We start from the raw sequence: 55,806 nt of genomic DNA, 5'->3' as shown, positions 1-55,806 counted from the left end.
CGGAGAATATTAGGTATTAATATGCTACTAAGTCTTATAACCAGTCGTCAGAAACGGTTTTATACGAGTCTTGTGCTACGAAGTATCACGATGACGAACGACAAGCGCACGATGAAAGACGTGAGCCACACACCACCGAACGGGGAGTCCGTCACGAACGTCTGGGAGCGAGGCGGCGAGTCCCCCGACGAACCGCGAGACGACTGAGTTCTTCTCCCGATATCCGACCGGATAGCGGAGCGATTGCAGCGACCCGACCGACCGTCGAGTGCGTCGAACGGACCGCTCGGCACCCCGCTGTGCCATCGTTTCACAACCGTGGGAACGCCTTTGGAGCCGCCCGCCGAGCCGTCCCCTGTCGCTCGATTCACCACGACTCCGGGGAGGACCGGCCCGTAGCGCCCGCAGACAGCCACCGCGGAACACGCCGGACGGAGGGTCGCTGATGTCGACGTACGTCGGCTCGAACGGCGAGCACTACACCGCGGGCGAGGTCGACTTCGCACCGGCGTTCGAGCCCGCGACGTAGCTCACGCACAGCCACTCGACCGCGCGATGGCGACGACCTCGGACTGCGACAGCGAGCCCTCCACCGAGACGACCGCGTACTGCCGCCCGTCCGCGCAGGACCAGACGACCGAACCCAGCGAGTCGGTCGCGACGTACCGACCCTCGCTCCCGGCGACGTCGACGGTGACACCGTCGGCCGAGCCCGTCGACCGCGGTTCGGAGTGCTTGCTCACGTAGAGCACGTCCCCGGCGTCGTTCCGGTAGAACACGGTCACGGTCGTGATCTCGCCACGGAGGACGCCGACCCGGAACAGCTCGTAGCCGTCGGGCACGTCCGGCTCCGGAAGCGCCATCGTGACGTTCGCGGCCGCCGCGGCGCGTGTCTCGAACGTCTCCTGGCTCTCGTCGAGGTCGACCACGCTCGCCTCCTCGGGCGGGTCGAACCGGAACCGCGAGTCGGCGATGCCCGGGTCGAACTCGACGTCCGTGTACCGGGTGACGACGCGGAACTCCTCCCCGTTGACCGTCATCGACCGGGTCACCTTCACCGGGAAGTAGCGCTCGGCGTCGAGGTAGTACCGGATGCGCAGGTCCGACGCGACCGTCGGCACGTCGCCGCTGGGGGCCAGCTCGACGACGTGGGTCTCGCGACCGGCGACGGTCTCCGTGCCCTCGTACGTCGCGGTGTAGTTCTCCACGGTCGTCGTCGCGTTCCTGACCTCGTCGCCCGCCTCACCCTCGACGGGCACCGACGGGGCCGGCCCCATGCCGACGGTCGGTGGGGACCGGACGGTCTCGTTCCCGCTCGCCGCGACCGCGTCGAACACCTGCCGGAGGAACGCGTCCATCCGGACCGCGTCGCCCTGGCCACGCTCGTACGACTGCGTCCGGACGACCTGCCGGCTCTCGTCGTACACCCAGAGCTGCGAGCCGTTCGCGACCACGAGGTTGCCGTCGCGGGACGCCGGCTCGCGGATCTCCTCGCGGACGGCACCGCTCCCGGGTCGGATCCACACCGCCGACTGCCGGTGTTCGGTGCTGTTCCCGTGGGTGATGGTCGTCTCGACGACGGCGTGGACGCCGTCGATGGACTCGTAGGCATCGACGGCCTCGTCGCCGTCGACCGTCGGGGTCGCCGTTTCGCCGTCGTCGACGAGGCCCAGACAGCCCGCACCGACGACGAGCAGGAGAGCGAACGCGACGAGGGAGCGAGGGCGGGGGGACATTTTCGCGAGTGTTACGACCGATGACAATTAGGCGTTTCCGTCCGTGTGGGCCTGGGGTGGCCACAGGACGCGGTCGGCCGGTGGGTGCCGCAGACGAAGTCACTAAGGGTATCCCAGCCTGAGCGACGCATATGCAAGCGCTGGTCATCGTGGCACACGGGTCGCACCTCAATCCCGAGTCGAGCGCGCCGACGTACGCCCACGCGGACACCATCCGAGAGTCGGGCGCGTTCGACGAGGTGCGCGAGGCGTTCTGGAAGGAGGAGCCGAGCTTCCGCGACGCCCTCCGGACGGTCGAGTCCGAGGCGGTGTTCGTCGTCCCGCTGTTCATCAGCGAGGGCTACTTCACCGAGGAGGTCATCCCCCGCGAGCTCCGCCTCGACGACTGGGAGCCCGAGCTCTGGGACTCCGACGGCACGAGCGCGTCGCAGGCGACGCTGTACGCCGAGGACGTCGACAAGACCATCCACTACTGTGGCCCCGTCGGCACCCACGACGCGATGTCCGACGTCATCGTCAAGCGCGCCGAGACGGTCACGGGGGACCCGGACGTCGGTGAGGGGTTCGGCCTCGCGGTCGTCGGCCACGGCACCGAGCGCAACGAGAACTCCGCGAAGGCCATCGAGTACCACGCCGACCGCATCCGCGCCACCGGCCGCTTCGACGAGGTGAAGGCGCTCTACATGGACGAGGAGCCGGAGGTCGACGACGTCACCGACTACTTCGAGAGCGAGGACGTCGTCGTCGTCCCGCTGTTCGTCGCCGACGGCTACCACACCCAGGAGGACATCCCCGAGGACATGGGCCTCACCGACGATTACCGCGAGGGCTGGGACACGCCCGCGGAGGTCGACGGCCACCGCATCTGGTACGCCGGCGCGGTCGGTACCGAGGAGTTCATGGCCGACGTCATCCTCGAACGCGCCGCCGAGGCCGGAGCAGACGTGCGCGACGCGCTCGAGAAGGTCCGCGAGGCGACCGGCGGCGTGCCGGCGTCGGGTGACTGACGATGGCTGCCACCGAAGCCGGACTCGCCCCCGACCAGTTCGAGGACCTCGTCGACGCCGTGACGGAGGGCCCGGTCGAGTTCGACGGGCTCACAGTGGGGTACGAGGACGACGGCTACGTGTTCGAGGTGCCGGACCTCCACCGTGAGCACCTCTCGGTCGAGGAGCTCGAACGCGTCGCCGCCGCCAACGCCGAGTGGGTCACCAACTGGCACTTCTGGACCGTCGTCGTGGGTGGCGAGGGAACCGCCCGCCGCGACTTCCTGCGCTGGCTGGAGGCGGCCGACGAGCACACCGTACAGGCACGCTACGACGCGATGGAGGCGGACGGTATCCACCACGAGTGGGGAGAGCTACTCGTCACCGTCGAGCTCGGCGAGGTCGGCTACCGGCGGTACGAGCTCCGCCACGTCGACGACAGCGAGGCCGACCCCGCGGACCTCACCGTCCACGACGAGCCCCGTGACCTGCGCGACCTGTCGAAGTACGACGACCGCGGACGCTACCGGCCGCTGAAGACCGCGCCCTCGCTCGTCGACGGCTGGATGCTGCGGGACCTCACCAGCGGCGAGCTGAAGGAGGCGCTGGGCTTCGTCTACCCCGCGACCGTCGAGAACTGGCATCGCGAGCACGAGGGGACGCTCGACGTGAGCCACTGGCGGGAGACCGCCGAGCGCCAGACCGGCATCTACGACGTCGTCGACGAGCTCCCCCGCGAGGCCGTCGAGTGGGTCACCGAGGCCGCCTGCGTCGACTCGCAGTGTCTCAAACGGCGCGAGTGGCAGTACGACGAGGACGACCACCTCGACACGCCCGGTGGCGACGGGACGTTCCCCTGCCGGGAGCCCTGCTCGCTCGTCGTCGCCGCCGCCCGGAAGTGGACGAAGCTCGAGGAGGAGGCCGAGCGCACCTACGAGTTCGAGCTGACGCCGAGCGAGAAGGAGCAGCTGGAGGCCATCGTCGACGCGGTCGCGGACGGTCGCACCGACGAGATCCGCGAGGCCGACGTGTACGAGGGTGCGAACCGCTACCGGGCGCGCTACCTGCGGGCGAAGCGGTTCGACGAGGACGGCCGCCTCTGTGGCGTGCCGACGGAGGAGTAGACCGCCGTTTTCCGGAGCCGGAGTGCTCAGCGCACCAACACGGCGACGGCGACGAGGATTCCGATCAGGACCGCGACGACGCCGAGCATGACGACGGCGCTGTTCGCGAGCGCCATCGCCACGACGGCGACCACGAGTGCGACCCCGGCCATCGCGAGCACCGGTGCGTCGTCCCGGTCGGGAACGAGTCCGGAGAGGTCCGGCCCGTCCGACGAGCCACCGCTCGCTGTGTCGGCCTCGGTCTCGACCGGCGACACGCTCGCTCGCTCGCCCATCGGCACGCTCGCCGGGTCACTGACCGTCACCGGCACGGCGGTCTCCTGTGCGCCGTAGGCCGCCACGAACCGGAGCGCACCCGACACCGGTCGCGGACCGTCCCGTACCTCGACGCGGAACGTCGTGCTCGACTCCGTCTCGACGAAGTGGTTCGTCTCGGAGAGCGTGGCGACCTGCGACAGCGAGTCGTCGACGTTGCAGTGGACGTGCACCGCGCGGCCGTGGTTCCGGAGCTCCACGTCGAACGGCCCCCGGACCTCGAACGCCTCGACCGCTGGCTCGATGCTGTGGAGCTCCTCACGGCTCAGATCGACGACGAGGGTCTCGGGTGCCATAGTCGGTGTGTGGTGCGGTTCGTCGGTGATCGCTCGGCGCGATACGGCTGGTTCGTCGCCCTACGCCGGCACGTCGTCGCGCATGTCCGGCGGCAGCATGTTCGGGACGCCCTCCTCGATGGGGTACGTCTCCCCGCACTCCGTGCAGGTGAGCGTACCCGAGACGATCTCGTCCTCGTCCTCGCGGTCCACCTCGAGCTCGAGGTCGGCCTTGTCCATCGGACAGCAGAGGATGTCCATCATGGATTCTTTCATACCCACTGCGTCGGAGAGGGAGAGCAAAAGGCTTCGGGAACCGTGTCCGAGAGTGGTCGGGTCCGATTGCAGGTGTGACTGTGTGCTGTCTACGGCTGTTTCAGACGTTTCAGCAGTCGTGGGAGTCTCTTTGACCGCGAACAGCCAGAAAGCCCCGAGTCGCTGGAGTCGGGGGCCTCGCTGCGCTCCTCGTTCCTGCGGTGCCTGAGCGCTTCGCGCTCAGACTAACGAGAGCTTTGCTCTCGTGTCGCTTGATTCGGCCGCCTTCCTCCAGCGACTCGCCCCTTTCAGTCCCACCCACGCACAGAACCGCAACCGCACCTCGGGCCTCTCCAGCCGGCTGCATCTCCGGAAATCTCTGATTTCCGGCGGGCTCACGAAACGCACGTGTTTCGTGACCGATGCTCGGTCGCGAGCTCCCTGCGCTTCTCATCCACTGCGAGAGCACGCTCTCGTAAGCCTTCGGTCGCTTCGTCGCCGGCGCTCCGCGCCGGCTGCTAGCGGGACCTCCGGTCCCGCTCTGCTCCCGAAGACCTCGCACGAACGTGTCCTCGCCGCCTCGCGGTGCTCGGCGACGAGGACTGCCGCGCGCCTGCCGGCTGGTCAATCGTCGATATCGCGTTCGGAAGAATCACCGCACCGCAAGCCGCCCGTTACTGGTCGTACGGGTCCTGCAGGATGACGGTGTCCTCGCGGTCCGGCCCGGTGCCGACGGCGTAGATGTCGGTGTCGAGCTCGTCCGAGAGGTAGCTCAGGTAGGTGCGCGCGTTCTCGGGGATGTCGTCCCAGTCGTCGACGTCGTCCCAGTCGACCTCGGGCCAGCCGTCGAACGTGCGGAGGTTCGCCTCGCAGCGCGCCCACCGCTCGGTCGTCGAGGGCATCGTCAGCAGCTCCTCGCCGTCGAGCGTGTAGCTGTGGCCGACCTTCACCTCGTCCATGCCGGCGAGCACGTCGACGTGGTTGACGGCGAGGCCGGTGAAGCCGCTGACGCGCGTGGCGTGGCGGAGCATCGGCACGTCGAGCCAGCCAACCCGGCGGGGACGGCCGGTGACGGTGCCGTACTCGCCGCCCTCGTCGCGGATGTAGGTGGCGAGCTCTTCCTCCTCGTCGCCGGCGTCGCCGTCGTAGCCGGCGGTCTGTCCCTCGACGCCGGCCAGTTCGGTCGGCATCGGGCCGCTCCCGACGCGGGAGAGGTAGCCCTTCACGATGCCGATGATCTCGCCGTCGCCGACGACGCCGGGGCTGAGGCCGGTGCCGGTGGTCGCGCCGCCGGCTGTCGGGTTCGAGGACGTGACGTACGGGTAGCTGCCGTGGTCGATGTCGATGAGCGTTCCCTGTGCGCCCTCGAACATGACCTGCTCGCCGTCGTCGATGGCCTCGGCGAGGAAGTCGCCGCAGACGACCGGCATCCCCTGTTCGGCGAGCCGCTCACCGAACTCGCGGTACTGCTCGAACAGCGCGTCGACGTCGAACGCCGCCGGGTCCTCCAGGTCGTCGATGTCGAGCCCGTACACGTCCTCGACGAGCGCCCGCTTCTGGGGCACGACGTACTCCAGTCGCTCGCGGAGCACCTCGGGGTCGAGCAGGTCGCCGACCCGGACGCCGCGTCGGCCCGCCTTGTCCTCGTAGGCCGGCCCGATGCCGCGGCCCGTGGTGCCGACCGCCTGGTCCGATTCGCTCTTTACCTCCTCCTCGATGCCGTCGAGCACGCGGTGGTACGGCAGGATGACGTGTGCCCGCTCGGCGACCCGCACGTCGGGGTCGAGCCCCCGGTCGCGCAGGTCATCGATCTCGTCGAACAGCGTCGCCGGGTTCACGACGCAGCCGTTGCCGAGGACGCCCACCTTGCCGCGGACGACCCCGCTGGGGACGAGCGAGAGCTTGTACTCGGTGCCACCGTAGACGACGGTGTGGCCCGCGTTGTCGCCGCCCTGGTAGCGGACGACGATGTCGGCCCCGTCGCCGTAGATGTCGACGACACCGCCCTTGCCCTCGTCGCCGAGCTGCGACCCGACAATGGTTACGGTCATTTACACGCGCCGATTCTTCAGCGGTCGGTAAACCGATTTCGATACGGCGGGTCCGCCGTCTCCGATGTGACGTGGTCCCACGGACCAGAAGACATATACACGAACCACTGCTACCTCCGATTTGCCACGCTTCTCGACCCGTTCGTACGATAAGGTTTAAAACCCCGTACGACAAGTTAACAAATGCCATGATAGACCGACTTGAGAAGGAAGTCGATATGCTGGAACGGCATCTGCAGGTGCTGAAGATGGTCATCGAGAACGAGCCCATCGGTATCGTGAAGATGTCCAACGAGACCGGTTACCCCCACCACAAGGTCCGCTACTCGCTGCGGGTCCTCGAGGAGGAGAACCTCATCGAGCCGTCGAGCCAGGGTGCGATCACGACCGACCGCACGCTCGAGTTCGTCGAGGAGCTCGACGGCAAGATCGACGAGATCGTCGAGAAGATGAACGGGATGAAGATCGACGACGCGGCCGAAATCGAGAACTAACGGGTTTCCGTCTTCCTACAGCTCCGGCACGTTGATGTGGAACTCCCCGCCGCGGGACTCCACCAGACAGAGGTGATAGCCCGACTTCCGGGACAGTTTCACGAAGCTCTTCTTCGAGTCACGACTCAGGAAGCTCCCACTCGTGGCCTCCGACGCCGTCTCCAGCGCGCCCGGGTCGAAGAACGAGGCGGTGACGACGACCGCCCCGGCGAGGCTCTCGCTGGTCCGCTTGACCCGCGACGCCCGCTCCTGGAGGTCGACCATCATCCCCTCGGTTGTCGGGTCCCGGGAGTCGTTCAGGTTCGCGACGACGAGCGGGTTGCCCATGCGGTCGCGGACGACCACGTCGAACGTCGTCTGCTCGCGCTGCTCGTTGCCGTCCTCGTCGTAGCGTAGCGACACCGAGCCGTTGAGCTCGGCCCGGTCGGCCTCGGGGATGGCGTCGTAGAGGTCGCGCATCGCGCTCGCGTTGCCCGTGTCGCGGATCTCGTAGAGCAGTTCCCTGACGAACCACTCCACGAACCGGAACTCGATGCTGTCGTGCAGGAACTCGACGTACGGCCGTCCGTCGACCGCGGCGTCCTCGGCCTCGAACTGCGTGTGGTGTTCGATGCGGAGGTTCGCGTTCACCGCGTCGGCGTCCGCGTCGTCGTCGTGGGCGGTGTCGAGCGTCGGCTCGCCCTTCGAGCCGTAGCGGACGAAGAGGTTCGTCCCCTCGAGCGCCTGCTGTGGCGAAAGCTGCGTGCTGGCGTCGGCGGCCGGCCCTCGCTGGGCGGCGAGTTCGGCCTCGAGGTCGGTCAGCTCCGCCTCGAGCTCGGCGATCTCGGCCTCCAGGTCCTCGACCTCGCCGCGCAGCTCCGCGTTCTCGTCGGCGAGCTGGTCGCGCTCCTCGCGGAGCTCGGTGCGCTCCTCCTCGACGTTCGAGAGCTGCTGCTGGAGCCGGTCGATCTTGTCCTCGCGCTGGAGCATCTCCCGCTCGAGCGGCTCGTCGGTGCCCCCGTTGTCGGTGGGTGGCGTCGACTGCTGCTCGGTGCGTCTGGGCTGGCGGCCGGTGTCGGCCGGTGCCTCCGCACCGGCGTTGGCCTGTTGGGTGCTGTTCGACGGCCCACCGTTCGACTGCTGCGTCTCGGTGCGGGTCTGCCGCTGTCGTCTGCTCTGTCGGCTCCCGCTGGACGTCTGGCCCGTCGTCCGCGCGGTGTCGGTCGGGGGCGATGTCTCCGTCGACTCCGAGCGGTCCGGGTTGATGGAGGGGATAGAGCGCGTCTCGCGCCACTCGGCCTCCTCCTCGAACACCGGGTCCTCGCCCTCCTCGGCGGCCGCCTCGCGTTCGACCTCCTCCAGCACCTCGTCGGGGATCTGGACGGGGTCGTGGTCGTCCTCGACGGTCGTCGTGACCGGTGCGGAGTCGGCGTCGGTCTGTGTTCCTGGGTTCGGCCCATCGCCCTGGCCGGCCGACCGGTCCGGGTCCGCTCCCGTCTCGCGGGTCGGCTCCACACGGCCGCTCTCCGAGCGGGGTTCCGGCGTGTGGCTCTCGTCCGGCTCGGAGCCGGCGGGGGTCCGCTGGTCCCGTTCGCGGGCAGGGTCACGCTGGTCGCGTGCCGTCTGTTCCTCTGCGTCCCGGACGACCGACCCCTCGGCGCTGACGGGGCTCTCGTCGGCGGCGGCCGTCCCCGTGTCGTCGCCCCGGCCGCCCGTCGCGGGCTCCGTGGGTTCGGCCGGCTCGTCCGGGGCCGGGTCCGCCACCACGGGCTCGTCGTTCGACTTCGCGGGAGCGTCGGATTGGCGGGTTCCGTCGTCGGCATCGTCACCGCCAGCAGCCGCACCCGCCGCAGCGCCAGCCGCGGCGTCGCCCGTGTCGTCTGCCGGTTCGGGCTCCGGTTCCGGGATCTCCGTCACCTCGATTTCGACGTCCATCACGGTGTAGATGCCGACCTCGTCGTCGGCGCGCTCGAACGCCTCGTCGCCCGTGTGCAGACGCTCCCGGTTCCCGATGAACGCACAGCTCATCGACCGACCGCCGTAGTAGACGACGTAGTAGTCGCCGCTGAGGACGTTCTCGGAGAGCTCGATGTAGCCCGTGAAGCTGCCCGACGTGAGCGTCGAGTCCGCCTCGGAGATCGGTGTGTCGTTGGTGTAGTAGTTCGCCCGTTCCTCGCCGCCGGTCTCCTGCATCGCGAAGAGGAGCGGGAGGGACGGATGTGGTGCCTCGTACGTCGTGCCCGAGGAGCCGTCGAAGTCGTCGATAGTCCCGTCGAAGACCCCGATGATGCGGCCGTTCAGCATGAACAGCCACGTCCCGCCCGCCGTCACGGCTCCGGTGAACTCCGTGTCCGCGAGCGACCGGAGGTCCTCGAAGCCGCCCGAGAACGGGCGGGAGTCCCAGTCTTCGACGCGCTCTACCCTGCGCGAATCCATATAGGGTTACAACCGCATCCGGGACAAATAGTTTCCGGGGATTCACCGCTGTACGAGCACCTTCCGCCGGCGACCGGCCGCGGAGGGACCTCAGATCTTGGATTCGGCGTCGTCCGCGAGCTCCTCCATGCGTTTCTGGATGCGGCCGGCGCTGGAGAACTCGTCCTCGCTCATGACGCTCGCGAGCGCGTTGCCGAGCACGAACACGGCGTGTTTGTGCTCGCTCTTCGACTTGTGGACGTCCGAGGGGTCGACGTCGAGGTCGTGGTACTGCTGGAACAGCTCGTCGTTGCCGTCGCCCTCGGCCTCGAAGTGCGTCATGATATCGACCATCTGCTCGTGGAGTTCGAGAAGCTCGTCCTTGTGCATGAATCCGTGTAAGGTATTGGCCGATTTAAGCATTGTTGTGGCCCCTCAGCCGGTCGAGCGGCCGCCGAGTGTCGTAGGCCACAATTTTTATAACCGACCGGCGTACCGGGGAACAAATGCCGACAATCCGCCTCGACGTCCCCGAGGAGACCGTCGAGAAACTCGACATGGAGACGGACCTGCTCGGGTTCGAGGACATCCCGGAGTACCTCGACTGGATCATCGGGAACCGCGCGGCCATCGAGCAGGGGACCGAGCGGGACCAGCTGCTGTCGGAGTACGCCGCCCGCGTCGCCGAGCTGGAGGAGCAGGTCGCCGAGAGCACGACCGGCGAGCAGCCGGCGGCGACCCCGTCCGACACGGAATCGACGGCGGACGCCGCGGACGCGTCGACGGGTGACGACGGGACTCCGTCCCCGGGGGGCGACTCGACCGGCGGCGCGGACGACGCTGGCGACGCACAGACGGCGACGGCCGATGGCGGGGCGACGACTGGCGGGACCGGCGAGACGATGGTGCCGAAGTCGGGGCCGGACGCCGAGCCCGACGACCTCGGTGGCAACTTCAGACCCGAGCAGGTCAAGCGGTTCACCGACGAGCGCCTGAACGAGGAGGCGGACGTGCTCGCGGGCGTCGAGGGCGAGCGACTGGACGAGTTCGCCCGGCGCGCAGTCGCACAGACGCGCAAGCGCCTCGGGCGCGACCCGACGACCGGACTGAGCTACCAGTCGAACACGAGCATCGCCGTCAGCAGCGACGACGTCTCTCCCGGCGAGGACATCGCTGACCTCGACGACCTCGACGTGCCCGGGCGGTCGCCGGAGAAGGTCGAACCGCGACGGGAGGCCGTCGGCGCGGCGCTCGCGTACCTGAAGGACGCCGACCGCGCCCGCCGGTCCGAGTTCGTCGAGGAGCTGTACGAGGAGTTCCCGGCGGGCTACGACTCGACGTCCGGCTGGTGGAACTGCATCAAGACCGGCCTGAAGCAGGTCGACGTGGTCGAGGGCGGCGACGGCGCGCGCGTCTGGCGGTTCCGACGGACCGAGATATCGAACGAGGCCGGAACGCTCCGCGGGCGCGGGCCCAAGCGCGTGGTCGACTCGAACTAGCAGCAGAGCTCGGTGAACCGGTTCGTCCCGGCGTCGGTGCCGGCGACGATGAGCTCGTCGCCAGCCGCGACACGGAACGACGGTCCGAGGTCGGTGATGACCTCGCCGTCCCGTTCGACGCCGACGACCGTACAGCCGGTCCGCCGCCTGACGTCCACCTCGGCCAGCGTCTGCCCGACGAGCGCGGGGGCCTCGGTCCGAATCACCTCGACCTGCTGGTCGATGGAGAGGACGTTCTCGCCCTCGAGGATGGTCGAGGCGATCATCCGCCCGCTGACGGACGCGAGCGAGAGCACGTAGTCGGCTCCGGCGCGGTACATCTTCGGGACGCTCTCGGTCTCGGTGACACGGGCGACGATCTCCGTCTCGGGGCTCTCGTCGCGGACGACCAGCGTCGCGAACTCCGTCGTCGTGTCGTCCGGCAGCGAGAGGACGACCGTCCGGGCGTCTTCGAGCCCCGCCGCCTGGAGGACCTCGGGGTCGAGCGCGTCCCCGACCACGTCGACGCCCTCGCCCGCGACGAGGTCGACCACGCGGTTGGGGATGCCGGCCTCGTCGAGGTGAGCGGCCACGGTCTCGCCGACCTGCCCGTAGCCGACGACGATGGTCTCGCCGCGGCGGAACTCCCGAACCCGCGACAGCGTCAGCTCCTTCAGCGACTGGAGCTGCTCCTCGACGCCGGTGACGAGCAGCACGGTGCCCCGGTCGATCACCGTCTCGGGTTCGGGTGGGCTGTGGAACTCCCCGTCGAACCACGCGCCGATGACGTTGACCCCGGAGCGTTCCCGGATGCCGCTGTCGGCCAGCGTCTCACCGACGAGTTCGCTCGCGCTGTGGACGGGGAGCTCGGCGATCTCGAAGTCGCCGCCGATCTCGATTGCGTCCCCGAGCTCCGTCGAGAGGCCGGTCGTCACCTTCGATGCGAGCCCCTGCCCGAGCAGCGGCCGGGGGGAGAGGACCTCATCGGCACCGGCGAGGCGGTGGTACGGGACGCTCTCGGGGTCCTCGACGACGCTGACGACCTGGAGGTCCTCGTGCCCGGCTTCGCCGGCGGCGAGGACGATGCTCGCGTCCACCTCGTCGGAGAGGTCGGCGACGAGCGCCCGGGCCCGGTCGATGCCGGCGGCCTCCAGCCCCTCAGTGCGTTCGGGGTCGACGTTGATGACCTGGTAGCCGTCCTCGATGAGCTCGACGGCGGTGTCCCGGTCGGGTTCGAGGATGACGGAGTCGACACCCCACGCGTCGAGTTCGGCGATGAGCGCGTCGCCCCGGTCGGTGTAGGTGCAGACGAGGACATGGCCGGCGAGGTCGTCGTCGACGGACGTCGGCACCGTCGTCGAGAGGATGTCCTCCATGGTCGGGAACACCAGCACGGGGAGCGCCAGGAAGATGAGGACCACCCCGGTCGTGTCCATGATGATGACGAGTACGTTCATCTCGGGGGTCTCCCACGGCGAGTCGGAGCCGAAGCCGGTCGTCGTGAACGTCTCGACGACGACCTGGAGCGAGTGGAGGAACGTCTTCGGTTCGCCCTCGTAGACACTCATCCCGTAGTCGTAGACGACCGCGTAGGTCAGCATGATTCCGGACAGCACGAGGAGGTAGTAGGCGGTCCGGCGCTGCCACTTGTCCATGTCCGGGCGTGACGCTCTACCGGGATAACTGTTGTACGTCGTGGCAGTCGAGACGCGTCGGGAGCGGCTGCGAGCTACGAGGGGAGCGACCCATCGCGCAGCAGCGTGCGGGCGGTCCAGACGACCCACCCACCGAACAGCGCCGCGCCGACGGCCTCGGGCACGGCGAAGTAGGTCCAGGTGTCGCCGTCGCCGGTCCAGACCATCGCCTCCAGCAGCACCCAGACGACCCACTGGAGCAGGTGGACGATGCCGAGCCACATGGTGACGAGCCCGAACGTCGGGGACCGGTCGAGCGCGTACCCGGTCCCGAAGACGAGCAGGGCGACGGTCGCGAGCAGGAAGAAGCCGGCCGCGAACGGGAAGTGGAGCGCGTTCGCCGGGCCGTCGAGGTACGCGAAGCCGATGCCCGTCATCGACAGCAGCGCGACCGCGAGGACGACGACACCGGCCTTCTCGATCCCGTTGATTGTCTCGGACCAGAGCCGTGCCGCGAACGGGAGGCCGACGATGCCGCCGAAGACGAGGCCCCCGTTGAACAGGAGGAAGGCGAGCTGGTCAGCGGTGCCGACCGCGAGCAGGGCCTTCCCGTTCGCCTCGCCGATGCTCGACAGCGAACGGCTCTGCCAGCTGAACAGTGGGTCGACGAGCGTGGCCAGCAACAGGGTCACGAGCGCCACCGCCGGGGCGACGAGTCCGAAGTACGTCAGTGTCCGACGCGTGTCAGCCATGCACCGAAGCTCCCGTTCCAGCAACAAATACCTGTGTGAACTCCGGTCGGATGCACGAACCGTTTTACCACGGGCGGTCCACGCTGTCCCATGTCCGGACTCGTGTTCTTCGGGAGCGAATCGTACGAGGAGACCGCCGCCTTCTACGTCGCGGAGGTGGGGGCCGACGTGTGGCTCGAGCAGTCCGCCTGCACCATCCTGCAGTACGACAACCTGCTCTTCGGCTTCTGTGACGCCGACGAGACGGAGACAGAGGGGGTTCTCACCTTCGTCACCGAGGACCGGGACGGCGTCGACGCGTTCTACGAACGGTTCGCCGACCGTGCCCGCGACGAGCCGTCGGTGAACGAGGCGTTCGGGATCTACAACTTCTTCGCGACGGACCCGGACGGGCGGGAGATGGAGTTCCAGACGTTCCTGCACGAGACCGACCCGGTCTGACCACAGCCGACGTTTTTGGCAAGCCTAAAGTAGGCGCGTCGGTAAGGCAGAGCCGATGAGCGAGCACTCCACGGTGGACCCGTCCGACCTGGACGCGGACGACGCCAGCCGGTCCGACGACCACCCGTTCACCTTCGACGACGTGGCGGTCGTGATGGGGACGTACAACGAGGAAGCGGCCATCGAACACGTGCTGACCGACATCGACGAGGTCACCGACGGCCGGGCCGAGGTCGTCTGCGTCGACGGCTCGGACGACGCCACGGCCGAGGTCGCACGCGAGCACGGCGCGACGGTCGTCGAGCAGGAACCGCAGGGTTACGGCGTCGCCGTCCGCGAGGCCGTGCTCACGCCCGCCCGGCCCATCGTCGTCACCACCGACTGCGACGACACCTACCCGATGGAGGCCCTGCCCCGGTTCCTCGAACTCGTCAACGAGGGCTACGACGTGGTCTCCGGCGACCGGCTCCACCACGGTGCGGAGCCGATGCCCGTGTTCAACCGCTTCGGCAACCACGCCTTCGCCGCGCTGGCGTCGGTGCTCATGGGCGAGCGCGTCCACGACACCACGACAGGGATGCGGGCGTACCGTCGCGAGGTCGTCCAGGACATCACCTGGACCGAGAACACCGGCCTCTCCGCCGAGCTGTTGATCCGTCCGGCGATGCGCGGCTACGACGTGGTCGAGACGCCCATCGAGTACGACGAGCGACGAGGCGAGACGAAGCTCGACCCCATCGGGGGCGGTGCCGCCATCGGCAAGTCCATCCTCAAGGTCGGGCTGACCGAACGGCTCCGGTTCTGAGACGCTGCGGTCTCGTTCTCCTCGGCCGACGCTGTCACCAGTGTCCCCTCCATCCAGACGCCGTCGATGTGTTCGTCGGGGTGGTCGGGGACGTAGGTCCCTTCGAGCCCACAGTCGACGACGAGCTGGCAGACCGACTCCTCGGGCGGCCAGACAACCTCGACTCCGGCGGTCGTCCGGCGGGCGTCCAGCTCCTGCCGGTAGGTGAGCGTCGCGCCGCCGTCGTAGGTCAACACGACGGCGACGGCGAACTCCGTGGTCCCGTTCAGCGGTACCGACCCGTTCTCCCCGAGCGCCCGGAGGCCGTCCTCGTCGGCGAGCCCGAGGCCGTCCGGACCCACCGTCCAGTTCGTGACCAGCCGGTCCCCGAGGTCGTCCTCGACCACGAACTCGCGAACCTCGCCGTCGCCCGCCAGCCTGACGAGCGCGCCGTTCGCGCCCGACGGCACGGCGACCCGGGTCGTGCCGTCGAGCCGCTCGCCCGAGCGGACCTCGAGTCGTGCGAGCTTCCCGATGGGCCGGTCCGTCGAGTCCGGCACCCACTCGCCGTGGTAGGTGTACCGGTACGGCGTCCGGTCGCCGGTCGCCTCGAGCACCGCGAAGTCGCTCGCCGGGCCACGGTCGAGCGCGTACACAACGTCGCCGTCGTAGCCGGCGTCGTTCCGGAGCGTCTGGAAGGGGTGGGCGAGCCAGTCGCCGTACGGCGTCGGGACGAACACGACCGCGTCGTCGAACTCGGTCGTGAGGACTGGCTCGTAGATGGTGCCGTACTTCTCGGTCGTGTTCGCGTGCTCGGTGACGGGGCCGCCGAGCGCCTCCCGCTCCGCGATGCCGACGGCCGGGAGCGAGACGACCAGCAGGCCGGCGAGGACGACCCGGGCGGCGGTCGCGGACCGGCGCGCGGTGACGCGGCTCCGGAGGCCGTCCGCGACGGCCACGACGCCGAACGCGCCGAACACCGCCAGTGGGACGACGAGGTCGAAGTGGTAGAGCGGGCCGAACAGCGAGAGCAGCCCGTCACCCAGCTCGTCGGGGCCCGAACTAACGTTGTAGGTCCCCCAGAACGCGAGGTTGCCGACGCAGACCGAGGGCACGACCGCGAGCAGGAGCAGGGCGAGACAGTCGTCCGAGCAGTGCGGTCGGTCGAACGTCGGCGCGGCGTCGGGGCCGAGGGCTGGGACGACGCCGGCACGGCGGACCAGCCACGCGCCGACGCCGACGAGGAACGCGGCCGTCCCGAGCCAGCCGCCGACGGTCCAGCGGGTCGCGGACTCCCAGAGGAGGACGACGTTCGTCCTGACGGCCAGCCCGGGCGTGTAGACGAGGTCGTGCTCCAGGATGCGTCGCTGGCCGAATCCCAGGCCGTCCAGCGGCGCGAACGCGGCGTACGGGAACACCGTCGGGTCGCCCGTCAGGAGCCAGTTGTAGCCGAGCGTCGTGGCGACGCCGACGGTCCCGAGTGTCGCGACGACGAGATTCCTGGTCACGTACTCGTGCTGGAGGTACCCCCTCGCCGACCCGTCGTGGCCCCGGTACGCCGTCGCCAGCGTCCAGCAGGCGTGGCCGACGAACGGGAGCGCGAACAGCACCGCGGTGTACGGTCGGGCGAAGAAGGCCAGGGCGACCGCGAGGCCGGCCAGCACCGCGTACCGGCGCGAGCCGCGGCGGTGGGCCCGAACGTAGGCGAGCGCGAACGCGAGGTTCAGCAGCGTCGTCGGCGCGTACGGGAGGAACACCGAGGTGGTGAGCAGGAACGTCGGCGTCAACAGCACCAGCACGCCCGCGAGGACGCCGACGCGCCGGTCGAACGCCTCCGTGGCGAGCGCGGCGGTGAGCACGACGATGCCCGCCCCGATGCCCGCGAGGGCGAACCGCGGCTCGCCGAGCACCAGCCCGAGCGCGAACATCGCCGACGGCACCGGTGCGTACTTCGGATACATCGAATCGCCCTCGGTGATGAAGAACCACGGCCTGAACGCCTCGGTCAGCCCGTCGGGCGGGTACGCGTAGAGCTGGCCGTCGAGCAGCAGCGACGCCTGGTGGAGGTAGACGCCCTCGTCGTGGTTGGCCGAGTGGTACGGGAACAGTTCGCTGGCGACGACGAAGACGACCGCCGCCGCGAGGACGGCGAGCAGGAGGGAGGGGACACGGCGTCGCGTGAGAGCGTCGGGGACGGAGCCGGCCATCGGTTCAGCTGTAGGAGCCGTCCTCGTCGGTGGCGGGGAACCAGGCGAGATCGTGGTCCGCGGTCAGGTCGACCCGGACGGACTCGTCGAGGTCGACCTGGTCGGTGTGGTTGTGCATGCACTCGACGATGTCGCCGTTCTCGAGTTCGACGCGGTAGAGGATGGTCGGCCCGAGGTAGCGCCGGTAGACGACGCGGCCGTTCGCCTCCTCGTCGGCGGCGATGGGTCGGGCCTGGATGTCGTCCGGACGGACCAGCACGTCGATGCGGGACCCGTCGTACTCCCCGGCGAGCCCGTGGATGACGCTGCGGTCGACCGAGCCGACGCCCGTCTCGACCTCGTCGCCGTGGACGTAGCCGGAGAGGAACGAGGCGTGGCCCAGAAAGCCCGCGACGAAGCGCGACTCGGGGTGCTGGAACACCTGCTCGGGGCGGCCGACCTGCTCGAGCTGGCCCTCGGACATCACGGCGACCCGGTCCGAGATGCTCATCGCCTCCTCCTGGTCGTGCGTGACGGAGACGGCGGTGACGCCGGCCTCCTTCAGGATGCGGCGGACCTCCTCGCGCATCTCCACACGGAGGTCGACGTCGAGGTTCGAGAACGGTTCGTCGAGCAGGAGCATCTTCGGCTCCGGCGCGAGCGAGCGGGCGAGGGCGATGCGCTGTTGCTGGCCGCCGGAGAGCTCGTCCGGGTGGGCGTCGCGGTGGGACTGCAGGTCGACGAGGTCGAGCATCTCGTCGACGCGCTCGGCCGTCTCCGCGTCGTCCATGTCGGTCAGCCCGAACGCGACGTTCTCCGCGGCGGTCATGTGCGGGAACAGCGCGAACTCCTGGAAGACGACGCCGACGCCGCGTTGCTCGGGGACGACGAAGCTGCCGCCGCCGGCGACGCGCTCGTCCCGCACGCGGATCGTACCCCTGTCGGGCCGTTCGAGCCCGGCGATGAGCCGGAGCGTCGTCGTCTTGCCACAGCCCGACGGGCCGAGCAGCGTCAGGATCTCGCCCTCGCGGACCGCCAGCGAGAGCCCGTCGATCACCAGTTCCGGGCCGTAGGCCTTCGACACGTCGTCGAGTTCCAGTACCGGCTCGCCGTCCTCGACGGACGGGCGTTCGTACACCGTCTCCACGTCTGCGGTTATGGTTGCGTCACTTGACATCGTATCCCTCCTGTGAGAGGATGACGAAGATCGAGACCGCCGAGACGCCCAGCAGGATGAGTGCGGGCACGGCGGCGTCGTAGAACGCCTGGTTGCGGTGGGCCTGCCAGACCTGCATCACCAGCGTCTCGTAGCCCGTCGGGTGGAGCAGGAGCGTCACCGGCAGCTCCTTCATCGTCGTCAGGAACACCAGCGCGGTACCGCCGAGCAATCCCGGGGCGGCGAGCGGCAGCGTCACGGCCCGGAACGCCCCGACGGAGGTGCGCCCGAGTGTCCGGGCCGCCTCCGGCAGCGCCGGGTTGACCTGCAGGAACGACGCCCGCGTCGACCCGACGGACTGGGGCAGGAAGCGGACGACGTAGGCGAAGATGAGCAGCGGCAGCGCCTGGTTCAGGCTCGGGAACGTCCGCGTCGAGAGGTAGATGAGCGCGAACGCGACGACGACGCCCGGCGCGGCGTAGCCGAAGTAGCTGAGGCGTTCGGTGAGCTGGCCGACCCGCGTGTCGTGTCTTGCCGAGAGGTACGCGATGGGCAGGCCCGCCAGCGTCGCGACGAGCGCCGCCGCGACCGACAGCTTCAGCGAGTCGGTCAGGTTCGACAGCTCGAACGGCACCCGCCACCCGGCCTCCGGGCCGGCGAGCAGCCAGCCGACGAGGATGACCACCGGGAGCACGATGGCGACGAGGACGATGAGCGCACAGAACGCCAGTGCGGGCCACTTCCACGCGCCGAGCCTGGCGAGCGACGCCTGTCCGCCCTGTCGGCCGCCGGCGAACTTCTCGTTGTTCCGCGTGCGGTTCTCGACGGCGAGGATGAACACCGTCACGGCGAGCAGCTGGAGCGAGAGGAGCGCCGCCCGGTCGAGGCCACCGCCACGACGGGTCGCCGACTCGATGACCGTCGTGAACACGTTGTAGCCCATGATGGCGGGAGTGCCGAAGTCGGAGAGGGCGTACAGCGCGGTCAGGAGCGCGCCGGCCGCGATGGCGGGCTGGAGCTGGGGGAGGACGACCCGACGGATCGCCTCCAGTCTGGTGTGTCTGAGCGTCCGGGCGGCGTCGACGAGCGTCGTATCGACGGTCTTCAGCCCGGCGCGGGCGGTGATGTAGACGTACGGGTAGGTGTACAGCGTGATGACGAGCACCGCGCCCTCCAGCCCGGTGATGTCGGGGATCTGTGGCACACCGAGCGGGGCGAGGAACTCGTTCACGTCGCCGCCCTCGCCGAACGCGCTCGTGAACACGAACGCGCCGATGTAGCTCGGAATGACCAGCGGCAGCGTGACGAGGACGGTCCAGATGCGGCGTCCGGGAAGGTTCGTCCGGACGGTCAGGAACGCGAGCGGGACCCCGAGCAGGATCGAGAGGACGGTGACACCGGAGACCATCACGGTGCTGTTGACGAACACCGAGATCGTCGTGTCCTGCGTGAGGATGTCCAGTGCGACGTCGAACGGGACGTTCGAGGCAGCGAGCAGCACCCAGAGGAACGGGCTGGCGACCGCGGCGGCGACGGCCGCACTCGCGAGCGAGAGGCCGAGCGGGTACGCACCGCTCTCGCCGCCCTCGTCGTCTTCGTCTGCCGTGCGTGAGTCGTGCTGCTCGACTGCCATCACCTAGACCTGTATCCCCACCTCGCGCATCAGATCGATCGTCGGCCCGATGTCGGAGAGCTGTGCGAGATCGAAGTCGGGCGTCTCGAGTTCGTCGACGGGTGGGAGGTCGCCGACGGGTTCTACCTCGGGGATGAGTGGGTACTCGAATGTACGTGTTGCGAAGTACTCCTGGGCCTCGGCCGAGAGCAGGTGCCGGACGAAGTTCGTCGCGAGGTCCTCGTCGCTGGTGCTGCTGACGACGCAGGCACCGGCGACGTTGAAGATGGCACCGGCGTCGTTCTGCGTGAACGCCGTCGCGACGGGGGCGTCCTCGTTGTTCGCGAGGACGCGCTGGATGTAGTAGTGGTTCGCGAAGCCGGCGCTGAGCTCCCCGTTGGCGACCGCGCGCGAGACGATGAACTCGTCGCTGTAGCGGGTGACGCCGGCGTCGAGCATCGCTTCGAGCCACGCCTTCGTCTCCTCGCGGCCGTTCATGACGCGCATCGCGGTGAGGAAGCCCTGGAACGAGCCGTAGCTCGGTGCCCAGCCCATGTCGCCCGCGAAGTCGGTGTCCGGCACGTCGAGGATGTCGTCCGGCACGTCGGAGTCGGAGAGCTCGTCCGTGTTGTACGGGATGGTCCGTGCACGGCCGGAGGTACCGATCCACGCACCGTCGTCGTCGCGGTACTGGGTGGGGACGAGCTCCTGGAGGTCGTCCGGGAGCGTGACCGTCATGCCGGCGTCGGAGACGAGGCCGAGCGCGCCGGCGTTGACCGACAGGAACACGTCGGCCTCGCTGGCGTTGCCCGCGGTCTCGATCTGGTTCGCGAGGGTGGTCGAGGCCTCGTAGCGGGTGTCGACCGTGAAGTCCTCGTACTGGTCCTCGATGTAGCCGAGGAGCGTGTTGACGAGGGGTTCGCCACGCCCGGAGTAGAGCGTGAGCGTGCCCGAGAGGTCGGGCATGTCGGCCATCGGTGTGCCGCCCGGTGCCGGCCGGCCGTCCATCCCGGAGCCGATGAGGCCGAGTTCGCCGTCGTCTTCGTTCTCGTCGCCCGTGAAGAGGCCGATACAGCCTGCGGAGGCCGCGAGTCCCGTCGCCGAGGCCGCCGTGAGGAAGCGGCGACGACCGACGGGGGCGTCGGTGGAGTCGTGGTCGTTGTGGTTCATAGTTGGTTTAGGTCTACCTAAATGGTTTATAGCTGCCGATACAGCTCAGTCGTCGGCCGTCGCCGCCACGGGGTCGTGGCCCGCGACCGGTGCCAGTTCGTCGAGGCAGTCGAGCCAGTCGAGGCAGTACTCGCCGACGTAGTTGAGGAACTCGCCGTTCTGGTACTCGTCGAACTCGCCCTCGACGAGTGCGTCCGCCATGGCGGCCATTACCTCCGCGTAGGTGTTGGCGTCCGCGCCCTCGCCGTCGACGATCTCCCAGAAGTGCTCGTTGCACTCCAGGCCGGCGACCTCGTTCGCGAGGTCGTCGAACGTCGAGCGCGGAGCCTTGTTGTGCTCGCACAGGGGGTCGCCGTTGAGGACCTGCCCGCCGAGCACGTCGGCCGCGCGCTTGAGGAAGACGCCCGACCAGATGTCGTCGAACCGGCCGACGTTCCAGGGGTTGTCGTCCATCGGGCACTGGTAGAACGCCGGAACGACCTCGCGGCGGAACGCCAGGTTCATCGAGCAGACGGTGAGGTAGTTGCCCTCGGCCGCGACGAACTGCTCGCCGAAGTCCTCGGCGGTCGTGCGGGTCTGGGCCTGGCCCTCCAGGTCGCCGTCCATCAGGATGCGGACGGCGTCGAGGTCGGGGACGTTCGTCCAGAGCCCCTGGGAGGCGACGACGTGGTCGACCGTGGTCGTGTCCGTCTCGACGGTCTCGTCCATCGCGGCATAGGGGTAGCCACGCGGGTAGAGCCCGTGCTCGTCGGCGTTCTCGTAGAGGACGTTCACCCACTGCTCGTCGGATGCCACGCGCTCGACCTCGCCCTCGTAGGCGAGGTTGGCCATGTGCAGGCCGAAGAAGTCGTGGTCCTCGTGGGGCAGGGTGTCGTCGTCGATGAAGAAGCCGTACTCGAACTCCTCGTTCCAGAGGTAGAGCAGGCCGAACGACGTCTGCGCGTGACTCGCCGCCGGAATCAGGTGGCTGTACTCGCTGACGCCGTGTTCGTCGTACCAGCTCTCGCGGTCCGATTCGTCGAACACGCGGCCCGAGACGCCGAGGTCGTCGAGCATCTCGCGCATCGCGTCGGCGTCACAGAAGTCCTCGGTGACGAGGACGAAGTGGAGTCGGTCCGTGTCGAAGCCGTGGTCCCGTGCGTTCGCGACGTACGAGCGGATGCACTCGTACTCGCGGACGGTCGGGACGACGACGCAGATGTCCGCTGTTGTCATCGCTTACTACGAACGTGTTTAGGGCAGCCTAAAAAGACTGTCTATCTTAGGCGGGCCTAAGAAACCGGTGTGGTCCCCGGTGGGACTCGGTCCTGGTCGGGCGCAGTGTCGCGAAAAATCAGCGGGCGGCTCCGCCTCTGGTGGTCGGCGCTACCACTCCGCGACGACGTCGCCGATACAGCCCTCGTTCGGGTAGTAGTACGAGTAGTGGTCCGGCACGTAGTCGACGTTGTGGTCCTGGTAGTTGCCGGGTTCGGTGCCCTCACAGCCCTCCTCGCCGACGGCCGAATCGAACTCCGCGGTCGTGTACGCCCAGTTGAGCACGTCGTCGTCGGACTTCCAGAAGTTGTCGACCTGCCCGACCGCGCCCGCGAGGTCCGGGCCGTAACGGCCGCCGGTCGAGACGGCGTCGTTGTCGGCGGCCCCGCCGAGCAGCGACACGGACTGGACGGCGTCGGTGATGCCGTTCTCGTTCAGCACCTCGATGCAGCGCAGCGTCACCCGCGCGCCGAGGGAGTGACAGACCAGCCGGATCGTCGTTCCGGGGTTGGCCTGCCGGTAGTCGTTGACGAAGTTCGCGAGCTTCAGGCCGTTGTCCTCGGCGATCTCGGTGGAGTCCCACCAGCCGAAGACGCTGGAGTCCGAGTCCCAGCTGAAGCCGACGACCGCGCCGTCGTATCCGTTGTTCCGGTAGGCGGACTCCGCCGTCTGGAACCCCTCGACGGCGCTGTCGGGTTCGTTCATCCAGCCGTGGACGTGGACCAGCAGTTCGTCCGGTGCCGCCGAGTCGAGGCCGGGGATGTCGCCGGCCGTATCGTAGTCCCACTCCGTGTGCCCGTCGGTCAGGTAGACCGAGCCGTACCACGTGATGTCGTAGTGTCCTCTCGTGGTCACGCGCGGGTAGGTCTCCGCTGCCGCCGCGGTGCCCGATGTGCCGACCGCGAGCCCGGTGCCGGCTGCTGCGGTGGCTGCCGTACCGAGGAACCGTCGTCGACTGACGTTCTGTGCGCCGTGTTCCCTGCTGTCATGCCCGTGTGACATTACCAATCGCATCTGATGGAGGCGATTTAAAACCCGGCGGAAACCCGGGAAATAAAATTTAACTCGGTTCTAGAGGAAATATCGAACAGCCCGCCGCGGCGCGTGCAACGTGACCCATCCCGCCGTTGCTCTGCGTCGCTCACCGGTCTGCACCGGTGGCCCTACTCGGGCAGGTCGTCGATGAGGACGACAGCCTCGCCGTCGACCACCACCCGCTCGTCGTCCTCGATGACCGTCGAGAGGCGGTACTGGCCGTTGCCCAGGTCCTCGAGTACCTCGACCGTCGCGGTGACTCGGTCACCGATCCCGACGGGCCCCTCGAAGGTCAGCTCCTGCGAGAGGTAGATCGTCAGCCCGGGGAGGCGGGCGAGCGCCGCACTCACGAGCCCCGAGACGAGCGTCCCGTGCGCGATGCGCCCCCCGAAGCGCGTGTCTTCGGCGAACTCGTCGTCGAGGTGGAGTCGGTTCGTGTCGCCGCTCGCGGCCGCGAACGCGCGGACGTCCTCCTCGCTGAGCGTCTTCGAGAAGACGACGGTGTCGCCCACCGTGATGTCGGCCGCCTTCTCGACGGTCCGCTCGAACGTCCAGTCGGCGTGTTCGTACACCACCGACGGGACGGACGGCTCGACGACCTCGTCGTCCTCGCTCGTCGTCGTGTCGTCCGTGGCGACGGACGACACGTCCACCGGCGGTGTGAAGGCCGCGAACGCTGCTCGGTTGGCAGCCGTCGCCCCCTTGACGGCACTCTCCGCGAAACTGGTCCACGCCGTCGTCATCGCTGTAAATGGCGACGCTACGCGGCTCTCTCGTTCACCCATGGTGGGGCTCTAAGACAGGCGTGCGTAATACTTCTTTGGCTCGGCCAACGTCACCGCTGCCCGTTTCCGTGCATCCACGGACAGATAGTACGGTGTGGTACACCGGTGGACGGTGGGGACGGGAGGGGGACAGGGAGATTCTAACCACTCAATCCCACTCGATGGTTCTCGTTGGTTTTCAGCGGAATCTTTATACTGCTGGCCGCTGTATCACTGTGTGATGACGGACGATTCGCCGAAGATGCCGTGGTCCCCGTTCATGCTCCAGCAGATGCAGGAGCAGATGACGGAGGCGAGCGAGCAGATGATGGGGTCCCAGTCCGAGCTGTGGGACCAGTTCCTCAAGAACGGGGCCGGCGGGTCGGACACGATGTCCGACCTGACCGCGATGAGTCATGGCGCGGCGATGTTCAAGACCCGCGTCCAGAGCAGTGGTCGCATCAGCATCCCCGACGCCGAGCGCGAGGCGCTCGACATCGGCGAAGGCGACATCGTCCAGACGATAGTCATCCCAGTCAAACGCAACAACAGTGATTCCAATGAGTGAAACTACCCAGAACCCGATGAAGCCCGTCTTCCAGATGCAGCGCACGATGCTCGAGAGCAGCCAGCAGGCGACTCACGACGTCATCGAGGCCCAGAAGGAAGCGGTCGCACAGATGACCGAGTCCGTCGAGCAGTACCAGTCGCTCAGCGAGCAGAACACCGAGCTGTCGAAGCAGGCGCTCCACGCGTACTTCGACGCCGTCGAGTCCATGCTGCCGGAGGGCTCCGTGGACTTCGAGGAGTTCGAACAGCTGCTCGACGAGCAGTACGACGCGCTCACTGAGAACCAGGCCCGCATGATGGAGGCGGCCGTCGAGGCCATGGAGGAGAACGCCGACGCCTTCGACCAGTACGCGGACAGCTACACCGAGGTCGTCGACAGCTCCTTCGACTCGTTCCTCGAGGCCCACGAGCGCATGGAGGGCAACTTCGAGGACGCGACCGAGCAGCTCGAGGACGCAGCCGAGGAGCTCTCGGCCTGAGCCCCGACGAGACCTTTTATAATCAGCGAAACCCATCTTCAAACAATGACAGACTCATACCCCCAATCGACGGTGCCGACCGAGTGGAACGACTTCGTCTCGCGAATGAACGAGCAGTTCTTCGAGGCGATGGAGAAGAACATGGAGGCCCAGGCGGAGTTCGTCGAGCAGTGGTCCGAGACGGTCGAGGGGACCAGCGGCGAGATGGGCGACCTCGACGAGAGCGTCGAGGGCTACAAGCGCGCCTACGAGGCCTGGATGGACGCCGCCGAGCAGATGATCGAGCGGACCGAGGACGGCATGCAGGGCGAGGAGGTCGAGTTCGAGGAGTTCCGTGACATCTGGCTCAACACGGCGAACCAGGCCTTCAAGGAGGTCATGTCGACGAGCGCGTTCGCCGCCTGGACCGGCTCCAGCGTCGGCCAGATGCTCGAGATGCAACAGCAGGCCGACGAGGCGGCCGAGGACACGCTCCACACGCTCGGTTTCGCCACCGAGGGCGACGTGGTCGAGATCGGCGACCGTCTCGTCGAGCTCGAACGTCGCCAGCACGCGGTCGAACAGAAGCTCGACCGCGTCCTCGAACACCTGGAGGAGTAAGATGCAGAACCCGTTCGCAGCCACACTCGACATGCAGCGCCAGGCCTGGGAGAACGCCTCCGAGCTGTTCGAGAAGTCCCAGGTCGCACCCGACAGGGCGGAGACGCTCCAGGATGTCGACGTGGGCGAGACGCCCAGCGAGGTCGTCTACGAGGAGAACAAGCTCCGGCTGCTCCACTACGAGTCCCGTACGGACGAACAGGAGCCGGTGCCCATCCTCATCGTCTACGCGCTCATCAACCGGCCGTACATCCTCGACCTGCAGCCCGACCGGTCGGTCGTCCGGACGCTGCTGGACAACGGCTACGACGTCTACATGATCGACTGGGGCGAGCCGTCGAACCTCGACCGCTCGCTCACACTCGACGACTACGTCAACCGCTACATCGACAACTGCGTCGACGAGGTCCGCCACCGCTCCGGCCAGGACAGCATCAACGTCCTCGGCTACTGCATGGGCGGCACGATGTCGACGATGTACGCCGCGCTCTACCCCGAGAAGGTCCACACGCTCGCGCTGATGGCCGCCGGCCTCTGCTTCGGCGGCGACTCCGGCGTGCTCGAGCTCTGGGGTGCCGAGGACCACTACGACCCCGAGAAGGTCACGGACACCTTCGGGAACGTCCCCGCGGAGTTCCTCGACGTCGGCTTCGCGCTGATGGACCCCGTCCAGAACTACGTCACGAAGTACGTCCGGTTCTACGAGAACATGGAGGACGAGGACTTCGTGGAGAACTTCGCCCGGATGGAGGAGTGGCTCGGCGACGGCATCGACGTCGCGGGCGAGACGTACAACGAGTTCATCCGCGACATCTACCAGGAGAACAAGCTCATGGAGAACGAGCTGTACCTGGGTGGCGAGCACGTCGACATCGACAACATCCAGATGCCGGTGCTCCAGATCGTCGCCGAGTACGACCACCTCATCCCGCCGGAGGCGTCGAAGCCGTTCAACGACGTGCTCGCGACGGACGACAAGACGATCATGGAGTTCCCGACGGGCCACATCGGCATGTCGGTCTCCTCGCGCAGCCACGCCGAGCTCTGGCCGGACGTCTGCGAGTGGTTCGGGGAGCGCATGGTCGACGACACCGGCGACGTGTCGACGCCCGGCGTCGACGCGGAACCGGAGACGGACGCGGCCGCGGCCGAGGACAGCGAGGACTCCAGCGTCGAGATCGAGGTCGAGGGCACCGACGAGGCTGGCCTCGAGGAGATCGACGGTATCGGCCCGGCGTACGCCGAGCGCCTGCGCGACGCCGGCGTCGACTCCATCGCCGCCCTCGCGGCCGCCGACGCGGTCGACCTCGCCGAGACGACCGAGCTGCCGGTCTCACGCGTCGAGGACTGGATCGACGCGGCGGCCGACCACACCGCGTAGGCGGCCAGCAACCGGCGCGGCGACCCGACCGTCTCCGACGGAACGGTGGCCGCTGCCGACTGGGTTTCTATCGTTTCGGCGACTCCATAGCCTGAGGAATATTTAAGTTCGTTTTTCGTGAACATCCCGTATGGACGGACGACCGGCCCCGGCGGCCGTCGCCGTGGCCCGAGTCGTCCGCGCCCTGGACACCTATCATGCACATGGACGGACGCACATGCGTCATCACAGGCGCAGGACGCGGCATCGGACGCGGCATCGCCGAGCACCTCGGTCGGGAGGGAGCGAACGTCGTGGTCAACTACCGGTCGTCGGCCGAGTCGGCCGAGTCGGCCTGCGAGGAGATCCGCCGGGAGGGCGGTGACGCCATCGCGTCCCAGGCGGACGTGACCGACATGGTCGAGGTCGAGGCCATGCGCGAGGAGGCCCACGACGCGTTCGGCTCCGTCGACGTCCTCGTCAACAACGCGGGCATCACGAAGGACACCCGGTTCGTGAAGATGTCGCGCGAGGACTGGGACAAGGTGATGGACGTGAACCTCGGCGGGATGTTCAACTGCACGAAGACGTTCTACGACGACATCTGGGAGGCGACCGAGGGCCGTCTCATCAACATCTCCTCCATCGTCGGCAAGCAGGGCAACTTCGGGCAGGCCAACTACGCCGCGGCGAAAGCGGGGATGTTCGGCTTCACGCGGACCATCGCTATCGAGCTCGCGAGCGGCGGCTCGACGGCCAACTGCGTCGCGCCCGGCTTCACCCGGACCGACATGCTCGAGAGCGTCCCGGAGGACGTCAAAGAGCGCATCGTCTCCCAGATCCCGCTCGGACGGTTCGCGGAGATCGAGGACATCGCCGCCATCGTCCGGTTCCTCGCGAGCGAGGAGTCCTCGTACATCACCGGCGAGGTCATCGACGCCAACGGCGGGATGGACCTGTAGGCGGACGGCGACCGGTCCCTTTCTCGCCTGCGGACCGCCCGACACGTGGTCCCGACACAGTCACTCCGGTTCGTAGATGTACGAGGTGTACGCGTCCACGTCGTAGAACAGGGTCCCGGGCGGGAGCCGGCGCAGCCGCCAGACCACGAACAGGTCGCCGACCGCGCCGCCGGTGTTCAGGACCAGCCCGAACCAGACGAACGGGACGTGCGGCCCCGGAACCAGGAGCAGGAGGACGCCGATGGGCGTGAGGACGACGAGCGGCGCGAGGACGGCGATGGCGAGCTGGCGTCGCGTCTGGAACTGCTCGAAGATCGCCGTGTAGAACGCGCCGAGCCTGGGGGCGACACCGAACGAGACGTCGAAGCCGAGCAGCCGGAAGACGAGTCCGTGGACCAGCTCGTGGAGGACGACGGTGCCGACGAGCGCGACGACGAACACCGTGCCGAACTGGGCGATGTCGAGCGCGAGCGTGAACCCGTCGGTGGTCTCCTCGAAGACGACGAACGGGAACGCAGTTTCGAAGCCGGCGGTCGTGGTCGCCAGCCAGGCGAAGACGACGAGCGCGATCGGGCTGACGACCACCGAAAGCAGCGTGAGCGTCAGCGCGGAGTAGCGAAACGGGGTGCCGGCGCGGTAGCCGGCCCGCCTGGGGGGTTCGTACGCCTCACCGTCCGGCGGCGCGGGAGCCTCGGCGGACGTCTGGCCGTCTCGGACCGGAGGTGACGACATGAAACGGTGGTCTGTCCCCGTGGAGAAATGCGTTTGGGAGGGGGAGCCGTTCGTCGTGTGTGGCCTCAGCGGACCTCGTTCATCGTCGCGACGGTCCGCAGGTCGGAGAATCGCTGCTGCATGTCGAGCTCGTCCTCAAGTGCCGTGAGCGCGGACTCGAGGGGGACGTCCAGCTCGTAGGAGTAGAAGTTCCCCCGCGAGCCCGAGCGGTTCTCCCGGGCGGTCAGGATACCGAGCATCCGCAGGTCGGAGAGGTGGTTGTGGACCGACCGCTGGGCGAGGCTGTCGACGCCGTAGCCGTCGCAGATGTCGAGGTAGCGGTCGTAGATGGCCCGACTCCGTCCGGGGGTGTCGCCCTCGGCCGCGATGGAGACGACGGCGAGCAGGGCGAGGTGACCGTGCTGGGTGAGCTGGCGGATGCCCTCCTCGACGCGTTCGCGTTCGAGCTCGTGGCGTGCCGCCTCGACGTGGCGCTCGGAGACGTGGTCGTCGTCGCCGTTCTCGGCCTGTTCTGCGGCGAGCAGGAGCAGGTCGAGCGCCTGTCGCGCGGAGCCGCGGTCCTTCGCCGCGAGGGCCGCACAGAGCCGCACGACCGCTTCGTCGTAGGTGTCCTCCCGGAGCGCGATCTCGGCGCGCGAGGAGAGGATGTTGGTCAGCTCCTGTGCGTTGTACGGCGGGAACTGGAGCTCGCGCTCACAGAGCGTGTCCTGCACGCGCGGGTCGAGCTGGTCGCGGAACTTGAAGTCGTTCGAGATGCCGATGATGCCGACCTTCGCCGCCTCCAGGTCGCCCTTCGACCGGGCACGGGGGAGCTCGTAGAGGAGTTCGTCGCGCTCGCCGATGGCGTCGATCTCGTCGAGGACGAGCAGGATGGTGCCGCCGACCTCGTCGAGCTCCTCGTAGAGCTTGTTGAACACGGTCTGCTGGGGGTAGCCCGTCGTCGATATCTCCCCGCCGTCCGGTCGGAGCTCGTTGACGAGTTCGACCGCGACCTGGTACGAGGAGGAGAGCGGCTTGCAGTTGAGCGAGACGACGGAGAGGTCCACGTCGTCGTACTCCTCGACGTCGTCCTGCAGCAGCGACAGGAGGTACTCGGTGACGGCGGTCTTGCCGACGCCGGTGTTGCCGTAGAGGAAGACGTTGTTCGGCTCCCAGCCGTCGACGACCGGTTGGAGCGCGTCCATGTACGCCTCGATCTCCTCGTCCCGCTCTTCGATGCTGTCGGGCTGGTAGCTCTCCCGAAGAGCGTCCTTGTTTGCGAAGATGGCGCGCTTGCGCTCGAACCGGCGCATACCCTTCCGGTGTGACTCCGGGTATAAAAGAACCTCCTTTGCAAGTGATTCAAGTGTTTCGTGTGAACCGTCACGGTCGTTCACGGTCGTGGTCTCCGTATCGTGTCGAACGTCACCGAAGAACACACCCTCACAGACACCACTGTTGCAAGTGAAGCTAGGAAGGAAGGGGTGCCTAGAGGGACGGCACACCACCGTTTCTGGTGAAGCACTGATAAATCCGGGTGGGGGGTTCGGTGGCAGTACATTCGCGACGACTCGTACACACCACGATTGCAAGTGAAAAATAGACCGAGAGGCGTTCTACGCCACGGAGAAGTGATGACCATGCTGGCGGCGAGAGTGTCTACTCGACCGTCGTCGTCCCCACCGGTTCCCGGCTTCACTCGTACCGGTGGTGTCTCTGTATCACGACCCACCCCCACCCAACAGCCTCTTCACTTGCAACAGTGGTGTCTCTCTCCCCCCGTTCACCGGTACAACCGCTCGCGTTGCCCACCAACTGTTCACTCGCAACGGTGGTGGGGGTGGCTCGGGGCACGAGCCGGCTTCACTTGCAACGGTGGGGGGATGTCCCGCGCTCGACGACGGACGGGTCCGATGGTGGTCCGTCCCCGCGGACGGCCGGACTCCGATGGCCGTCGGCTCCAGATGGCGGTCGACCCCAGATGGCGGTCGGACCCCGATGCACGCCACATGGGGATCACGGACTGGACGGCCCCACCACGGGCCGGGTTCGACGCGAGCAAAAAGCCGTCGTGACGGGAATAACTAAACCGATGCCGTGAGTGGACACGTCCATGGACCGTGTAGCAGTCATCGGTGCGTCGATGACCAAGTTCGGACAGCGTGAGTCGTGGGTCATGGACCTGCTCGCCGAGGCGGGCGAGGCCTGCCTCGACGACGCCGGGGTCGCCCCCGACGAGGTGGAGCACCTGTACGTCTCGAACATGGCCAGCGGGGAGTTCGAGGGACAGACGGGCATCATGAACGCGCTGGCGCACGACCTCGACGTGATGCCGGCGTACAGCCAGCGGGTCGACCAGACCTCGTCCTCGGGCGGCGCGGGCATCTACGCCGCGTGGCAGTCCATCGCCTCCGGAGCCTCGGAGATGACGCTGCTCGTCGGCGGCGAGAAGATGACCCACCGGACGACCGGGGAAGCGACGGACGTCATCGCCTCCATCACGCACCCGGTCGAGTACAAACACGGCGTCACCCTGCCGAGCTTCGCCGGGCTCACGGCGCGGCACTACCTCGAACGGTACGACGCGCCCCGGGAGTCGCTGGCGAAGGTCGCCGTGAAGAACCACAAGAACGGACTGAACAACCCGCACGCCCAGTTCCAGAAGGAGGTCGATCTGGAGACGGTGATGGAGTCGCCCATCGTCGCCGACCCCCTCCGGCTGTACGACTTCTGTCCGATCACCGACGGCAGCGCGGCGCTCATGTTCTGCCCGGAGTCGGTCGCCGAGCAGTACACCGACGACTACGCCGTCGTCAGCGGTGTCGCGGGCGCGACGGACACCCAGGTCGTCCACGAGCGCGAGGACCCGACCGTGATGGGCGGCGTCGTCGACTCCGGCGAGCAGGCGTTCGAGATGGCCGGACTGGAGCCGGAGGACGTCGACGTGGCGGAGCTCCACGACATGTTCACCATCCTCGAGTTCCTCCAGATGGAGGGCCTCGGGTTCGCCGAGCCGGGTACAGCGTGGGAGCGCGTCGAGGCCGGCGAGACCGAGATGGACGGCGAACTCCCCATCAACACCTCCGGCGGCCTCAAGTCGAAGGGGCACCCGCTCGGCGCGAGCGGCGTCGCACAGGGCTACGAGATATACGCCCAGCTCGTCGGTGAAGCCGGGGAACGGCAGGTCGACGCCGACGTCGGCCTCGCGTGCAACGTCGGCGGGTTCGGGAACTGCGTCATCACCACCATCATGGAGGCAGCAGAATGACCATGGAAGCCTACCGGTACGACGACGGCAGCATCACCTACCCGGGCCACCCGATCGGCCCGAACGGCAGCGAACCGGTCGAGACGGTCGACCTCAGCGAGTACGAGGCCGAGGTCGTCACCTGGACGAACTCCACGGCGACCCCACCGGGCGTCCGCCAGCCCAACGCGCTCGCCATCGTCGAGTTCGACGTCGACGGCGAGGCCGTCCGGGCCATCGGCCAGTTGACCACCGACGACGTCGAGACCGGCGACACGGTCCGGCCGGTGTACGTCGATGAGCTGCGCGACCCCGATGCAGGTATCAGGGTACCCGAGAGCCAGGAGTGGGACGGCTACCGGTTCGACCCCGTCTAGGCCGCCGTTACCGACCGTCGTCGCCGGAGCCGGTCGGTCCGTCGTGTCCGGAGTCGCCCGGTCCGTCATCTCCAGGGGTGTCAGATCCGTCATCTCCAGGAGCGTCCGGACCGTCGTCCGCTGAGCTGTCCGGACCGTCGTCCGCTGAGCTGTCCGGTCCGTCGTCCCCGTGGCTCTCGTCCTCGTACTGCTGTTTCAGCGTCTCCAGTTCCGCATCCACGTCGATGGACACCGGTTCGTCGTCCGGCTCCTCCCCCGTCTCGTCCCCATCGGTCACACCGATGTCGGTGCCGGCGTCGTCCGCAGCGTCGTCGCCCTCCTCGAACTCGTCCAGGGTGTGGTCCCGCGTCCGGCTCGCAGTCAGCTGCTCCTGTATCTCCTGTCGGAGGTCCCGCGCCTCGGTGAGGATGCTGCGGGCGGACTCGTTCTCCGGCAGCTCGGTCCCCTCGAGGACGGACTGGAGGTCGGCGAGCGCGTCTGATGCCCGCGAGAGCGTCTCCCGGCTGACGGACTCGGCGGTCGAGCGTGCGCGCCCCCCGGCGTCCCGGCCGCGTTCACCCGCGCGGCGGCCACTGTCTGCCAGCCGGATGGCGCGCTGGAGGGCCTCGAGCAGTCGGATGTTCGTCTCCAGGATGGCGATGGTCGCGGGGATGGCGACCTCGTCGGCGAACTCCATGAACTCCCGTGGTGTCGGGGGGCGCGGGATGCCCATCGGCCCCGTCGGCGGCCGACGGCGTTGCTCGTCGAGCTGCTCCCGGAGGGCCCGGAGCTCCCCCGCCAGCTCCCTGGCGTCGGCGGCGATGTCGTCGTCCCTGGAATCGCTCATACCGTACCGTTATCGCGTAGGCGACAAAAACCATGCGCCACCGACCGTCGTGGGGCTCCCGACAGCTCCCGTCGCGGAGCTCGGTTTCACGGTGGGTAACACGTTATTACAGTGAGCCAACAGCCACAATATTTATTGCATCCTGTTTCCAATTCGACGAAAGAATGCGTACCGACCACGGTGGGGGGGTTCCCGGGAGCACGACGTTCGCGCAGACGCTCTCGGCACTCAAGCGCGAAGGCAGCAGCATCCTTCTGGTCGGACGGACGAGCGCGACGGCCCACCGGGCGGCCTGTGGCAGGCTCGTGGGCGACAGCGGCGAGCCCAGACAGCGCCTCTACGTCTACACGACGGGCACGGAGACCTGCGGACAGGGACCGTCGACGGACCATCGGGGCGAGACACGTATCCTCAGCCAGGAGAACGAGGCGGGTGTCTCCGCGAGTCCGGAGGGCGTCCCCGACGACATCGAGGAGACCGTGGTCGGCCCGCAGCTGCTGAGCACGCTCGGGACGGCCATCATCGACGCCGTCGACGAGATGGAGGCCGACCACGAGCTCGAGCCGGGCGAACTCCGACTCTGCTTCGACTCGGTGACGCCGCTGCTGCGCGAACACAAGTCACAGAACGTGTTCCGGCTGCTCCACATGGTCACCTCGCGGACCCGGCAGGCCGACGGGATGGGGCACTTCCACCTGCCGCTGGATCGCGACAGCGACTACGTACATCTGCTCGAACCACTGTTCGACGCCGTCGTCGAGGTCAGGCGGACCGAGGACGGCGACGAGGAGCGCCTCGAGCAGCGGTGGCACCTCCGCGACCGCGACGCCGAGAGCGGCTGGATCGAGATCTGATCCCCGGAGCCGTCTGCTGACCGAACGCCACCGACCGGTCAGCCGTGCTGCTCGACGAGGTCGACGAGCGTGGACTTCTCCTGTACGCCGACCAGCCGCTCGACGAGCTCGCCGTCCGCGTACAGCAGGAGCGTCGGCACCCCTCGGATGCCGTTCTCCTGTGCGAGTGCCTGGAGTTCGTCGATGTCGACCTTCGCGACGGTGGCGTCCGTCTCCGCCGCGATGTCGGCGACGACGGGCTCGAGCATCTGGCAGGGCCCACACCAGTCCGCGTGGAAGTCCACGAGCACCACGTCCCCGTCGGTGAGCAGGGTCTGGAGGTGTCCGGCGCTCTCGACGTGGACTGGTTCGGTCGTACTCGTACTGACATCGTCGTTCGACTCCGCTGCGTCGCTCATGCCACCGCTACGAACCGCCGACGGTTAACCGTTCGTCGGGTTGTCACGGACATCGCACGACCGCACATCGGGGTTCATCGCGGACCGGGGGTCCTCGCTGTCGCACGAATCGGGCCACGACTCAGCGTTCGATATCGGACGAGCCTCTATACACGGACCGTGCGTACGCGAACAGGAGAGTCACCCATGGTCGAAGTAGGCATCGAGATGCTCGCCGGCGTCGCAGTGACGGTCCTCCTGATGCTCGTCTTCCTCGGCGTGGTCGTCATGTGGGACGTCGCGCTGGCGCTGCGTGACGTCGCGGAGAAGGTCGACTCGCTCGAGGACGACGTGGATTCGGATCTGGACACGATAAACGGGACACTGACGCGGATACACGACAGTATGCGCGGTGAGGGACAGGGTCGGACCGGCGGCCGGAACGCCGCCACTGCCGACGGACGCACCGTGGCGGAGCCACAGCCCCAGCCCGGTACGGTACCTGCGACGACCCCGAACGTCGCCGCACCGGGTGTCGGCACGCCGACGGCGTCGAGCGGCCAGTCGACCGTCGGTGGCCTGCAGTCGGCACAGCCCTCGCCGGAGGGCGTCGTGGGCCGGGTGCAGCTGGCGAACGGCCGCAGCGGCCGGCGGGGTTCCGACGCCGGTACACCAGGCGACGGGTCGACGGCCGCCACCGGCGTGTCGACCGGTGGCGCGGCCAGAACGGACGACGGCGTCGACGCACGTAGCGTCGGGGTCGACGAGTTCGGTCCCGACGGTGCGGCGGACCAGCCGGGTGACGAGACGGACGCGGATCCAACCACGGACGAGGACGAGCCGGCGGCCGACGAGGGTGACGAGGCCGTCGAGACGGGCATCGAAGAGGAGACGGATTCAGAGGACGAGACGGATTCGGAGGACGAGACGGATACGGAGGACGAGACGGGAATGGAGGCCGACACGCTACCGGAGGAGCCAGCTCTCGGCGAGGACGAGGTGGGAACGGACGAGCCGGACGAGGAAGCCGAAGCAGACGGCGTGGACGAGGACGACAGCGTGACCGAGGCGGACGTCGACCACGACGCCGATGCCGCCGAGGACGACGCCGAAGCCGACGCGCCGACCCCGGCGGACGGCCCCCAGAACCCACCGGCCGAGGCAGAGGAGGGGGCAACCGCTGCGGTCGTCAACGGCGACGGAGCCGGCGTCGACGGACCGGACGACGACGAACTGGACGGTTCGGTCGCCCAGCTGCTCGACGACGACCAACCGGACGACGGAGCCATCGAGCCCGACGATTCCGCGACCGAGGCGCTCCGTACCTTCGGGCACGACGCCAGGACGAACCGCGGGCTGGGGCCCTCACCCGACCTGTTCACGGGACCGGACGGGGACGGGGCGCACGGCCGCTTCGCGACGACCGCCGACGAGCCGTGGTACGCGACCCGGTTCGAGTCGCACCCGCGCTCGACCGGCGCTATCGCTGAGACCACGGAGGGCGGCGCTGACGAGGGCGTGATCGACGGGGAGGCAGACACGGCGACCGCGCCCCCGCTCTCCGAGTTCGACGACGACGACGGGTGGGTCGGGACGCACGACCTCGAGAACGCGGCCGACGAGCCGGTGACCGGCGACAGATTGGCGGAGGAGACGCCGGCGCGACCGGACAACGAGGCCGAGAACGCCGACCCCGATGGGACGGACGATTCGGGTGAGTCGGTGGCGGATTCGGACGACGGTGCGTCCTCGGTCTTCGATCAACTGGATCCGGACGCCGACGCGGAGGCGGCCGCGGCTGCGGTCCTGCGGGAGCCGGAGGTGCCGAGCGAGCCACCCGAGGGGACCGCCGCCGGGGACGGCTCGTCGGACGCCGTGGACGAACCGATGGACGTCGGCGACCTCGTCGAGCAGGAGCTGACGACGCTCACGCAGGAGGTCGGCGGGACGAGCATCTCCGCGGACGTGAGCTCGCTGCCGCTCCAGCAGGGTGCCGAGGAGCTCGACGACACCGACTACACGTTCCCGCTGTCGGGCGAGTCGTACGGTCTCACCGCCAGCGCCGAGAGCGAGGTCGCGACGCTGGAACTGGTACCCGACGGTGGCGTCGAGCTCTCCGGTCCGAGCGAGCAGCTGCTCCGGTACCAGTTCCGGAACTACCTGGACCGGGACGGGAGCGGGCACGCGGAGCTGCGCGTCGCCGACGACGGCGTCGTGGTGCTCGAGATCCCCGGTGCGACCGCCGGGTCGCTCGACGACTGGGCCGACGCACTCATCCAGATCACCGACCGGACGCTGTACCTCGCCCGTGGCGAGGAGTGAGCGGAGGGTCGCCGCCGCCGGCCAGGCCCGACAGCGACGAAGGCTGGCCGCTACCGCAAGACGAAGGTGTCCCGAGCGGTGACGGTGGGTATGCGCGAACACCCCTTCACCGTCGGCATCGACGTCCGGTACAACGACGTCGACCTGCTGGGCCACGTGAACAACGCCATCTACTCCTCCTACCTGGAGGCCGCCCGCGTCGAGTACCTGCCCGAGGTGCTCGGGACGCCGGAGTCGCTGGAGAGCGTCCTCGCGCACCTCGAGATCGACTTCCACCGGCCCATCACGCTCGAGGATGACGTGGAGGTGGCCATCTGGGTGACCGACATCGGTACCTCGACCATCACCTTCGCCTACGAGGTGCGGGCCGCCGGCGAGGTCGCCGCGACCGCCGAGACCGTACAGGTCGCCTACGACCCCGAGGCGAAGGAGTCCAGACCCGTCCCCGACGAGTGGCGCGAGCGCATCGAGGCGTTCGAGGACCTCTGAGGCGACGGGGAACGACAGCTTTTCTACTCGGCTGACCGAGGTACGACCGTGCGAATCGAGAACAGCTTCATTCCGGTCCGGGGCGTCGGCGAGCAGACCGAGCGCGACCTCTGGCGCGCCGGCATCACGCACTGGGACGAGTTCGACGGGTCGGTTGTCGGGTCGACGACCGCCGACCGCATCGAGTCGTTCATCGAGACGGCGACCGACCGGCTGGCGGCAGGCGACACGCGGTTCTTCGACGAGCAGTTCCCGAGCAGCGAGCGCTGGCGGTTCTACGAGAACTTCCGCGAGGACACCTGCTTCTTCGACATAGAGACGACCGGGCTCTCGCAGGAGCGCGACGACGTGACGACGGTCTCGTTCCACCAGGCCGGCGAGACGACGACGCTCGTCAGGGGCGACGACCTGACCGCGGGCGCGCTCCGCGAACAGTTCGACGACGCGTCGCTCGTCGCGACGTTCAACGGGGCGCGCTTCGACGTGCCGTTCCTCGAGACCTCGTTCGACGTGGACGTCGACGTACCGCACGTGGACCTGATGTATCCCTGCAAGCGTCTCGGGCTCTCCGGCGGCCTCAAGCGCATCGAGCAGGAGGTCGGCATCGCCCGCGACGAACCGGACATCACCGGGCGGGACGCCGTCCGGCTCTGGCACGAGTACGAGCGCGGCAGCGACGAGGCCCTCGACACGCTGGTCAGGTACAACCGCGACGACGCCCGGAACCTCCAGACGCTCATGGACGTGGTCGCCGACGGGCTACACACACGGGTCTTCGAGGAGTAGTCGGCGTTCGAAAACTGTCGGCAGTGGGGTCTGGAGGCGTCGGGCAACACCTCCGTCGGGTTTCGGTCAGAGTGGGCGGGTCCAGTGCCGACACTGCTGCCTACCCTCCGACTGTCAATAAACGCACCTATAACTACAACAGCCGCTTTCGTCACATGGTAGCATCACGCACCGTCCTCGACGTGGGCGACGGCGGCGGCCGGGCTGTCGACCTGTCTCACACCCGCCACGTCGTGCGTGCCGAGCCCGGCGACGGGCCGGTCGTAGACGCCGGCGAGACCCAGCTCCGAGAGCGTCCCCGGACCACCGTCGATTGCGACGACCGCGTCGCCGTTCATGACGACCAGCGCGTTCCTGGCGTGGCCCAGCCCCGTCGCGACGGGCACGTCGACGTACTCGTTGGCCGCCGCGATGTCCTCGCCCGGGAGGATGCCGACGGTCCGCCCGCCGGCCCCGCTCGCGCCCTCACAGACCCCTCGCATCACACCACCCAGCCCGCCACAGACGACGGTGTGTCCGTGCTCAGCGAGCAGTCGCCCCACCGCTGCGGCCCGCTCGTACTCCTCGTCCGAGACGCTGCTCCCGCCGATGACACTCACTCGCATGGGCCCACCGACGGCCGGCGCGGGCACGACGGTTTCGGTCCGTTTTCATCATTCGAGCATGACATGATTTATACGCTCGCGCCGCGGCTGACCGGGTATGGGCGCAATCTCATCGGCGAAACACGCCGGGTCGACGCTCTCGCGGAACCCCATCCTGTTCCTCGCCGCCACCGTGTTCGCCGTCGTGCAGCTGCCACAGATCCTCCTCCAGTGGACCGGCCTCCCCATCGTCGCCTCGCTGTTCAACCTCGTCACCGTCCTCCTCGTCCCGTTCCTCATCGGCGGCATCTACGGGATGGCGTACGAGGGGCTCGACGGCACGACCTCGCTCGCCACCTTCTGGCGGGCGGGCCGCGAGAACTACGTCTCACTGCTCGTCGCGGCCATCTTCTTCGCGCTGGCCGTCTTCGTGGTGGTGTTCGTCGCCGTCGTCGTCCTGACGTTCCTCACCATCTTCAGCGTCGGCGTCTCCGGACTGGAGGGCGGGGTCTCACCCGGCGCGCTGCTCGTCCCCGGCGTCGTCGGTCTCCTCTTCCTCCTCCTCTACCTCGCGGCCGTCGTCTCCCTCCAGTTCTACGAGGCCGCCATCGTCGTCGACGACGCCGACGTCCTCGACAGCTTCAAGCGGAGCTACCGGTTCGTCCGCGGCAACGTCCTCAGCACTATCGGGTTCACCGTCGTCCGCTGGCTTCCGGGCGTCCTGAGCTCGCTCCTCACGGCGTACTTCGTGGTGACCAGCATCGGAATCGACCTCCAGAACGCCGAGACGCTGGAGCCCGAGACGTTCCAGAACGTCTACGGGCAGCTCTCCGCAACCGAGGTCGGCATCGTCGTCGCCACGACCCTGCTCACCGCCGGCATCGTCGGCGCGTTCACCCGCACCTACCTCATCGCCTTCTACGTCGACCACCGCGAGGAACCCGCCACGACCGAGCCGGCGGCGGACGAAGACGAGTACGACCTGTTCGACGACGAGTACGATACGATCGGGTAGCGCTGCCCGGGACGGCCCGGGACTCGCTCCCTACGACTCCGTGAGCAGCCGACGGAGGACGAGGTGGAGGATACCACCGTTCTCCACGTAGCGGACCGCGGCGGGCGTACTGACCTGGGCGGTGACCGGGAACTCGACGGTCGACCCGTCGGCCCGCTCCGCGACGACGGTGAGCTCGTCGCCGACTGCCAGTCCGTCGTCCAGCCCCTGGATCGAGACCGCCTCCGAGCCGTCCAGTCCGAGCGACTCCCAGGAGTCATCCCCGGCGAACTGCAGCGGCAGGACGCCCATCCCGACCAGGTTGTCCCGGAAGATGCGTTCGTAGCTCTCCGCGATGGTCGCCCGCACACCCAGCAGGTCCGTCCCCTTCGCGGCCCAGTCGCGGCTGGAACCGGTCCCGAGCTCCTCGCCGGCGAACACGACCAGCGGCGTCTCGGCGTCGCGGTACCGTTCGCTCGCCTCGAACACGGTCGTCTGTTCGCCCGTCGGCTGGTGGATGGTGTAGCCGCCCTCGACGTCGTCGAGCATCTCGTTCTCGATGCGGACGTTCGCGAACGTGCCGCGCATCATCACCTCGTGGTTCCCGCGACGGGCACCGTACGTGTTGAAGTCGGACGGCTCGACGCCCTGGTCGACGAGCCACTCGCCGGCGGGCTGTTCGCGGCTGAACGGGCCGGCCGGGCTGATGTGGTCGGTCGTGACGGTGTCGCCCAGCAGCATGAGCGTCCGGGCGTCCTCGACGTCCGAGACGCCGGGCTCCTCCAGCGGGAACTCCTTGAAGAACGGCGGCTCCCGGATGTACGTCGACGAATCGTCCCACTCGTACACCGTCCCCGACGGCGCGTCGAGGCCCTCCCAGCGCTCGTCGCCCTCGAACACCTCGGCGTACTTCTCCTCGAACATCGAGGCGTCGACGCTGTCGTGGACTGCCGCGTGAATCTCGTCGGCGTCCGGCCAGATGTCGGCCAGGTACACCGGCTCGCCGTCGGCGTCGGTCCCGAGCGGGTCGTGTTCGAGGTCGATGTCCATCCGGCCCGCGAGCCCGTAGGCGACGACCAGCGGTGGACTGGCGAGGTAGTTCGCGCGCACCTTCGGGTGGATGCGCGCCTCGAAGTTCCGGTTGCCGGAGAGGACGCTCGTCGTCCAGAGGTCCTCCGCGTCGATGGCGCGCTCGATGGGCTCCGGCAGCGGCCCGGCGTTCCCGATGCAGGTCGTACAGCCGTAGCCGACGACGTTGTAGCCGAGCTCCTCCAGGTACGGGAGCAGTCCCGACGCCTCGAGGTACTCGGTGACGACGCGGCTCCCCGGCGCGAGGCTGGTCTTCACGTATGCCGGCACGTCGAGCCCCCGTTCGACGGCGTTCCTCGCGAGCAGCCCCGCCGCCAGCATCACCGACGGGTTCGACGTGTTCGTACAGCTCGTGATTGCGCTGACGACGACGCTCCCGTGGCCGATCTCGGTCGTCTCCCCGCCGACGTCCACCTCGACTCGCTTGTTCAGCTGGCCGACGTCCGGCGTCGGGATGTCGGCGTCGGGCCGGTCGTCCGCGACGCTCGCCTCCTCCAGCCAGCGCGAGAGTGCGTCCTCGTCGATGTCCCCGAGCTCCCCCGCGAACTCGCCGTGGACGAGCTCCCGGAAGTGGCCCTTCATCTCGGGCATCTCGACGCGGTCCTGCGGCCGCTTCGGCCCGGCGAGGCTGGGCGTGATGGAGGACAGGTCGAGCTCGACCGTCTCGGAGTACTCGGGGTCCTGCTCGCCGAACAGCCCCTGTGCGTCGAGGTACTCGCGGACGAGCTCGATGTGCTCCTCGTCCCGTCCCGTCAGCTCGAGGTAGTCGAGCGTCGCCTCGTCGACCGGGAACATGCTGATGGTCGACCCCTGCTCGGGTGCCATGTTCGCGATGGTCGCCCGGTCCGGCACGGTGAGGTTCGAGACGCCCGGCCCGAAGAACTCGACGAACCGGTCGACGACACCCACGCCGCGGAGCTTCTCGGTGACGTGCAGCACGAGGTCGGTGGCGGTCGCCCCCTCCGGTAGCTCGCCAGTGAGCCGGACCCCGACCACCTCCGGGAGCTTCATCGTGATGGGCTGGCCGAGCATCGCCGCCTCGGCCTCGATACCGCCGACACCCCAGCCGACGACGCCGATGCCGCCGATCATCGGCGTGTGGCTGTCCGTGCCGACCAGCGTGTCCGGCAGGAGCCACTCCTCGCCGTCCCGCTCCCGGGCGTGGACGACCTGCCCCAGGTACTCGAGGTTCACCTGGTGGACGATGCCGGTCCCCGGTGGGACGACCCGGAAGTCGTCGAACGCCTGCTGTGCCCACTTCAGGGCCCGGTAGCGCTCACCGTTCCGCTCGTACTCCAGTTCGACGTTCCGTTCGTAGGCGTCCTCGGAGCCGAAGAAGTCGACCTGCACGCTGTGGTCGATGACCAGGTCGATGGGTACCTCGGGCTCGACGATACCGGGGTCACGACCCTGCCGGTCGACGGCGGAGCGAAGCGCCGCGAGGTCGACCACCGCCGGGACGCCGGTGAGGTCCTGCAGGACGACCCTGGACGGTGTGAACGGCAGCTCCACGTCCGGGACGTCCGGCTGCCACGACGCGACGTTCCGCACGTCCGCCGCGGTGATGGTGTCGCCGTCCACGTTCCGGAGGACGGATTCGAGGAGCACACGGATGCTGACCGGGAGGCTGTCGAGCTCGCAGAGCCCCTGGTCTTCGAGGACCGTGAGGTCCGCCATCTTGAACGACGAACCGTCGTACTCGAACTCCCGGATGGCGTCCCGCGGGTCGGTATCTGACATACCTCAAGATACGATAACGCATCACTTGAATCGTCCCCCGAATCGCTGACACCGACGACCGATCGGGCGACGTCGAGGGTGACTCACCGTTGCTGCACTTCGTTCCGCTCCCTGGTCGTGTCCGTGCTGTCGGTGAAGGGGTTCGTCGGGTGGGATTTGAACCACGGTCGCTGCACTTCGTTCCGCTCCCTGGTCGTGTCCGTGCTGTCGGTGAAGGGGTTCGTCGGGTGGGATTTGAACCACGGTCGCTGCACTTCGTTCCGCTCCCTGGTTCAAATCCACACCTGTGGCTTCCGCTGCTCACTTCGTTCGCAGCAGGAAGCCAAGGGTGGGATTTGAACCCACGAAGTCTCGATTACAAGTCGAGTGCATGCACCGCCCATGCTCCCTTGGCACGGTCCGCAACTCAGTCGTGGTCGTTGGCCTTAGTATGGCTTTCGACTCCGACGCGTTTTTCGAGGACGTAGCGATGCTCGGCGTACCCCTGCTCCGAGTAGAACGACCGTGCGCGTATGTTGCTGGCCATGACCTCGAGCTGGACCACGTCGACGCCGCGTTCGCGCAGTTCGGCCTCGGCGGCGTCGAGCAACGCGGCACCGCGGCCCGCGCCCCGGTAGTCGGGGGCGACGTAGAGGTTGCTGACGAGCCCACGGACGGCGTCGACGCTCACCTCGGATCCGGTTCGTTCGAAGGAGACGAAGCCGACGACCTCGTCCTCGACGCGGTCGACGAGCACGGAGCCGTCGACGACGTGGTGTGCGAGCCGCTCGCGCATCGTGGTCCGGTTCTCGGCCGGTTGGACGTGGGAACCGTGGGGTCCCTGTTCCGTGGCGAGGTCGACCCACAGGTCGACGAGCGTGTCGAGCTCCGAGAGCATGGCCGGTTCAATCGCCATCGTAGCCGGTTCGCAGCGCCTCCACGGCGGGGAGTTCGCGCCCGGTGAGGAGTCTGAGGCAGGCCCCACCGCCCGTCGAGAGGTGGCTGAAACCGTCGATCCCGAGCTGGCGGATTGCCGCTGCGGTGTCGCCACCGCCGACGATGCTGTAGGGGACGTCCGCGGCGGCGTGGTACAGCTCCTTCGTCCCGACCGCGAACGTGGGTTCCTCGAACACGCCCGCCGGGCCGTTGAGGATGACCGTCTGGGCGTCGGCGAGCACGGACGTGTACATCCGAAGCGTCTCGGAGCCGATGTCCATCGCGGCCTCGCCCGCGTTCCCGGGCAGGGCGTTCAGCCCGATCTCGTGTCGCTCGCCGTCGCGCTCGACCGCGACGTCCTGTGGGAACCGGATGCGGTCGCCGTGGGCGTCCAGCAGGTCGGCGGCGCGGTCGATCTCGTCCCAGTAGCCCTCGTCGTAGATGAAGTCGGCGCTGGCGTCCCCGATGTCGACGCCGTCGGCGAGCAGGAACACGTTGCCGACGACGCCCGCGGTGAGCACCTGATCCGCGAGTCCGGATTCGAGGACGTTCCAGGCCACGTCGATGGAGTCCGAGACCTTCGCACCCCCGAGAACGTACACGCGGGGACGTTCGGTGGCCTCGACGTCGGCGAGCACGTCGAGCTCCCGCTCCATGACCCGGCCCGCGTAGCTCGGGAGATGCTGCGGGAACCCGACGAGGGAGGGCTGCGAGCGGTGGGCGGCGGCGAAGGCGTCGTTGACGAAGGCGTCGAGGACGGGGACGAGCCCCTCGACGAGGTGGGTCGCGGCCGCAACCTCGGGCTCGAACTCCATGTACTCCTCCGCGTAGAAACGGGTGTTCTCGAGGACGACGGCGGTCCCAGGGTCGAGGGAGTCGACGGCCTCGCGGGCGGCCGACCCGAGGTTGGTGTCGGCGTAGCTGACGGGCGCGTCGAGCAGCTCGTCGAGGCGCTCTGCGTGGGCGGCCAGCGTCTCGAACTCGTCACCGCCTGGGCGGCCCTGGTGGGCGAGGACGGCGACGCGGGCGTCCTCCTCGAGGAGCTCGGAGAGGGTCTGCTCGTGGGCCCGGAGTCTGGCGTCGTCGGCGAGGTCCCCGCCGTCGAGCGGACTGTTGATGTCGACGCGCACCCCGACTCGACGCCCGGCGACAGAGAGGTCGTCAAGGGTCCCTACCGGCATGGTTCGAGGTGTGACGGGCCCGGTGAAAGAGTTTTCTTTGTGGGTCCATCCAGGCCTTCGGTCCACGTGACGCCGGTTCGGGCTAGTGGCTCCGACCTGCGCCCATCTGGTTGACGTGGTGTACTGAAATGCCGAGGACACGGATTGAGATTGGGTAACAATCGCACGCAGCCGCCGAGATGAAACAGTGGGTATGAACGGGCAAGATTTATCTATCTCCTTGTTCCGCTTTGTGTGTAAGGGACATCCATGGGTGAATCAAGCACGTACGATAGAGGCCGGAACCTTCTGGTCGAGAAGCCGATGACGGTAGTGCTGGGGGCCATCGCAGTACTGCTCGTTCTCGACCTCTTCAGACAGCTCGCGGTCGGTGACATCACCATCGCCCGGGTGTTGAACCTGGTCCTCGACGGCCTGTTCCGGGGGCTCGTCATCGGACTGGCGGGTATCGGGCTCTCGATGACGTACAGCATTCTGAACTTCGCGAACTTCGCCCACGGTGATTACATCACAGCAGGGGCGTTCTCGGGCTGGGCGACGACGTACATCATCGCCGGTGGCTTCGGCTCCTCGGCGAACATCGGCTCGCTGGCACTGGTGGGTGCCGGCGGCTCGGTGTTCGGCGGGGCGCTGGGCATCAACGCCGTACAGACGCCACTGGCCGTGATCGCCGGCCTGATCGTCTCGGGCCTGTTCACCATCGTGCTCGCGCTCGCCATCGACAAGCTAATCTTCAAACCGATACGCGGCTCGGGCGGGATTCCGCTGCTCATCACGAGCGTCGGTGTCGCGTTCGCGCTGCGGTACCTCATCCAGTTCGTCTTCGACTCGGGCACCCGGGGGACGACCAACACCGGGACCCTCCCCGGCATCCGGCCCTACTTCATCGACGGGACGGTGTCGCTCACCGCACACGACGCGATGCTCGTCATCGTCGCCGGTGGGCTGATGCTCGGCGTCCACATCCTGCTCCAGCGGACGAAGCTGGGGAAGGCGATGCGGGCGATGTCCGACGACGAGTCGCTGGCACGCATCACCGGTATCGCGACCGAGCGCGTCATCCGCGCGACGTGGATAATCGGCGGCGGGCTGACCGGCGTCTCCGGCTTCATGTTCGTGCTCTGGAAGGGTACGCTCAGCTGGAACGACGGTTGGCTGCTGCTGCTGCTCATCTTCGCGGCAGTCATCCTCGGCGGCATCGGCTCGGTGTACGGCGCAATCGCGGGCGGCCTGATCATCGGAGTCACCGCTTCGACGGCGGTGATCTGGATCCCGTCCGGCTTCGCCCGCGCGGCGGCGTTCGCCGTGATGATCCTCGTCCTGGTGGTACGTCCCCAGGGCATCTTCTCAGGGAGGTCTACAGCATGAGCGACGACGAATCAGGCGATGGGTACGGGCAAAGTGAGGAGGAACAGCGTGCGGTAGTGATGGGCATCGACTTCCGGAACGACGGGTTGATGCTGCTGACGCTGCTCGTCGGCGTCTACGCCATCTACCTGCTCGCCGGACTGTTCATCGGCTTCCCGTTCCGGGGGCTGATGAACCAGATCGGCCAGTTGACGTTCTGGATCGCCGTCTTCGCCATGGCCTCGCTCGCGTTGAACCTGCACTGGGGATACACGGGGCTGTTCAACATCGGTATCGTCGGGTTCATGGCGACCGGTGTCTACGTGACCGGTATCCTCTCGAAGCCGGTGTTCGGCTCCGGGACGAGCGCGGCGGAGATCGGTGGGTTCGGCCTTCCGCTGTGGATCGGTATCATCGGCGGGATGGTCGCGGCCGGGCTGCTCGGGCTCATCGCCGCGCTCCCGGCGCTCCGGTTGCGCGCGGACTACCTCGCAATCGTCACCATCGCACTCTCAGAGATCGTCCGGTTCGCGCTGCTGTCGGACTCGCTGAGCGGCCACGACATCGCCGGCTACCGCGTCGGTCTCGGTGGCGGTGACGGGGTCATCCTCGACTACCGGGACCCCCTCGAAAGCCTGATACGCGCACTCAGCGCACCGTTCGACCTCGTGTTCGGCGAACAGGGGTGGCTGTGGAACGAGGTGTACCTCGGTATCGTGGTCGACTTCGTGGCGAACTACATCCCGAACAACCCCAAGCCGGTCGTCGACAACTTCGCGTACTCGGCCGTCCTGCTGCTCATCCTCGGCGGGTTCTACGTCCTCATCCGCCGGACGGGGAACTCCCCGTTCGGTCGGGTTCTCAAGGCCATCCGCGAGGACGAGGACGTGACGAACGCACTCGGGAAGAACACGAACATGTTCAAGATCAAGTCGTTCGTCGTCGGCTGTGCCCTGATGGGGCTGGTCGGCATCCTCTGGTTCGGGACGCAGGGTTCGGTCACGCCGAACACGTTCCGGCCGCGCATCACGTTCTACATCTGGATCGCGCTCATCATCGGTGGTGCCGGGTCGAACACCGGTAGCGTCATGGGCGGTGCAGTGTTCGCGGCGTTCCTGTTCCAGGGACCGCGGTACTTCAAGAACGTCATCGAGACGGCGCTCGGTAACCCCGAGGCACCGTCGAGCTTCGGCCAGGCGATGGCCCCGATCACGAGCGGGGACGTCGTCCCGTTCTTCCTCTTCACGCTCGACAGCATCAGGCAGCTCCAGCTGTTCCTGATGGGCGTCGTGCTCATCGTACTGATGCACCGGCGGCCGGACGGGATGCTCGGCCACCGCAAGGAACCGGCGTCCAGCATCCCGCTGACCCGGCCGATCAAGCGCTCGGGTGGCGGTGACACCGTCGCGACCGACGGAGGTGAGACGGATGAGTAGCGAGTCCGAGACCTCCGACGCGACCGCCGCAGGGCAGACCGAGGCCGATGACCGGTCACTGAACACGCTCTCAGGGGCCAGCGAGACCGCAGAGATACCGCTGAAGGTCCGCGGGCTCGAGAAGCACTTCGGCGGTATCACGGCCGTCGACGGTGTCGAGTTCGACATCGAGAAGGGCAGCATGACCGGCCTCATCGGCCCGAACGGGGCCGGGAAGTCAACCACGTTCAACTGCATCACCGGCACCCACAAGCCCGACGCCGGCAGCGTCGAGTTCAACGGACAGGACATCACCGGGCTCGAACCGTACGAGGTCGCGGACCGCGGCCTCGTCCGGACGTTCCAGATCGCCCGCGAGCTCGGCGAGATGACCGTCCTGGAGAACATGATGGTCGCGCCGAAGCACCAGCGCGGCGAGGCGCTCTGGCGCTCGGTCCTGCCCTACGCCCGGAACGAAGTGAAGGAGCAGGAGCAGGATATCCTCGAACGCGCGTGGGAGACCCTGGAGTTCTTCGACATCGACCACCTCGCGAACGAGTACGCGGAGAACCTCTCCGGTGGGCAGCGGAAGCTGCTGGAGCTGGCGCGCGCGTTGCTGACCGACCCGCAGATGCTCCTGCTGGACGAGCCGTTCGCCGGCGTCAACCCGTCGCTGGAGGAGCGCCTGCTCGAACACATCCACGAACTCAGGGACCAGGGCTACACGTTCCTCATCGTCGAACACGACATGGACCTCATCATGCAGAACTGCGAGAAAGTCATCGTCATGCACCAGGGCCGCATCCTCACCGAGGGGACGCCGGAGGAGGTACGGAACAACGAAGACGTCATCGAGGCCTACCTCGGAGGTGAGGTATGAGTCCCGACGACGCGGCCACCGACGGCGGGGCGGCCACGAGTGCCGCTCAGAACGTCAACCTCTACGAGGATAGCCTACTCTCGGTGCGCGACCTGGACGCCGGCTACGGTGACCTCCAGATCCTGACCGACGTCGACCTCGACGTCAACGACGAGGAGTACGTCACCATCGTCGGCCCGAACGGGGCCGGCAAGTCGACGGTGATGAAGTCCGTCTTCGGCCTGACGGCCCACATGGGCGGAACGGTGTCCTTCGACGACGAGGACATCACGGCGATGCGCCCCGAGGACATCATCCATCTCGGCCTCGGCTACGTGCCACAGAACGACAACGTGTTCAGCTCGCTGTCGGTCCGTGAGAACCTCGAGATGGGTGCGTACATCCTCGACGAGGTGCCACAGGAGGCGCTGAACGAGGTGTGGGAGCGGTTCCCCATCCTGAAGGAGCGACAGACGCAGAAGGCCGGGACGCTGTCGGGCGGACAGCAGCAGATGCTCGCGATGGGCCGGGCGCTCATGCTCGACCCGGACCTCCTGCTTCTCGACGAGCCGTCTGCCGGGCTCGCACCGGACCTCGTCGCGGACATGTTCGACCGCATCGACGCCATCAACGACGCCGGGACGGCAGTGCTGATGGTCGAGCAGAACGCGAAGGAGGCACTCCGGCGCTGTGACCGCGGCTACGTGCTCGTGGACGGGAAGAACCGCTACGAGGACGAGGGGACGACCCTGCTGAACGACCCGCAGGTCCGTCAGGACTTCCTCGGCGGGTAACGTCCGACGGCACGTCCGTCGGTGTGTCGAACGGGGCCGACCGCCTGGCTCCGTGCGTTTCTACCGGAGATCGGTCTCTCGCCGTCGTCGAGCACGCGTGGCGACAGTTGGACTCAGAGCACGACGAGTATCGGCACCGAACGAGAAAACGGTGGCCGGGGTCTCTAGGCGACCACGCTCACTGGGTCGTCGGTGGTCGTTTCTTCGTCGGTGGTCGGTGCGTCGTCGGTGGTCGGTGCGTCGTCGGTGGTCGGTGCGTCGTCGGTGGTCGGTGCGTCGTCGGTGGCAGTCCCGTTGTCCATCATCTCTTCATCGGATGGCAACTGCACGGAGACCGATGCATCTTCGGTGAGGACGACCTGGAACGGCGAATCCGCCGGTGCCTCCGCCGGGTTCAGATAGCCGAGCGCGTGCGCGGAGTACGCCTGCCCACTCTCGAGGGACACGTCCACCGTGGTGACGACGCTCCCGTTGTTCCCAGCGGTCGCCGGCCTGATCTCGGCGGTGTAGTTCCCCGCGGGAACCGAGACGTAGTCCGACGCGTTCTGGAAGGTCACGTTCTCCGCGAGCACGACGCTCCCGTTCGCCACCGTGATGTCGACGGGCGGTGCGTCCGGCGAGAGGTGAACGACGCGCAGCGCGCTCTGGTTCTCGCCCGGCGTGAACGCGTTGTCGTCGAAGAACACCGGTTCGAACGACGTGTTTCCGCTCTGGGTTACCTCGCCGCTCGCGGCGACCGTCGTCACGGTTCGCGGTTCGACGGTGACCTCGCCTTCGAACACGGCGGTGTCCGTTCCGTTCGACAGGATGGAGACGTTGTAGGTCCCCGCGGACAGGTTGAGGTAGTCACTGACGGCCCCGAAGCTCACGTTCGAGAGCACGGTCTGGTTCTCGACGCGGACGTCGACAGCGGGGGCGTCAGGCGATGCGTGCACGACGCGCAGGAACGAGGTGTCCTGGTCCTGACTGGCCTGATGTTCGTCTGTGAGCTGATTCGAATCGACGGCTGCTACGTACGCCACGGTGCTGCCGACGAGCGCGACGGCGAGTACCATGGCGAGAAGTTTCTTGGGTGGCATAACTGGCTCTCCATCAGAAGGCGGGAAGCGAACGGCCTTTGTTATGGATACGGCCGTGCAGGTATGCTGTCGACCGGTTCGACGTAACGTGCTGGTACTCCAGACGGCGCTCCAGACACCGCGGTCGATGGGTTTCGGGGGGACGAGCAGGAGGCGGTCGACGAGAGTAACCTCGGCGTCGTTCGCATGTCGTTCGAACTTACCGCGCTCCTTCGGTGGTCTGTGCCGTGACGCGGTGGTTCGAGTGGCTTCGCTGATAACCGCGTCGTATCGGATCCGTGGCGCTGACGCCGCCGTGACTACTATCGATGGGTGTCGGTCGCGGGCCCGTCGTGCTCGGTAACACAGCGCGAACCTGTCGCTCTCCTGAGCGACACTGGCCAGTACAGGCCGTCGTCGTCGGGGTCGAAAGAAAGAACGCTAGTGACCGGTCGTCGCTTACTCGGCCGACATCGCGTCGCTGACCACGGAGGAGTACGAGGACTCGCCCTGGTTGAACGCGACCTGCCGCCAGACCTCGCCGTCGAACTCGTCCTCGAACACGCTGGAGAAGCGCTCGGAGAGCTGCTGGCCGTAGTCGTTGTTGATGTACAGCGTCGCACACGACTCCGCCTCGAGCTCCTCGGAGGCAATCTGAGCCATGACGCGGCCCTGCAGCCGGTCGGACGGTGCCGTCCGGAAGATGTAGTCGTTGTCGTCGAGGTTCGTCACCGACAGCGCCGTACTCGACGGCGAGCAGCCGACGACCTCGTTCGGGATGAGGACCTCCTGGCAGACCGGGACGTTGACACCGGACGACGCGGTCCCGCAGATGTACGGGTAGCCGCCGTTGACCAGCGAGTTGGCCGCGCTGACACCCGACTGGGAGTTCGTCTCGGTGTCCTCGAGCTGGGTGTCGACCGTGAGGTCGATGTCGGCCTCGTTGACCTGCTGGGCCGGAATCTGTGCGGCGTTGATCATCGACTCACCGGTCGACGCGAGCGCGCCGGTCTCCGGCAGGAGGATGCCGACCATGATCTCGCGACCCATGCCGCCGGGCATGTCGTCGGCGGACGGGCCCTCGCCGTCCGGGTTCGCACCCTCGAAGTTCTCGGTCCGGATGGTGGAGGTGCCGTCGTCGCTGAACTCCCACAGCGCGTACGCTGCGGACGCGGGGTCGCCGTTCTGGTCGAAGTTGACCGAGCTCGACGCACCCTGGTAGTTCACCGCTTCCCCGTTTGCGGCCGCCTCGACACCTTCGACGAAGTTGTCCGGCGTCACCTCCATCCCGTCGGGGTTGGCGATGTTGCGCATCTGGTCGCGGATGGCGGTGCCGGAGTTCTCGCCGGCAGCCGCGTTCGCCAGGATGCCGACCGCCGTCGAGTCGTAGGACTGCGACGAGAAGACGCCCGGCGATTCGCCGTAGACGTCCTCGTACAGGGACTCGTAGGCCGACTGGGCCGGCCCACCGGCGGCCGGAGCGGTGCCGGTGACGTTCTCCATGTCGTTGCCGACCTGTCCCGGAAGGTCCGGGTCGCGGAGGCCGTCCGGGATGAGGATGTCGGTGTCGTTCCCGTAGCTGCTGTAGTAGTCCCGGAACAGCTGGATACCGTCCTCGGGATAGCCGACGATGGTGAGCATGTCGGGTCCGCTTCCGCCACCACTGCCACCACCACCGAGACAGCCTGCCAGCCCCGTCAGTCCGACGGTTCCAGCGATTCCGGTCGTTTTCAGCACTTCGCGCCGTTGCAGTTTCCGTGCCATGCTACCGTCATACTTACCCCTGTGTTATAAATTTGCCTCCCGAGGTCGACGATCGACCCGGAGAAGAGACGGAGATGACCGTCACACCTGTCGGCAGTCGGAACAGACTAACTGACCGTTCGAGTCGTGTAACGAGTCGGCTAACGCCCCACAGAGTTCACAGACGCCCTGCGTGGCGTACTCGTCACCGGGGGCCGCAGCCTCGCTTTCGACGGCCGTCGCCGCGGTCGCGACGCCCTCTAAGTCCGCCTCCGTGTCGAGCGACCGGGAGGCCTGGAGGGTGCTCGCCGCCTCGATCACGTCCCGCTCCGTGAGCACGCCGACGATCTCCTCGCCGTCGGTGTCGTCGGTGACGACGACGTTCCGGATCTCCTCGCGCGACATCGTCTCGGCGGCGTCGGCGAGCGGTCGACTCGCGGCCATCGTGATGACCGGCTGGGACATCAGCTCCGCGACGGCGGTGGATTCGGCGTCCTCGCCGGTCGCCACCATCTCGAGGACGTCCCGTTCGGTCATGATGCCGACCGGGGTACTCCCTCGCATGACGAGGACGCTCCCGACGTCCTCCTCGGACATGAGCTGGACGGTGCTGCGCACCGAATCAGACTCGCTGACGCCGACGAACTCTCGCGCGGTCACGTCACGAATCGACACGTCGCGTTCCATATGTGACGGTTTTACACGGCCGCTATAAAATCTACCTGCAGCACCTTTATCGGCCTTCCCGTCGAAGTACTCGGGTTGCGAAGAACCGCCTTCGGACGGTCAGTGGAACTCGACGAGCGACTCCTCCGCGCGGCCGACCTCGAGCGCGTGCTTGGCCGCGTAGCCGGCGTCGTGTGGGGTCGAGCCCTCGCCGACGCCGACCCGGACCGGGATGCCGGTCTGCTCGTGGACGTGCTCGATGGCGTCGTCGTAGGCCGCCGTGTCCAGGTCGGGACAGACGGAGATGATGTTGTCCCCGCCGACGAAGAAGGAGAGCGAGTCGTGGGCCTCGTACATGTACCGCATCAGCGACGCGTAGGCCTGCTCGATCTCGATGAAGGCTCCGAAGGCGTCGAGCTCGTCGGTGTACTTCCCCGTCGCGTCGACGACGTCGAAGTGGGCGATCTGCACGTCGTCGTCGGTCCGGAACGCCTCCTCGATGACGCGACCGTCGAGGATTTCGCGCCGCGACTTGTCCTGTGCGCTCCCGGCCTCCTGGATGAGACTCGTCGCGTCGGCGAGTGCCTGCACGGGCGAGGTGCCCGTCGCCACGCCGAAGCTCACGGTCACCGGATAGCGGTTGCGAACCGACTCCTGGATGAGCGCGTGGTCGTCCATGTCGAGTCCGTTCGTGACCGCGACCATGTTGTCGAACCGCGTGAAGAAGACGTAGCCGTCGCGGTTCCCGACCAGCTGCGAGAGGTCGGCGTACAGGCGGGACTGCAGGGTCTGGAGGTCGACCTCGCGTCGCGGCTCCGGCGTGACCGTCCACGGTCCGTAGTTGTCGATCTGGATCAACGTTATCTGCGTGTTCGTCACTGTTGGCCGGAGCTTTCGATTGCATCCGTATAAGTGGAACTACATCCAGATTCGAGATGCTGTCCTGCCGCAGCCACGCGATTTAATTGTATCCGTTCCAACTGGAAGTCGAAGACACCCATGTCAGATCACGTCGTGCTCGTCGTCGACGCAGACCCGGCGGTGACCGACGAACTCGCCGCGCGGATGTCCGCTCCAGATCGGTCGGTGACCGTCCGGTCCGCGGCCACCGCGGCGGCAGCCGAGGAGGCGGTCGCCGACACCGCGGTCGACTGTGTCGTCAGCGAGCACGTCCTCGGCGACCGTGACGGCGTCGGTCTGCTACGTCGACTCGGTGACGGCTACCCCGACCTCGTCAGGATACTGTTCACCGACGCGGGCTCCGAGGAGGTCGCGAGCGACGCCGTCGAGGCGGGGGTCGACGCCTACGTCCCGAAACAGCTGGGTGCCAGCGGACCGGTCGACGTCCGGGCGACCGACGAGGCGTACGAGCGCGTCGCGACGACAGTCGCGGACGCGCTCGAACGAACGGACAGCTCGCGGGTCGCTCCCGACAGCACCGCAGCCAAGATCGACACACTCCACGACGTGGCGATGGACCTGGAGGCCTGTACCGACGAGGCCGAGATCTACCAGGTCGCCGTCGAAGCGGCGGAGATGGTACTCGAGTTCGACATGTCGAACATCGACCTCGTCGAGGACGAGCGGCTGACACCCGTCCAGACGTCGTCCGAGATGCCGAAGGACGGCGTGGAGTCGGTGCCGCTCGACGGGGAGAGCGTCGCCGCCCGCGTCGCCCGGACCGGCGAGGCGATGTACACCGAGGACCTCCGCCAGGTACTCGACGCGGACCCGACACAGATGACGTACCGGTCCGGACTGACGGTCCCCATCTCCGACATCGGCGTGTTCCAGGCCATCTCCGAGGAGCTCGCGGCGTTCGACCAGGCGGACCTCGAGCTCGCGGAGACCCTGATGCAGCACGTCGCCGAGAGCGTGAAGCGGACCCGGTTCCAGCGGACCCTCCGCGAGGAGCGCGACCGCTTCGCCGCGCTGTTCGAGAACGTCCCCGACCCCGTCGTCAGGCTCTCCACCGGCGACCGGCGGACCATCGACGCGGTCAACGAGGCGTTCGCGGAGACGTTCGACTGCGACGCCGCGAGGGTCGTCGACACACCCATCGACGAGGTGCTGTTCGCCCCGCCCAACGCCGGTGGCGATGCGGTGTTCCCCGGGGTGGCCGCTGCCGACGAGGTAGCACCCACGGAACTCCGACTGCAGGCGGCAGACGGCCCCCGCGACTTCCTCGTCCACGTCGTCCCCATCGGCGGAGCGGTCGGCGAGGACGACACCGAGGAGGTGTACGGCTTCTACGCCGACATCACCCCGACGAAAGAGCGCAAGCGCGAACTCGCCAGGCAGAACGAGCGCCTCGACGAGTTCGCGAGCATCGTCAGCCACGACCTCCGCAACCCGCTGAACATCGCGGAGGGACACCTCCAGCTGGCCATCGAGCGCATCGGCGACGACGAGGACCTCGCCGAGGTGGCGTGGGCTCACGGCCGGATGCGCGAGCTCATCGAGAACCTGCTCTCGCTGGCCCGGACTGGCTCGGTCGTCGACGAACCCGGCGAGCTCTCGCTGTCGGCCACCGCGGACCAGGCGTGGTCCTCGGTCCGCCTCCCCGAGGCACGCCTCGCGGTCGACGACGATGTCCACCTCCGGGCGGACCGCGGCCGCCTCACGGACCTGTTCGTGAACCTGTTCCGGAACGCCGTCGAGCACGGCCGGACCGACGCGACGGTCCGTATCGGCCCGCTAGACGACGCCACGGGGTTCTTCGTCGCCGACGACGGCCCCGGCATCCCGCCGGAGGCACACGAGCAGGTGTTCGAATCCGGCTACACGACCAGCGACGACGGCACCGGCTTCGGCCTCGCCATCGTCGAACAGGTGGCGACCGCCCACGGCTGGACGGTGTCGGTCACGAGCAGCACCGACGGCGGCGCGCGGTTCGAGTTCGTGACGGACGCCGGCACCGGGCCGCTCGGACACGAGCAGCCGCTCTCGGTCGAGGCGGCCGACGAGGACTGAGCCGGCGCTCACGGCGCGACACAGTCGAGACGAGGACCGCGAGAATCAGGCGTGCTTGACGTTCGACTCGCCGGCCTTCGGGTGGAACTCCCAGAAGCCGCCGGAACGCATCGCCTTCCCGACCGCCCTGTGGAACGTGACGATGTCCTCGAACTCGCCCTCCGTGACGTGCTCGAAGATGTCCGCGACGCTGACGACGCGCTTCGAGTTCAGTCTGACCGGCTCGTCACCGTGCTCCGCGACGAAGTCCGCTGCCTTCAGCGGGAAGTCCTCCTCCTCGTCGAGCTTCTTCGCGAGGACTGCCATCCCGTACTTGCGCATCCCCTCGCTGCCCTCCTCTCCGTCCGGGTCGTGGGGCCACTCGTTGCTCATACGCTGACTGAGAACGGTACCCTCAAAAGGGTTTGCGAATCCCGACCATCTTTTTCCCGCTCGGGTGCGCCTCCGGCGCACCGCTCGCGGCAAAAACATGGGTGAAAAAGGCCGGGCGCGAACGCAGTGAGCGCCCGGTGAATCGGGGGGGCCAGGGGGGGGGGGGGGGTTGGCGGGGGTTACGGGGGCTCAGTCGGACGCGGGGGCCCCCCCCGCCCCG

The 55,806-nt window shown here is 67.8% G+C and carries 51 protein-coding genes, 1 tRNA gene and 1 pseudogene; 24 read left to right on the top strand and 29 right to left on the bottom strand.

The window, feature by feature from the left end; genetic code table 11:
• Positions 1 to 90 precede the first annotated feature (90 nt).
• The gene (locus NO345_RS20030; RefSeq protein ID WP_497007330.1) at positions 91 to 207 is read left to right on the top strand and encodes a DUF7989 family protein; all 117 of its coding nucleotides are present in this window, start codon (positions 91 to 93) and stop codon (positions 205 to 207) included.
• A 323-nt stretch (positions 208 to 530) separates the two neighbouring features.
• Here the strand turns inward: NO345_RS20030 and NO345_RS14565 are convergent, their stop codons facing one another.
• The gene (locus NO345_RS14565; protein WP_256300344.1) at positions 531 to 1,736 is read right to left on the bottom strand and encodes a LolA family protein; all 1,206 of its coding nucleotides are present in this window, start codon (positions 1,734 to 1,736) and stop codon (positions 531 to 533) included.
• 131 nt (positions 1,737 to 1,867) lie between these two features.
• Between NO345_RS14565 and NO345_RS14560 the strand changes: the two genes are divergently transcribed.
• Together NO345_RS14560 and NO345_RS14555 are read left to right on the top strand one after the other, a co-directional pair.
• Positions 1,868 to 2,743, top strand: a complete 876-nt coding sequence (locus NO345_RS14560) for a CbiX/SirB N-terminal domain-containing protein (protein ID WP_256300343.1) — start codon at positions 1,868 to 1,870, stop codon at positions 2,741 to 2,743.
• A 2-nt stretch (positions 2,744 to 2,745) separates the two neighbouring features.
• Positions 2,746 to 3,846 carry a DR2241 family protein gene (locus tag NO345_RS14555; RefSeq protein ID WP_256300341.1) on the top strand — a complete coding sequence of 367 codons (1,101 nt, stop codon included), beginning with the start codon at positions 2,746 to 2,748 and terminating at the stop codon, positions 3,844 to 3,846.
• Between the two features lie 26 nt (positions 3,847 to 3,872).
• On the opposite strand, the gene NO345_RS14550 is transcribed toward NO345_RS14555, so the two are convergent.
• From NO345_RS14550 to NO345_RS14540, 3 genes are all read right to left on the bottom strand, one after another.
• On the bottom strand, positions 3,873 to 4,457 hold the full coding sequence (locus NO345_RS14550; RefSeq protein ID WP_256300340.1) for a DUF7524 family protein: 585 nt from the start codon (positions 4,455 to 4,457) through the stop codon (positions 3,873 to 3,875).
• 60 nt (positions 4,458 to 4,517) lie between these two features.
• Positions 4,518 to 4,712 carry a methytransferase partner Trm112 gene (locus NO345_RS14545; protein ID WP_256300338.1) on the bottom strand — a complete coding sequence of 65 codons (195 nt, stop codon included), beginning with the start codon at positions 4,710 to 4,712 and terminating at the stop codon, positions 4,518 to 4,520.
• 653 nt (positions 4,713 to 5,365) lie between these two features.
• Positions 5,366 to 6,742 (bottom strand): adenylosuccinate synthase, encoded by a 1,377-nt coding sequence (locus NO345_RS14540; protein WP_256300336.1) that lies wholly within the window; start codon positions 6,740 to 6,742, stop codon positions 5,366 to 5,368.
• Between the two features lie 188 nt (positions 6,743 to 6,930).
• Between NO345_RS14540 and NO345_RS14535 the strand changes: the two genes are divergently transcribed.
• Complete coding sequence (locus tag NO345_RS14535) at positions 6,931 to 7,236, top strand: hypothetical protein (protein ID WP_256300334.1); 306 nt, start codon at positions 6,931 to 6,933, stop codon at positions 7,234 to 7,236.
• Between the two features lie 15 nt (positions 7,237 to 7,251).
• Here NO345_RS14535 and NO345_RS14530 read toward each other — a convergent pair whose 3' ends face one another.
• Entirely contained in the window at positions 7,252 to 9,651 is a 2,400-nt protein-coding gene (locus tag NO345_RS14530; protein WP_256300332.1) for a DUF7527 domain-containing protein, read from the bottom strand.
• Between the two features lie 90 nt (positions 9,652 to 9,741).
• A complete protein-coding gene (locus NO345_RS14525; protein WP_256300330.1) occupies positions 9,742 to 10,020 on the bottom strand; it encodes a UPF0058 family protein in 279 nt (92 codons plus the stop codon).
• A gap of 116 nt (positions 10,021 to 10,136) precedes the next feature.
• Here NO345_RS14525 and NO345_RS14520 point away from each other — a divergent pair, with 116 nt between their 5' ends.
• Positions 10,137 to 11,129, top strand: a complete 993-nt coding sequence (locus tag NO345_RS14520; RefSeq protein WP_256300327.1) for a hypothetical protein — start codon at positions 10,137 to 10,139, stop codon at positions 11,127 to 11,129.
• Here NO345_RS14520 and NO345_RS14515 read toward each other — a convergent pair.
• Positions 11,126 to 12,763, bottom strand: coding sequence for a potassium channel family protein (locus tag NO345_RS14515; RefSeq protein ID WP_256300325.1), 1,638 nt, complete (start codon positions 12,761 to 12,763; stop codon positions 11,126 to 11,128). The genes NO345_RS14520 and NO345_RS14515 overlap by 4 nt on opposite strands.
• A 74-nt stretch (positions 12,764 to 12,837) precedes the next feature.
• Positions 12,838 to 13,494, bottom strand: coding sequence for a DUF998 domain-containing protein (locus NO345_RS14510; RefSeq protein ID WP_256300323.1), 657 nt, complete (start codon positions 13,492 to 13,494; stop codon positions 12,838 to 12,840).
• Positions 13,495 to 13,584: 90 nt separating this feature from the next.
• Between NO345_RS14510 and NO345_RS14505 the strand changes: the two genes are divergently transcribed.
• Positions 13,585 to 13,935, top strand: coding sequence for a VOC family protein (locus NO345_RS14505; RefSeq protein WP_256300321.1), 351 nt, complete (start codon positions 13,585 to 13,587; stop codon positions 13,933 to 13,935).
• A gap of 55 nt (positions 13,936 to 13,990) precedes the next feature.
• Positions 13,991 to 14,740: a dolichyl-phosphate hexose transferase gene (locus NO345_RS14500; RefSeq protein WP_256300319.1), complete on the top strand. Its 750-nt coding sequence runs from the start codon at positions 13,991 to 13,993 to the stop codon at positions 14,738 to 14,740.
• A 200-nt stretch (positions 14,741 to 14,940) separates the two neighbouring features.
• Here NO345_RS14500 and NO345_RS19985 read toward each other — a convergent pair.
• From NO345_RS19985 to NO345_RS14465, 7 genes and pseudogenes are all read right to left on the bottom strand, one after another.
• Positions 14,941 to 16,647, bottom strand: a pseudogene (locus NO345_RS19985) (DUF7846 domain-containing protein); the annotation flags it as partial.
• Between the two features lie 283 nt (positions 16,648 to 16,930).
• Entirely contained in the window at positions 16,931 to 18,082 is a 1,152-nt protein-coding gene (locus NO345_RS14490) for an ABC transporter ATP-binding protein (protein ID WP_256300317.1), read from the bottom strand.
• On the bottom strand, positions 18,072 to 19,694 hold the full coding sequence (locus NO345_RS14485) for an ABC transporter permease (protein ID WP_256300315.1): 1,623 nt from the start codon (positions 19,692 to 19,694) through the stop codon (positions 18,072 to 18,074). The genes NO345_RS14490 and NO345_RS14485 overlap by 11 nt, the downstream gene beginning before the upstream one ends.
• A gap of 3 nt (positions 19,695 to 19,697) precedes the next feature.
• Complete coding sequence (locus tag NO345_RS14480) at positions 19,698 to 20,843, bottom strand: extracellular solute-binding protein (protein ID WP_256300314.1); 1,146 nt, start codon at positions 20,841 to 20,843, stop codon at positions 19,698 to 19,700.
• Between the two features lie 45 nt (positions 20,844 to 20,888).
• The gene (locus NO345_RS14475) at positions 20,889 to 22,058 is read right to left on the bottom strand and encodes an alpha-1 4-glucan-protein synthase (protein WP_256300312.1); all 1,170 of its coding nucleotides are present in this window, start codon (positions 22,056 to 22,058) and stop codon (positions 20,889 to 20,891) included.
• A gap of 150 nt (positions 22,059 to 22,208) precedes the next feature.
• Positions 22,209 to 23,099 carry a DUF726 domain-containing protein gene (locus tag NO345_RS14470; protein WP_256300310.1) on the bottom strand — a complete coding sequence of 297 codons (891 nt, stop codon included), beginning with the start codon at positions 23,097 to 23,099 and terminating at the stop codon, positions 22,209 to 22,211.
• A gap of 161 nt (positions 23,100 to 23,260) precedes the next feature.
• On the bottom strand, positions 23,261 to 23,917 hold the full coding sequence (locus NO345_RS14465; protein ID WP_256300308.1) for a MaoC family dehydratase: 657 nt from the start codon (positions 23,915 to 23,917) through the stop codon (positions 23,261 to 23,263).
• Between the two features lie 220 nt (positions 23,918 to 24,137).
• On the opposite strand from NO345_RS14465, the gene NO345_RS14460 reads away from it, so the two are divergent.
• The 5 genes from NO345_RS14460 (at position 24,138) to fabG (ending at position 27,867) form a co-directional block, all read left to right on the top strand.
• On the top strand, positions 24,138 to 24,464 hold the full coding sequence (locus NO345_RS14460) for an AbrB/MazE/SpoVT family DNA-binding domain-containing protein (RefSeq protein ID WP_256300306.1): 327 nt from the start codon (positions 24,138 to 24,140) through the stop codon (positions 24,462 to 24,464).
• Entirely contained in the window at positions 24,457 to 24,945 is a 489-nt protein-coding gene (locus NO345_RS14455) for a hypothetical protein (protein WP_256300305.1), read from the top strand. The genes NO345_RS14460 and NO345_RS14455 overlap by 8 nt, the downstream gene beginning before the upstream one ends.
• Before the next feature lie 45 nt (positions 24,946 to 24,990).
• On the top strand, positions 24,991 to 25,545 hold the full coding sequence (locus NO345_RS14450; RefSeq protein ID WP_256300304.1) for a poly(R)-hydroxyalkanoic acid synthase subunit: 555 nt from the start codon (positions 24,991 to 24,993) through the stop codon (positions 25,543 to 25,545).
• Position 25,546: 1 nt separating this feature from the next.
• Positions 25,547 to 26,926, top strand: a complete 1,380-nt coding sequence (gene phaC / locus NO345_RS14445; RefSeq protein ID WP_256300302.1) for a class III poly(R)-hydroxyalkanoic acid synthase subunit PhaC — start codon at positions 25,547 to 25,549, stop codon at positions 26,924 to 26,926.
• A 197-nt stretch (positions 26,927 to 27,123) separates the two neighbouring features.
• A complete protein-coding gene (gene fabG / locus NO345_RS14440; RefSeq protein ID WP_256300300.1) occupies positions 27,124 to 27,867 on the top strand; it encodes a 3-oxoacyl-[acyl-carrier-protein] reductase in 744 nt (247 codons plus the stop codon).
• Between the two features lie 60 nt (positions 27,868 to 27,927).
• Here fabG and NO345_RS14435 read toward each other — a convergent pair whose 3' ends face one another.
• Entirely contained in the window at positions 27,928 to 28,599 is a 672-nt protein-coding gene (locus tag NO345_RS14435; RefSeq protein ID WP_256300298.1) for a DUF3267 domain-containing protein, read from the bottom strand.
• A gap of 65 nt (positions 28,600 to 28,664) precedes the next feature.
• Complete coding sequence (locus tag NO345_RS14430) at positions 28,665 to 29,891, bottom strand: orc1/cdc6 family replication initiation protein (protein WP_256300296.1); 1,227 nt, start codon at positions 29,889 to 29,891, stop codon at positions 28,665 to 28,667.
• Positions 29,892 to 30,691: 800 nt separating this feature from the next.
• On the opposite strand from NO345_RS14430, the gene NO345_RS14425 reads away from it, so the two are divergent.
• On the top strand, positions 30,692 to 31,846 hold the full coding sequence (locus tag NO345_RS14425; protein WP_256300294.1) for a thiolase family protein: 1,155 nt from the start codon (positions 30,692 to 30,694) through the stop codon (positions 31,844 to 31,846).
• Positions 31,843 to 32,202, top strand: coding sequence for a PhlB family protein (locus NO345_RS14420; RefSeq protein WP_256300292.1), 360 nt, complete (start codon positions 31,843 to 31,845; stop codon positions 32,200 to 32,202). The genes NO345_RS14425 and NO345_RS14420 overlap by 4 nt, the downstream gene beginning before the upstream one ends.
• 7 nt (positions 32,203 to 32,209) lie before the next feature.
• On the opposite strand, the gene NO345_RS14415 is transcribed toward NO345_RS14420, so the two are convergent.
• Positions 32,210 to 33,028, bottom strand: a complete 819-nt coding sequence (locus tag NO345_RS14415) for a DUF7547 family protein (RefSeq protein WP_256300290.1) — start codon at positions 33,026 to 33,028, stop codon at positions 32,210 to 32,212.
• A 164-nt stretch (positions 33,029 to 33,192) separates the two neighbouring features.
• On the opposite strand from NO345_RS14415, the gene NO345_RS14410 reads away from it, so the two are divergent.
• Positions 33,193 to 33,882 (top strand): DUF7504 family protein, encoded by a 690-nt coding sequence (locus NO345_RS14410; RefSeq protein ID WP_256300289.1) that lies wholly within the window; start codon positions 33,193 to 33,195, stop codon positions 33,880 to 33,882.
• 38 nt (positions 33,883 to 33,920) lie between these two features.
• On the opposite strand, the gene trxA is transcribed toward NO345_RS14410, so the two are convergent.
• Positions 33,921 to 34,280, bottom strand: a complete 360-nt coding sequence (trxA, locus tag NO345_RS14405; RefSeq protein ID WP_256300287.1) for a thioredoxin — start codon at positions 34,278 to 34,280, stop codon at positions 33,921 to 33,923.
• Positions 34,281 to 34,466: 186 nt separating this feature from the next.
• Here trxA and NO345_RS14400 point away from each other — a divergent pair, with 186 nt between their 5' ends.
• The 3 genes from NO345_RS14400 (at position 34,467) to NO345_RS14390 (ending at position 37,856) form a co-directional block, all read left to right on the top strand.
• Positions 34,467 to 36,581 carry a hypothetical protein gene (locus NO345_RS14400; RefSeq protein WP_256300285.1) on the top strand — a complete coding sequence of 705 codons (2,115 nt, stop codon included), beginning with the start codon at positions 34,467 to 34,469 and terminating at the stop codon, positions 36,579 to 36,581.
• Between the two features lie 90 nt (positions 36,582 to 36,671).
• Positions 36,672 to 37,070, top strand: a complete 399-nt coding sequence (locus tag NO345_RS14395) for an acyl-CoA thioesterase (protein WP_256300283.1) — start codon at positions 36,672 to 36,674, stop codon at positions 37,068 to 37,070.
• Positions 37,071 to 37,118: 48 nt separating this feature from the next.
• Positions 37,119 to 37,856, top strand: a complete 738-nt coding sequence (locus NO345_RS14390; RefSeq protein ID WP_256300281.1) for a ribonuclease H-like domain-containing protein — start codon at positions 37,119 to 37,121, stop codon at positions 37,854 to 37,856.
• A gap of 164 nt (positions 37,857 to 38,020) precedes the next feature.
• Here the strand turns inward: NO345_RS14390 and NO345_RS14385 are convergent, their stop codons facing one another.
• A complete protein-coding gene (locus tag NO345_RS14385) occupies positions 38,021 to 38,461 on the bottom strand; it encodes a TIGR00725 family protein (protein ID WP_256300280.1) in 441 nt (146 codons plus the stop codon).
• A gap of 97 nt (positions 38,462 to 38,558) precedes the next feature.
• Here NO345_RS14385 and NO345_RS14380 point away from each other — a divergent pair, with 97 nt between their 5' ends.
• Positions 38,559 to 39,455, top strand: a complete 897-nt coding sequence (locus NO345_RS14380; protein WP_256300278.1) for a DUF7847 domain-containing protein — start codon at positions 38,559 to 38,561, stop codon at positions 39,453 to 39,455.
• Positions 39,456 to 39,485: 30 nt separating this feature from the next.
• Here the strand turns inward: NO345_RS14380 and acnA are convergent, their stop codons facing one another.
• The 4 genes from acnA to NO345_RS14360 form a co-directional block, all read right to left on the bottom strand.
• Positions 39,486 to 42,263 carry an aconitate hydratase AcnA gene (gene acnA / locus NO345_RS14375; protein ID WP_256300276.1) on the bottom strand — a complete coding sequence of 926 codons (2,778 nt, stop codon included), beginning with the start codon at positions 42,261 to 42,263 and terminating at the stop codon, positions 39,486 to 39,488.
• Positions 42,264 to 42,583: 320 nt separating this feature from the next.
• Positions 42,584 to 42,657 (bottom strand) — tRNA-Thr (locus NO345_RS14370).
• 12 nt (positions 42,658 to 42,669) lie between these two features.
• Positions 42,670 to 43,158: a GNAT family N-acetyltransferase gene (locus NO345_RS14365; RefSeq protein WP_256300274.1), complete on the bottom strand. Its 489-nt coding sequence runs from the start codon at positions 43,156 to 43,158 to the stop codon at positions 42,670 to 42,672.
• Positions 43,148 to 44,359, bottom strand: coding sequence for a phosphoglycerate kinase (locus tag NO345_RS14360; protein WP_256300272.1), 1,212 nt, complete (start codon positions 44,357 to 44,359; stop codon positions 43,148 to 43,150). Before NO345_RS14360 ends, NO345_RS14365 begins: the two co-directional genes overlap by 11 nt.
• Before the next feature lie 249 nt (positions 44,360 to 44,608).
• Between NO345_RS14360 and NO345_RS14355 the strand changes: the two genes are divergently transcribed.
• From NO345_RS14355 to NO345_RS14340, 4 genes are read left to right on the top strand one after another with little or no spacing between them, the layout of a single operon-like run.
• Complete coding sequence (locus tag NO345_RS14355) at positions 44,609 to 45,727, top strand: branched-chain amino acid ABC transporter permease (protein WP_256300270.1); 1,119 nt, start codon at positions 44,609 to 44,611, stop codon at positions 45,725 to 45,727.
• A 59-nt stretch (positions 45,728 to 45,786) separates the two neighbouring features.
• Positions 45,787 to 47,142 carry a branched-chain amino acid ABC transporter permease gene (locus tag NO345_RS14350; RefSeq protein WP_438266773.1) on the top strand — a complete coding sequence of 452 codons (1,356 nt, stop codon included), beginning with the start codon at positions 45,787 to 45,789 and terminating at the stop codon, positions 47,140 to 47,142.
• On the top strand, positions 47,135 to 48,001 hold the full coding sequence (locus tag NO345_RS14345; RefSeq protein WP_256300266.1) for an ABC transporter ATP-binding protein: 867 nt from the start codon (positions 47,135 to 47,137) through the stop codon (positions 47,999 to 48,001). Before NO345_RS14350 ends, NO345_RS14345 begins: the two co-directional genes overlap by 8 nt.
• Complete coding sequence (locus NO345_RS14340) at positions 47,998 to 48,774, top strand: ABC transporter ATP-binding protein (RefSeq protein ID WP_256300264.1); 777 nt, start codon at positions 47,998 to 48,000, stop codon at positions 48,772 to 48,774. Before NO345_RS14345 ends, NO345_RS14340 begins: the two co-directional genes overlap by 4 nt.
• A gap of 164 nt (positions 48,775 to 48,938) precedes the next feature.
• On the opposite strand, the gene NO345_RS14335 is transcribed toward NO345_RS14340, so the two are convergent.
• The 4 genes from NO345_RS14335 to NO345_RS14320 form a co-directional block, all read right to left on the bottom strand.
• Entirely contained in the window at positions 48,939 to 49,829 is an 891-nt protein-coding gene (locus NO345_RS14335; RefSeq protein ID WP_256300262.1) for a DUF4397 domain-containing protein, read from the bottom strand.
• A gap of 462 nt (positions 49,830 to 50,291) precedes the next feature.
• Positions 50,292 to 51,596: an ABC transporter substrate-binding protein gene (locus NO345_RS14330; protein WP_256300261.1), complete on the bottom strand. Its 1,305-nt coding sequence runs from the start codon at positions 51,594 to 51,596 to the stop codon at positions 50,292 to 50,294.
• A gap of 81 nt (positions 51,597 to 51,677) precedes the next feature.
• Positions 51,678 to 52,262 carry a CBS domain-containing protein gene (locus NO345_RS14325; RefSeq protein ID WP_256300259.1) on the bottom strand — a complete coding sequence of 195 codons (585 nt, stop codon included), beginning with the start codon at positions 52,260 to 52,262 and terminating at the stop codon, positions 51,678 to 51,680.
• Between the two features lie 99 nt (positions 52,263 to 52,361).
• Positions 52,362 to 53,120, bottom strand: coding sequence for a GTP cyclohydrolase III (locus NO345_RS14320; RefSeq protein ID WP_256300257.1), 759 nt, complete (start codon positions 53,118 to 53,120; stop codon positions 52,362 to 52,364).
• Between the two features lie 120 nt (positions 53,121 to 53,240).
• On the opposite strand from NO345_RS14320, the gene NO345_RS14315 reads away from it, so the two are divergent.
• Positions 53,241 to 55,214 carry a hybrid sensor histidine kinase/response regulator gene (locus NO345_RS14315; RefSeq protein WP_256300255.1) on the top strand — a complete coding sequence of 658 codons (1,974 nt, stop codon included), beginning with the start codon at positions 53,241 to 53,243 and terminating at the stop codon, positions 55,212 to 55,214.
• Between the two features lie 45 nt (positions 55,215 to 55,259).
• On the opposite strand, the gene NO345_RS14310 is transcribed toward NO345_RS14315, so the two are convergent.
• Positions 55,260 to 55,586, bottom strand: coding sequence for a DUF5785 family protein (locus tag NO345_RS14310; RefSeq protein WP_256300253.1), 327 nt, complete (start codon positions 55,584 to 55,586; stop codon positions 55,260 to 55,262).
• Between the last annotated feature and the right edge of the window lie 220 nt (positions 55,587 to 55,806).

Origin of the sequence: Haloarchaeobius salinus (assembly GCF_024464185.1) — an archaeon.
In the GTDB taxonomy this organism is placed as follows: Archaea; Halobacteriota; Halobacteria; order Halobacteriales; family Natrialbaceae; genus Haloarchaeobius; species Haloarchaeobius salinus.
Note: the sequence above shows the minus strand (reverse complement) of the source record. Positions and strands in the feature narration are given on the sequence as shown.

Excerpts from the sequence above, each read along its gene's own strand:
- NO345_RS14455 (WP_256300305.1), top strand. The coding sequence starts at position 24,457 with ATGAGTGAAACTACCCAGAACCCGATGAAGCCCGTCTTCCAGATGCAG.
- NO345_RS14565 (WP_256300344.1), bottom strand. The coding sequence starts at position 1,736 with ATGTCCCCCCGCCCTCGCTCCCTCGTCGCGTTCGCTCTCCTGCTCGTC.
- NO345_RS14435 (WP_256300298.1), bottom strand. The coding sequence starts at position 28,599 with ATGTCGTCACCTCCGGTCCGAGACGGCCAGACGTCCGCCGAGGCTCCC.
- NO345_RS14335 (WP_256300262.1), bottom strand. The coding sequence starts at position 49,829 with ATGGTACTCGCCGTCGCGCTCGTCGGCAGCACCGTGGCGTACGTAGCA.
- NO345_RS14480 (WP_256300314.1), bottom strand. The coding sequence starts at position 20,843 with ATGAACCACAACGACCACGACTCCACCGACGCCCCCGTCGGTCGTCGC.
- NO345_RS14345 (WP_256300266.1), top strand. The coding sequence starts at position 47,135 with ATGAGTAGCGAGTCCGAGACCTCCGACGCGACCGCCGCAGGGCAGACC.
- fabG (WP_256300300.1), top strand. The coding sequence starts at position 27,124 with ATGCACATGGACGGACGCACATGCGTCATCACAGGCGCAGGACGCGGC.
- NO345_RS14415 (WP_256300290.1), bottom strand. The coding sequence starts at position 33,028 with ATGAGCGATTCCAGGGACGACGACATCGCCGCCGACGCCAGGGAGCTG.
- NO345_RS14425 (WP_256300294.1), top strand. The coding sequence starts at position 30,692 with ATGGACCGTGTAGCAGTCATCGGTGCGTCGATGACCAAGTTCGGACAG.
- NO345_RS14420 (WP_256300292.1), top strand. The coding sequence starts at position 31,843 with ATGACCATGGAAGCCTACCGGTACGACGACGGCAGCATCACCTACCCG.
- NO345_RS14355 (WP_256300270.1), top strand. The coding sequence starts at position 44,609 with ATGGGTGAATCAAGCACGTACGATAGAGGCCGGAACCTTCTGGTCGAG.
- NO345_RS14555 (WP_256300341.1), top strand. The coding sequence starts at position 2,746 with ATGGCTGCCACCGAAGCCGGACTCGCCCCCGACCAGTTCGAGGACCTC.
- NO345_RS14380 (WP_256300278.1), top strand. The coding sequence starts at position 38,559 with ATGGGCGCAATCTCATCGGCGAAACACGCCGGGTCGACGCTCTCGCGG.
- NO345_RS14330 (WP_256300261.1), bottom strand. The coding sequence starts at position 51,596 with ATGGCACGGAAACTGCAACGGCGCGAAGTGCTGAAAACGACCGGAATC.
- NO345_RS14325 (WP_256300259.1), bottom strand. The coding sequence starts at position 52,262 with ATGGAACGCGACGTGTCGATTCGTGACGTGACCGCGCGAGAGTTCGTC.
- NO345_RS14310 (WP_256300253.1), bottom strand. The coding sequence starts at position 55,586 with ATGAGCAACGAGTGGCCCCACGACCCGGACGGAGAGGAGGGCAGCGAG.
- NO345_RS14360 (WP_256300272.1), bottom strand. The coding sequence starts at position 44,359 with ATGCCGGTAGGGACCCTTGACGACCTCTCTGTCGCCGGGCGTCGAGTC.
- NO345_RS14365 (WP_256300274.1), bottom strand. The coding sequence starts at position 43,158 with ATGGCGATTGAACCGGCCATGCTCTCGGAGCTCGACACGCTCGTCGAC.
- NO345_RS14470 (WP_256300310.1), bottom strand. The coding sequence starts at position 23,099 with ATGTCACACGGGCATGACAGCAGGGAACACGGCGCACAGAACGTCAGT.
- NO345_RS14385 (WP_256300280.1), bottom strand. The coding sequence starts at position 38,461 with ATGCGAGTGAGTGTCATCGGCGGGAGCAGCGTCTCGGACGAGGAGTAC.
- phaC (WP_256300302.1), top strand. The coding sequence starts at position 25,547 with ATGCAGAACCCGTTCGCAGCCACACTCGACATGCAGCGCCAGGCCTGG.
- NO345_RS14450 (WP_256300304.1), top strand. The coding sequence starts at position 24,991 with ATGACAGACTCATACCCCCAATCGACGGTGCCGACCGAGTGGAACGAC.
- NO345_RS14545 (WP_256300338.1), bottom strand. The coding sequence starts at position 4,712 with ATGAAAGAATCCATGATGGACATCCTCTGCTGTCCGATGGACAAGGCC.
- NO345_RS20030 (WP_497007330.1), top strand. The coding sequence starts at position 91 with ATGACGAACGACAAGCGCACGATGAAAGACGTGAGCCACACACCACCG.
- NO345_RS14510 (WP_256300323.1), bottom strand. The coding sequence starts at position 13,494 with ATGGCTGACACGCGTCGGACACTGACGTACTTCGGACTCGTCGCCCCG.
- NO345_RS14395 (WP_256300283.1), top strand. The coding sequence starts at position 36,672 with ATGCGCGAACACCCCTTCACCGTCGGCATCGACGTCCGGTACAACGAC.
- trxA (WP_256300287.1), bottom strand. The coding sequence starts at position 34,280 with ATGAGCGACGCAGCGGAGTCGAACGACGATGTCAGTACGAGTACGACC.
- NO345_RS14505 (WP_256300321.1), top strand. The coding sequence starts at position 13,585 with ATGTCCGGACTCGTGTTCTTCGGGAGCGAATCGTACGAGGAGACCGCC.
- NO345_RS14515 (WP_256300325.1), bottom strand. The coding sequence starts at position 12,763 with ATGGACAAGTGGCAGCGCCGGACCGCCTACTACCTCCTCGTGCTGTCC.
- NO345_RS14410 (WP_256300289.1), top strand. The coding sequence starts at position 33,193 with ATGCGTACCGACCACGGTGGGGGGGTTCCCGGGAGCACGACGTTCGCG.
- NO345_RS14530 (WP_256300332.1), bottom strand. The coding sequence starts at position 9,651 with ATGGATTCGCGCAGGGTAGAGCGCGTCGAAGACTGGGACTCCCGCCCG.
- NO345_RS14485 (WP_256300315.1), bottom strand. The coding sequence starts at position 19,694 with ATGGCAGTCGAGCAGCACGACTCACGCACGGCAGACGAAGACGACGAG.
- acnA (WP_256300276.1), bottom strand. The coding sequence starts at position 42,263 with ATGTCAGATACCGACCCGCGGGACGCCATCCGGGAGTTCGAGTACGAC.
- NO345_RS14540 (WP_256300336.1), bottom strand. The coding sequence starts at position 6,742 with ATGACCGTAACCATTGTCGGGTCGCAGCTCGGCGACGAGGGCAAGGGC.
- NO345_RS14340 (WP_256300264.1), top strand. The coding sequence starts at position 47,998 with ATGAGTCCCGACGACGCGGCCACCGACGGCGGGGCGGCCACGAGTGCC.
- NO345_RS14350 (WP_438266773.1), top strand. The coding sequence starts at position 45,787 with ATGGGCATCGACTTCCGGAACGACGGGTTGATGCTGCTGACGCTGCTC.
- NO345_RS14500 (WP_256300319.1), top strand. The coding sequence starts at position 13,991 with ATGAGCGAGCACTCCACGGTGGACCCGTCCGACCTGGACGCGGACGAC.
- NO345_RS14430 (WP_256300296.1), bottom strand. The coding sequence starts at position 29,891 with ATGCGCCGGTTCGAGCGCAAGCGCGCCATCTTCGCAAACAAGGACGCT.
- NO345_RS14520 (WP_256300327.1), top strand. The coding sequence starts at position 10,137 with ATGCCGACAATCCGCCTCGACGTCCCCGAGGAGACCGTCGAGAAACTC.
- NO345_RS14535 (WP_256300334.1), top strand. The coding sequence starts at position 6,931 with ATGATAGACCGACTTGAGAAGGAAGTCGATATGCTGGAACGGCATCTG.
- NO345_RS14550 (WP_256300340.1), bottom strand. The coding sequence starts at position 4,457 with ATGGCACCCGAGACCCTCGTCGTCGATCTGAGCCGTGAGGAGCTCCAC.
- NO345_RS14490 (WP_256300317.1), bottom strand. The coding sequence starts at position 18,082 with ATGTCAAGTGACGCAACCATAACCGCAGACGTGGAGACGGTGTACGAA.
- NO345_RS14315 (WP_256300255.1), top strand. The coding sequence starts at position 53,241 with ATGTCAGATCACGTCGTGCTCGTCGTCGACGCAGACCCGGCGGTGACC.
- NO345_RS14400 (WP_256300285.1), top strand. The coding sequence starts at position 34,467 with ATGGTCGAAGTAGGCATCGAGATGCTCGCCGGCGTCGCAGTGACGGTC.
- NO345_RS14525 (WP_256300330.1), bottom strand. The coding sequence starts at position 10,020 with ATGCACAAGGACGAGCTTCTCGAACTCCACGAGCAGATGGTCGATATC.
- NO345_RS14465 (WP_256300308.1), bottom strand. The coding sequence starts at position 23,917 with ATGGGTGAACGAGAGAGCCGCGTAGCGTCGCCATTTACAGCGATGACG.
- NO345_RS14560 (WP_256300343.1), top strand. The coding sequence starts at position 1,868 with ATGCAAGCGCTGGTCATCGTGGCACACGGGTCGCACCTCAATCCCGAG.
- NO345_RS14460 (WP_256300306.1), top strand. The coding sequence starts at position 24,138 with ATGACGGACGATTCGCCGAAGATGCCGTGGTCCCCGTTCATGCTCCAG.
- NO345_RS14475 (WP_256300312.1), bottom strand. The coding sequence starts at position 22,058 with ATGACAACAGCGGACATCTGCGTCGTCGTCCCGACCGTCCGCGAGTAC.